Origin of the sequence: Rhodophyticola porphyridii, from assembly GCF_003688285.1 — a bacterium.
Taxonomy (GTDB): Bacteria; Pseudomonadota; Alphaproteobacteria; order Rhodobacterales; family Rhodobacteraceae; genus Rhodophyticola; species Rhodophyticola porphyridii.
Map to the genome: position 1 here is coordinate 112091 of NZ_RCNT01000006.1, position 56781 is coordinate 168871.

Genomic DNA, 56781 nt, shown 5'->3' on the forward strand with positions numbered 1-56781 from the left:
CTTTCGAGGAGCAGCTGCCCCACCGGCTGCGCGGGTCACGCAGGGTCAGACGACCGTAGGAGCGGCCCAGTGCCGCCGCGTGAAGATCGCAGGCCGCAGCCAGACGATCCCGCGCCATGGCCTGCAACAGCGCGCGGATACGCGGGCCCACGCGCGGCCCCTGCGGAACCTGCACCCCGCCGTCAAGCAATCGCGCGGCTCGGCCACCGCCGCAGCTTATGGGCCGGTCCTCCCCGCAGATCGGGATCTTGCCGCCGATTTCCGGGCGCCGTATCGCCGGCGCGCTTGCCAGCTGCCGCCGGAGCCAGCCTTCGCGGTCCCGCAGAAAGGCCAGCGCCTCGGCCTCGGGGGCCCAGTGCGGCAGGCTGAGACTGACCCGCCCGTCGGCCCGCGATACCCTGAGCGAAAACCGTTTGGCCCGGGCGGAGCGGCGCAGCGCGACGGTGACCGGAGGATCGCCGGGCAGAACGTGGATATCGGTGGACAGTCCGGACATTTTCCTCAACATGGCTGCGCGTCTCCGCGACGGGGTTGAAAGGCTTTGACACCCCTCCGACATTGTGGCAGGTGACCGCAATTCTCTCGATACCGATGATTGAAGGGGGTGTCATGCCGAAAGAGGAATGGGGCGTCAAACGCGTTTGCCCGACCACGGGAAAACGCTTTTACGACCTGAACAAGGATCCGATCGTCAGCCCCTATACCGGGGAGACTGTCACGCTGGACACCGGCAAGGGCTCTCGTACGCTGGTGGCCGACAAGGCCGATAAATCCGCGACCAAGAAAGACGTGGCCGATGACGCCGACGAGGTGGTTCTCGACGACGATGCCGACCTGGTTCTGGATGACGACGCGGATGTCGATCTGGACGATGATGATGATGTTCTGGAGGATGACGACGATACGGAAACCGTCGCTCTGGACGATCTGGCCGACGTGGCGGCCACAAATGACGACGACGACTGATCGCCGTTGAAGAGACCAGCGCGGGACGGGGATTTTTCGCTTGATCTGCCCCGCGCGACACCATAAACCGCTCGTCGTTGACGCGACAGGCGGCAACGGTTCGGGGCCTTAGCTCAGCTGGGAGAGCGCCTGCATGGCATGCAGGAGGTCAGCGGTTCGATCCCGCTAGGCTCCACCACGCACCTTTCGCTGGAAAGGTGACAACCCTCCGGACAGCAGCGTGGAGCGGCAGTCGTTTCGAAGAAACGATGAGAGCTGTCCCGGTTCGACTCCTCTGGGGTCAGGTCCACCAACCGCCCTTGGCGGCGGAAAACCTCCTGACATGCTGAAAGCCAAGGCCGTCTCCACGGTTCGAATCTGCTTTTTTGTGGCGGGCGGCAGGCGCTGCATGGACCGTTCTGCGCAGTTTTCCGCGCTCGGGACATGGCCGGTTGTCCGGATCTGCCGGGCTTGGGAGGAGCCCGTTGCGATCTTGAACGTATACGCCAGAGAACTGGCGGGGAGTTTTCCAAAACGTTTGCAAGGGTGCAGGCAGTCAGGCGGCCGTTACGTGGCAGGGACGACACTGCCGGTCGCGGCCCCAACAGGATGCCGCTCCCGACTTGCGGGTAGCTTCCGGCAATATGTGCGGACTCCAGGCGTCACAGGGCGGCATGCCTGTCGGACAGACGACCGGTCTCTTCCGCAGGGAGCGGCTTCAGGTTGCCCGCGACGGGCGCCTTGATACTCGCGGCGCGGATGCCCCCTGCGCCTGAAGCGGCAACCAAACCGGCAGTCAGGAGCGATGGTCCTTGCCCCTCCCGTGGCCTCACAGACCGCTTATGGGTCAATCGGCCACCCATCCCTGTCCAGCGGAAAGACCGGGCGTGTGACATGGACATAAGGCAGGCGGTCGTACTGCGTCGTGCAGAGCGCGCCGGTGTCGCACACGATGATCCGGCCGGCGATCGGGGTGAAGGCGGCGCGGAAATGCTGCATGGATTTCAGCGCCACAACCGCCTTTTCCGCGGGGTCGATCCCGAAGGTACGGAATTGCTGAAGGTCGAGCATCTGGTGCGGTATCGACACGATCAGCACGTCGATGCCCGCCACCCGCAGGACCGCGGTCTTGCCGAAGCTGCGCGCCTGCCCGCCCAGGATCGGGCCGTCGCCCACCACGCGCCCCTCGCCACGCCAGAGCACGGTGCCGGTCACTTCAAGCGGGCCGCCCCCGAACTCGGGCGCGGTCTTGCCGCCGATGGGCAGCTCCACCTTGGCGCCGACGGGCACGTCCTGAAGCGCGGTTGCCGCCTCGGCGTCGAGCAGCGGGCCGAAACAGGCCCCCTCCACACCGGCGTCCAGCAGCGCCTTCAGCAGTGCGGTGGCATCGCCATAGGCGCCCGAACCGGGATTGTCGGCATAGTCGGCGATGATCAGGCAACCGCCGCCCGGATGCCATCCGCGGGCGGCCTCGGCGGCCTCTTCCGGCGTAAGATAGTGGTTCAGCGTCTCATGACGGTGGTGCCAGATATCGTCTGCCAGTTCCTCGGCAATCGGCCTCAGATGGGCGCACTCCCCTTCGCCGGTGACCAGCACGGTCGGGCCGACCTCGGCGATATCGGCACATGGGAAGGCGCCGTTGATCGAGATTGCATAGACGCCCTTGCGCGCCTCGTAAGCGCGGGCCATGGCTTGGCGGTCGATCATCGGGCCGATATCCGTGCGTCCGCCATTGGCTTCCTCCAGCATCGGACAGTGGGCGCGGTAGGTGCGGGGATGGATGTCGCCGGCCATGGTGCGGTGCAGCAATTCGGCAGCGCGCCGGCCTGTCGCGCGGATATCCACATGCGGGTAGGTGGTGAACGAGACGAGGATTTGCGCCAGATCGCACATTGCCCCGGAGACATTGCCATGGGGGTCGAGCGTCACCGCAATGGGAAGCTCACCGCCGATGACAGACCGCAGGCGGCGCAGGATTTCGCCCTCGCCATCCTGATGGTCGGTGGTCACCATCGCGCCGTGCAGCATGAGGAAAATGCCGTCCCATCCGCCTTGAGCAGCGGCGTCAAGCAGCGGCTTGAGAAGCGTCTCGAACGCCTCGCGCGTCACCCGGCCTCCGGGACCCGCCGCAGCGCTGATCACATGGGTCAAGTCCCAACCCTGGTCACGGCTTACATCAAGCAGGCCTGCCAGTTCGGTATTCCTGTCATCCTTCGCGGCAATCGCCGCAGGTCCATCGAGCAGGTACCGATCGCGAAAGGCCTGAAGGTCGGTGGGCCTCACGCTGAACGTATTGGTCTCATGCGAGATTTCGGCAGACAGCACTTTGTAACCCATGATCGACGTCCCTTGCGTTCAGATCGGGTGGTGACAGGCGACCGCATGGCCGCTGTCCGTGGACAAGACCGGCGTGTCCGTGCGGCAGAGCGCGCTCGCCCGCGGGCAGCGGTCGGCGAAGGCGCAGCCGGGCGGCAGGTCGAAGGGGCTGGGCACCTCACCCTCCAGCGGCGCGATCAGCCGACGTTTTTTCGGGTCCGGCTCGAAGGTGCTTTCCATGAGCGTCTTCGTATAGGGATGCCGCGCGGGGGCGTTCGTGTCGGGCAATGCCTCCACGACACGACCAAGATACATCACCAGGATCTCGTCGCAGAAGTATTTCACCAGGCTGAGGTCATGGGAGATGAACAGGTAGGTCAGGCCCAGTTCGGAGCGAAGGTCTTCCAGGAGCCCGATGATCTGCGCCTGCACCGACACGTCGAGCGACGCCGTCGGCTCGTCCAGCACCAGCAGGGAGGGTCTGAGCGCCAGCGCCCGCGCGATGCCCACCCGCTGTTTCTGCCCGCCCGAGATCTGATGCGGATAGCTGCTGGCGAGACCGGGGTTGAGGCCCACCATCTCCAGAAGCTCGGCCACTTCCTCGGCCATCGGTCTGGCAGGTTTGACGCCCTGCACCTCGAAGGGTTCGGCCACGGCGCGGGTCAGGGTATAGCGCGGGTCGATGGCGGAATAGGGATCCTGAAACACCATCTGCATCCGGGCGCGCAGCTTGCGCATCTGCGACGGCGATTTCGCCAGCAAATCGTCGCCGTCGAAGGCGACCGTGCCGCTGGTCGGTTCGATCAGCCGCAGGATCAGCCGGGCGAGCGTGGATTTTCCGCAGCCGCTTTCCCCGACGACGCCGATCACCCGGCCCTCGGGCAGATCGAAGGACACGCCGTTGACCGCATGCATGGAACGCGCCTTGCGGAACGGCCCGCCGGCGGAGGTGAAGCGTTTCGTCAGGTCACGGATCTCAAGCAGGTTGGGCATGGGCCACCTCCGCGAAATGGCAGGCGGCGGCGCTGTCGCCCTCCACCGAGAAATCCGGCGGATCGGTCGCGCAGATCGCCTCGGCGCGGGCGCAGCGCGGATGGAAAGGGCAGCCCTTTGGATAGTTGATGACGGTCGGAACCGTGCCCTCGATCCCCGTCAGCCGGGCGGTCTCCTCCAGCCCCCGCGGAATGCAGGCGATCAGGGCCTGGGTGTATGGGTGGCGCGGACGGTCGAATATGGTCTCCACCGGCCCGTATTCCACCGCGCGGCCGGCATACATGACAACGACATTGTCGCAGGTCTGGGCCACGACGCTCATGTCATGGGTGATCAGCACCAGCGCCAGGTTGCGTTGCTTCACCAGATCGTCGAGCAGTCGGATGATCTGCGCCTGAACGGTCACATCCAATGCCGTTGTCGGCTCGTCGGCGATCAGAACGTCCGGGTCGGCGGCCAGCGCCATGGCGATGACGATCCGCTGTTTCATCCCGCCCGACATCTGATGCGGGTAGCGTTCGCAGATCAGGGCCGGTTCCGGGATCCGGAGTGTGCCGAGGATCTCCACGGTCCGGGCGCGCGCCTGCGTGGCATCCATGCCCAGATGCAGCCTCGCGACATCGTCGACTTGTGGCCCTATCTTTTTCAGCGGATCGAGCGAGGTCATCGGGTTCTGTGTGATCAGCCCGATCCGCCCGCCGCGCAGTTTGCGATAGGCCCGCTCGGGCAGGTCGGTCAGATCCTGCCCGTCGAACACGATCTTGCCGCCGGTGATGCGCCCGCCGATCAGCGGCAACAGGCCCATCACGCTCATCGCGGTCAGCGACTTGCCCGATCCGCTTTCGCCGACGATGCCGATCGTCTCGCCCTTTTCGACGGAAAAGCTGACGCCCGAGAGCGGCTCCACCGCGCCGAAGGCGACACCCAGATCGCGGACGCTGAGCATGCTCACGCCCCCCTCAGCCGGTCACGGATATCAAGCGCTCGGATCAATTCGTCGCCGAACAGGTTCACCGCGATGACGGTGACCGCGACAGCCACGCCGGGGAAGATGATCACCCACGGGCTGAGGAACAGCTGTGCCGTCCCCGAGGACATCATCGCGCCCCAGCTTGGCGTCGGGGGCTGCGCGCCAAGCCCGAAGAAACCGAGCGTCGCCTCCAGCACGATGCCATCGCCGATGGCCAGCATGCCGACCACGATCACCGGCGCGATGGCGTTGGGCATGAGGTGCCTGAGCAGGATGTGGGAGGGATTGGCGCCGAGGTTGACGGTGGCCTCGATGAAGGTTTCCCGTTTCAGTCGCACGATCTGTGCCCGGGTAAGGCGCGTGAACTGCGCCAGATAGGCGATGGCGATGGCGAAGGTGGTGGAAGTCAGGCCGGGGCCGATGATCGCCACGAAGATCAGCGCGATCAGGATGTCGGGGAAGGACCAGGTGAGGTCCACGACCGTCATCACCGCGCGTTCGAAGAATCCGCCGAAATAGCCGGCTGCGGCGCCAAGCGTCATGCCCGCCGCCATCGAAATGGCAATCGCCGTGGCACTTACCGAGAGCGAGGTGCGGGCCCCGAAGATCACCCGGCTGAGCACGTCGCGGCCGAACTCGTCCGTGCCAAGCAGATGCGGCCATCCCGGCGGCGCGTTGGCGTTCATCAGGTTCTGCGCGGCGTAGTCGAACGGCGCGATCCACGGCGCGAAGATCGCGACCAGCACCAGCAGGATCAAGAACCCGCCGGCCACCATCCCTATGCCCGAGGCGAAGGCACGCCCGATGCTCATTCGCGCGAACGTGTCTAGTGTGCGCGCGGTCATGGAGGAAGCTTTCATGATTTTTTCTCGCGAATACGGGGGTCCATGGAGGCCTGCGCGACATCGCCGATCAGCGTGCCGAGCATCACGGCCAGTGCCAGCATCAGCAGGCAGGCCTGCACCACCGGGTAATCGCGCTGGCCCAAGGCGCGGATAAGAAGGGAGCCGAGGCCGGGACGGCCGAAGACGAATTCCACCGTGACCGCACCGCCAAGGATCCAGCCGATGCGCAGGGCGAGGATCGTGACGACCGGCAGCAGGGCATGCGGCATCAGATGGCGGAACAGGATCGTGCCCGAGGACAGCCCCTTGGCATGGAGCAAGGTCACGAAATCCTCCCGCTGCGCATCCAGCAGGGCAACCCGCGTGACCCGTGCGACAAGCGCCACCCCGCCGAAGCCGATGGTCAAAACCGGCAGGACCAGCGATGTCCATCCGCCCGCGCCCGAGACCGGGAACCAGCCCAGATTGACCGAGAAGAACAGGATCAGCAGAAGCGCCAGCCAGAAGCCCGGCACGGTGGAGCCCAGAAGGATGAAGCCGCGCATGAACCGGTCCAGCACCGGGTGACGCACCACCGCCGAGATCGTGCCCAGTGTCATGCCGACGGTGGAGGAAAACAGAAAGGCCAGCCCGCCCAGTGTCAGGCTGTAGGGCAGGTTCTGCGCGACCAGATCGGCAACCGGGCGGCGCAGCACGATGGCCTGGCCGAACTCGCCCTGGAACATGTTGCCGATCCAGACGAAGTACTGGATCACCAGGTTACGGTCGAGCCCGTATTGCGCGACCAGCTCGGCCCGGTCCTCGGGGGAGGAACCGACACGCAGCAGATTGTCGATAGGGTCTCCGGGCAGCAGGTAGACGATCATGAAGATCACGACCGAGATAGAGAAAGACACCGGGATCAGCATCAGCAACCGCAGGAACGTGTATCTGAGGATCATCCCGGTGCCTCCGTTTTTCTCAAGGTTTCAGAGGCTTATTCGACGATCTGGATATCCATGAACGACTGGCCACGGAACCGTGAGCCGCGCACCGGATCGGGCACGGTGATCGCATCGCTGTTGAAGGCGATGTTCTGGGTCGGCTGATAGATCGGCACGAAGAGATGCTGCGACAGGACATATTCGTGATAGGCGGTGAAATTCGCAATCCGCTCGGCGGAGGTGCTGCTTTCCGTCATCGCAATGTCGTTCAGGCGCTGGCCTTCCTCATCCTGCCACATCGACACGTTCGGATAGCCCAGACGATTGCCGCTGAAGAACCAGTCCAGGATGTCCGAGTTGTTCCAGTCATAGCTCCGCACCGCAAGTTGGTGGGTGTTGTTGCGGTATTCGTCGCGGATGGTGGAACTGTCGAATACCGTGATGATCGCCTCCATCCCGATCTCGCCCAGTTGCGCCTGCACAACCTGCGTCAGGCGGGTGAGTTCCGTCGTGTTGGCGGTGTAAAGCCTGACCGTCAGGCGCTCGTCGCCCATCACGCGCACCCCGTCATTGCCCATGACCCATCCGGCCTCTTCCAGCAGTTCGCGCGCGCGGGCGGGGTTGTAGGTGACGTTGAGCGCCGGGTCGACATTCGCCTCTGGCAGGGACGAGATCAGGAAGTTATGCGCCGGCGCGCCGACGCCGTTATAGATCGCCGCGACGATCCCCTCCTGATCGATGGCCATGCCCGTCGCCTGACGCACCAGGATGTTGTCGAAGGGCGGCGCGGTCACATTGATCGGCATATAGCTGATGCCGACGCCGGGCATCTGGATGATCTGGATATTGGCCTCGGCTTCCAGGATCTGGAGGAAGTCCGTGGGCACACCCAACAGCAGGTCGATCCCGCCGGTTCGCAATTCCAGAAACGCGGTGGACTGGTCGGGGATCTCGCGGAAGGTAAAGGTCTCGATATGGCCCGGTCCGGTGTTCTCCGACAGATCCGAACCCCAGGTGTAATCCTCGTTGCGGACCAGAACGGTCTCAAGACCGATTTCGAAACTCTGAAGCTCGTAGGGCCCGGTACCTACCGCCGCCGTCACGCCGAAATTGTCGCCCAGTTCCGCAAAGGCCGTGGGACTCGGAATGCCCATGAAGGCGCTGGCGAGGTTGTACAGAAGGTTCGGTTCCGGCCGATCCATGTTGAAACGCACGGTCAGATCGTCGATCACGTCGACCGACCCGATGGCTTCCACCAGATATTCGTTCTCTGTGCCCGCGTAGCTTGCGATCCAGGATTGGACGGCGGCGGCGTTGAACGGCGTGTCGTCATGAAAAGTCACCCCCTCCAGCAACGAGAAGGTCCAGGCCATGCCGTCCGCGGTTTCCTCCCAGGAGGTCGCCAGATGCGGGTGATAGGATTGGTCGGCGTCCTGCTCCACCAGCCGGTCGTAGATCAGCGATGTGGCGGTGTTGAGTGTGCTGGCCGCGACGGGATTGTAGGCCGTGGCCCCCAACTCGCTTGCGGAAAAGGCGATGGAGACGTTCTGCGCCATCGCGGCGCCAGAAAACAGCAAACCGGCAGCTACGATAGCCGATCCTGATAGAATTTGGGTCTTGGTCGAATATCGCATGGCAGATTTTCCCTGTTATATAATTATGTGCAGACTTACGTTGTGCGGTGGCCCTCCGCGCGCGGGTTGGCCGGGTCGCCGACATGGCCCGTGAAACGCCCATAGAGCCGGGCGATCCTGTTCATCCGTTCCTCGACTTCGGGGCCGAGTTCGAGGAACACACCATTGACCAGCAGATTGGCGAGGCTGGCCATCTGGGCGGTGGATTCCCAGAACAGATTGACCGCCGTGGGCACCACGAACATCTCGGTGGAAACCTCATGACCCCAGTCGCAATAGGGATCGGTGATCAGCGTGACCGGAATGCCGGCGGCCTTGGCCTCCCTGGCCAGCAACTGCGCGTGGCGCGAGTATCGCCGCGCCTCGAAAATCACCAGTGCCGCGTCGCCGTCCGACATCGCCAGAACCTCGGCGAAATTGCCGGCGGCAAGATCCAGCAGATGCACGTCTTCTCGCAGGTATTGCAGTTGATTGACGAAGATCTGGGCCATGCCGCGCTCGGTCTGGAAACCTGCGGCAAAAACCCGGCGCGCGCCAGCCAGTCGCTTGACCGCGCGGTGCCAGTCCGGGCTGTGGGCGGCCTCGTAAACAGCGACCAGAGCCGCCATTTCAAGCTCCAGCCCTCGGGCCAGCTGGTCCTCGCCGGCCTGGGTGCGGGCCTGCAGGTCACGCAGACGGTCGCCGATTAGCCAGGGCTGATCGCCCATATCGTTCTTGAGGTTCTTCTTGAGATCCTTGAATCCGTCATAGCCGATGGAGCGGCAGAAACGGCCCACGGTCGGCTCGCTCACCCCCACCTTCGCGGCAAGGCTCGCGGCCGTCTCGAACGGAAGGGTGCTCATATCGGACAGCATGTAGCCGGCCAGCGCGCGATCCGCCTTGGAGGCGGTTGCCAGCGCCTCGTTCAGGCGGTCGCGCAAAGGTCTGGACATGAAGTCTCCCTGTCAGTTCCCTCAAATAAGAAATAAAACTTTCATAAAGTCAACGCTTTTAGTTTTTCTTGCAAATCCGACGCAATAGGCGTCTTGTGGCCCGGTCGGCCACTTCTGGGCACCGGCGTGCCACAAAGGCTCAATCAGCATGATCCACGATTACCTTGTGATCGGCGGCGGGATCTCCGGCGCCTCCGTCGCCTATGAACTGGCCGATGCCGGCACCGTTCTGGTGCTGGAGTCCGAAACCGCGCTCGGCTATCACAGCACGGGCCGGTCGGCCGCACTCTTCACCCGGAATTACGGCGGCCCGGTGGTGCGCCGGATCAACGCGGCCAGCGCCCCGTTCTTCGTGGCCCCGCCCGCGGCATTCTGCGACAGCCCGCTTTTGACCCCGCGCGGCGCCCTGACCGTGGCCAGCGCCGATGCGCTGGACCGCCTGCCGGCGCTTCTGGCCCTCTCCGAGCCCGGAGAGGAAGTGGTCGAGATCACGCCGGAGGAGGCGCTGGCGCGGGTACCCTATCTGCGCCCGGAACGGCTTGCGGGCGCGATTTACGAGGCGAATGTCGCCGATATCGACGTGGCGGGCCTGCATCAGGCGTATCTCAAGGGGGCCCGCCGGCGCGGCTGCCTGATCGAAACCGGCGCCGGGGTGACGGGGCTGGAGCATGCCGCGGGTGTCTGGCAGGTCCGGACCGCGGGCCAGACCCATCGCGCGCGCATCGTCGTGAACGCCGCCGGGGCCTGGGCCGATCAGATCGGCGCAATGGCCGGGGCGGCATCGGTCGGGCTGGTGCCCATGCGCCGCACGGCGATCATCGTCGATGCGCCGGACGGGCTCGATCTGGCCTCAAGCCCCGCCGTCGATTTCGTGGCCACTGGCGCCTACATCAAGCCGGAGGCGGGCAAGCTGATGGCATCGCCCGGCGATGCGACGCCCACCACGCCGCAGGATGTGCGGCCCGAAGAGCTTGACATCGCCCATCTGGCCCATTGGATCGAGACCGAGACCCTGATCCCCGTGCGCCGCATTTCCCATTCCTGGGCCGGCCTGCGATCCTTCACCGCCGACGGGGCGCCGGTCGTGGGGTTCGATCCGTGCATTCCCGGCTTCCTCTGGCTGGCGGGGCAGGGCGGCTACGGGATCATGATGGCGCCCGCCCTTGCGCGCTTCGCCGCGGGCCTTGCGCTGAACGGGGCGGCCACGCCGGACCCGTCTGAATTCGGTTTCGACGCAGAGAGCATTTCGCCGGCACGGATCGGCGCTGCGACGGACGGCTAAGCCGGGGCGAAGCTCGCCGTGCCCCTATCGCGCGTCGTATTGCGTCAGGCGCAGGTGGCCATAGGTGAAGGGTCCGTCCTCCAGATGCCAGATCGCGTCACCCTCGCTGGCAAGGCGCCATCCGTTGAAGTCCCGGTACGTGCCAAGCGGTGTGCTCCAGCGCAGAGGCCTCAGCGTGCCGTCCTTTTCCAGCCTACCCCGATCGTCGGACACGAAATCCACCAGTTCCCCGGCGGCGTTGAAGACCAGCTCCGCCGTCACCGTGTTCACCCCAAGCGCGAACCGCACCCGCGCGCGCCTGTCGTCGATGTCGCTCCATGACAGGCGCGGATCGACAAGCCGCGAGGGCGCGAAGAAGCACAGATCGTTCAGGATCGTGACCGTTTCGGTCCGGGTCAGGTCGGTGCCGCCGGTATCGACCACGTTGACCAGCCCCGCAAGGCGCACGCGCATCGTGGCACGGTCGCGGTCGAAATCATGCAGCACGGTCACGGGCAGGCCCTTCATCCGCGTGGTCATCAGGAACAGGCGCTCGGGCGTGTCGAAGCGCTCGTATTGCCGGACCTGGCCGGTCATGCCCGGCGCGCCCGGGGCATCGTACATCACGGCGTCGAAATGCATCATGATCTCGGTGACAACGGGCCGCCCCACCGATCCCGTCAGCGCGATATAGCGCCGGACCGGTGGCGGCAGATGGGCGATATCGGCCTCGCTGAGGGTTCTTTCGCTGCCACGGGGGACGGTCATCGCTTCGGCCCGTCGCGCCTCGAACACCCTCGTCAGGCTGGTCTTCCACATCGCGGCGGCCAGCAGCAGCGCCAGACCGGCAAGTATCGAAAGCGCCCAGATCATTGCCGTCATCCTCGTCTTTTCAGGCCGTGCCGCAGGGGTGGCGCGAACCCGGGGCCGCCGGCCACCGTCCCGGCGGCCTGGCCCGCACCCGCTGTTCCGGCTCCGCTACAACTCGGTCCGGTCGATCACCGGACTGCCATCGGCGATGTCGTCATTGGGGTGGGTAACCACCATCATGCCGGGCTCCAGACCGCCGGTCACTACGGCGAACCGGTCGCTGCGCCGGCCCAGCTCCACGATGATTTCGCGGGCGGTGCTGCCATCGGCCACGAAAACGGCCCAGTCTTCCCCGCGCCTGAACAGTGCGCTCAGCGGCACCTGCAATACATCCTCCGCCTGCCATTCGATGATCCGAAGGAAGGTCGAAAACCCGTCGCCCAGCCCCGCGCGTTCCTCGGGCGGGGAGGTCAGGCGGAAAATCGCATCCACTCGCTGTTCCTCGATCCCAAGCGCGGAGATATGGGTGCGCGCCGACGGCTCCACCCGGTCCAGTTCCGCCATCAGCGGGTCCGGCCCGCCCCAGCGTTCCACGATCGCCACCGCACCGGGCGAGAGCCTCACCGCGTCCGACGACAGCAGATCGGCCACGATCTCCAGTTCGCCCGGGTTGCCGATCGACATCAGCGGCGCGCCTGCGGCCACCGGGCGTTCGCTGATATTCGCGACTGACAGAACCACCCCGTCCGCGGGCGCGACGATCTCGACACAGCAATCGCCATTGCCGGCATTTGCCGTCTCGGGCCCCATCAGCGCGGCGCGGGACCGCTCCAGCGTGCTCCGCGCGATGTCGATCCGCGCGGCGGCGGCCTCCACCGCGGCATCGGCGATCGCCAGCCGCTGGGTGACGTCCTCCATCGCCGTGATCGACGACACGCCCCGCTCCACCAGCACCTGCATCCGCTCGAACTGCATCTGCGCATAGGTCTGTTCTTCCTGCGCGCGGCGGTGATCGGTCTCTGCCACGTTCAGCGCGGCCTGCGCCTCCGCGATCGTGGCTTCGGCCTGCATGCGCGTCCGGCTGTCCAGCAGGCTGGGCGCCACCGGTTCCACCTCGGCGACAACGGTCTGCCCCGCAACCACAGTATCGCCCACCTGAACCGGCGATCTCAGCGCGGTTCCCGTGATCGGCGCGGCCACCTCGTAGATATCGCGGATCCGCGTCCGCCCGTCGGCATCCACGCTCACCTGCAACGGCCCGCTCGCGATCTCGTGCAGATCGACCGGGATCGGCTCGGTCCGGAACGTGACATAGAGCAGCGCGGCCAGAATGGCGCCGCCGACGACCAGGATGCCCAAGGTTCTGGGTTTCAGCGACATAGCCGTTACTCCCTTGTTTTCATGACGGAAACGAGATTGAGATTATCCAGCCTGCGGCGCACGATCAACGCCGAGGCAAGGGCCGCGGCCAGAACCACAAGGCTGGCGCGCGAGAAGATATCCGGGTTCAGGATCAGTGGCATCGAATAGATATCCGATGAAAACGCCCCCACCATGGCCTGCGCGATACCCGCGCCAATCAACCAGCCGATGGGCTGGGCCACCAGCGCCAGCAGCATCGTCTCGCCCACAAGCACGTAAGACACCTCGCCCCGCGAAAAGCCCAGAATACGCAGGCTGGCCAGTTCGCGGGCGCGCTCGCTCAACTGGATGCGCGCACCGTTATAGGCCACGCCCACGGTGATCAGCACCGCGATGACGATATAAACCGTGTTCATCACCACCACGTTTTCCCGGATCGTGTCCTGAAAGCTCCGGCGCGTGTCGTTCATCATGATCAGGCCGGACAGGCGCGGAATGTCCTTCAGGCGCGCATGCAGCGCGTCCAGTTCGTTGTCATCCAGCGTGACATTGACCACCGACATCTGCGGGCTTTGCCGGAAGACCTGGTTGAGATAATCCAGATCCGCATAGGCGCCCAGCCCGAAATACTGCTCAACCAGCCCGGTCACCACCATCTCATGGGTTTCGCGCCGGCCCGAGAGAAACTCGACTTCGACCGTATCGCCGATGCCAAGGTGAAGCTGACTGGCCAGCCGCTCCGACAGAAGCATGCCGCCGGGCTCTGCGGTGCTGACCTCGCCATCGGCGCCGATCACCCGGCTCAGATCCGTACCGGGGCGCCGGGCCTCCACGGCGAGGCTTTTTTCCAGCGGGCCGTTTCGCAGGATCGCGGGCAGATATTGCTGCGGCTCGGCCTGCAGGACACCGGGCAGGCGGCGCACCTCGGCAATCGTGGTTTCCGGCACGTTCTCGGTGAACAGCAACATCGCGTCCTGCCGGTTCGACTGGTAGAACGCCACATCGACGATGTTTTCCAGCGCGTCGTTCACGAAGGAGGCGGCCACGACTGAGGCCACCGCGAAGCCCAGCCCCAGACAGGTCATCGCGCTGCGCCCGGGCCAGCGGAAAAAGCTGCGCAGGATCATCACAGTCGGCTGCGACAGGCGCAGTCTGGCCATGGCCACATCGATCACGCTGCGCTTGAAACGCGGCGGGGCGGGGGGCTGCATCGCGATGGCGGGGGCCAGCCGCGCCGCCGCCAGCGCCGCGCGTGCGGCGCCCAGCATCGTCGTCACAAGCGCCGCAAGACCCGAGATCGCATAGACCCAGCCCGGCACCCGGAACAGAAGATAGGGAAAGTCGAAGAACTCGGCGTATTGCACAGCCATTCCGCGCGCAAGCCATGTGCCCGCGCCCCAGCCGATGGCGATGCCGACAACGGCGATGAAGCCCGCCAGAAGCAGGTAATGCAGACAGATTTCCAGATCAGAATACCCGATCGCCTTCAGCAGACCTATCTCGGAGCGCTCCAGCGCCACGATCCGGCCCATCACCATGCTGACCAGAAACGCCGCGATGGCGAAGAAGATCGGCGGCACCACCATCGCCATGCCCCGCAACTGCGCGATCTCGGAGGTGACGAAACTGTCGCTGATCTGCTGCGCCCGGCCGTAGGCGCCCAGCCCGCCATAGGGCTCGGCAAGCCGGTCCAGCTCGTCGATCACCTCCTCCTCGCTTGCATCCTGGGTGATCCGGACCGACAGGTTGTTGAACGCCCCCTCCATATCGAAGGCGGCGGCCACGGCGCGTTCCGGCATCCAGATGATGCCGAACCCCTCGTTGTCGGGCATCATGCCGCCGGGGCTGATCGTGTAGATGTATTCGGGGCTGAGCGCGGTTCCCACGATGCGCAACTCGCGCCGCTGCCCGTTCAGGTTGGCATGAAAGACCGAGCCGATCTCGAACCCGTTGGCTTCGGCGAAAGGTTCGTTGACCATCACGTCACGGGTGGAGGTGGGCGCCGGGTATGCGCCCGAGCGCAGGAGCGGCACATTCAGCAGCGGGTCGTCATCCTCGGGCCAGGACAGGATCTGCCCCACCGCGCTTTCGCTGCGCCCCTCGATATCCAGGATCGCCGCGCCGACGACCCGCGGCTCGATCGCATAAACGCCTTCGATCGCGCGCAGTTCCGGCAGCAGCGTCTCAGGCGCGCGCCGGGTGTCGAGCCAGACATCCCCGAACCGGTTGCGCTCGTAATAGGCGGCGCGGGTGTCGTCCAGCGCCTGATACATCCCGAAGGAAGTCAGCAGCAATGCCACCCCGCAGGACAGGACCAGCGCAATCGCCACCGCCTGAACCCAAAGGCGCCTGAAGTCGCGGAACAGCTTCTTGTCGAGTGCCTGCATCCCGCTCACCACACGATCTCGTGGGGGGCGATCCGGGTCTCGTTCACATGGACCTCGTTGATCTTGCCGTCCTGGAACTGGATCACCCGATGCGCCATCTGCTGGATCGCCGCGTTATGGGTGATCACCGCCGTGGTGGTGCCGAACTGATCGTTGATCGTCTTCAGCACCTCCAGAACCTGCACCCCGGTCTTGCTGTCCAGCGCGCCGGTGGGCTCGTCGCAAAGCAACACCTCGGGCCGCTTCGCGATGGCCCGCGCAATGGCCACGCGCTGCTGCTCGCCGCCCGACATCTCCGACGGGAAATGATCCAGCCGGTGGCCCAGCCCGACCAGATCCAGAGCCTCGGCCGCGGGCATCGGGTCGGGGGCCACATCGGTGACAAGCTGCACATTCTCCTGTGCGGTCAGGGATGGCACCAGATTGTAGAACTGGAAGACGAACCCCACATGGTCGCGCCGGAACCGGGTCAGCCCGCGGTCGTTCAGATCCGTCAGCTCCAGATCGCGAAACCAGACCCGCCCGTCCGTGACATGGTCCAGCCCGCCCAGAATGTTCAGCAGGGTCGATTTGCCCGAACCCGACGGGCCCAGAAGCACGGCCAGTTCACCGGCATAGAGCTCAAGGCTGACGCCGGCCAGCGCATAGACCTTCACCTCGCCGGTGTCGTAAACCTTGGTAATGTCTTCGGTTCTGAAGATGACCTCGGCCATTGCCGGCTCCCGTTTCCACCCTGTCGCGCCTGCGTTGTAACAGATAGGTGCCCGGACGAATTGACTTGGCTCAATCCCGAAGACGGGAACGTAGCGTCATGCGCAGGATCACGCCGCTGGTTTCGTGGCCGTCCGGGGCGGGGGCTCAGCTCCGGTTGGCAACCGCCTGCACGATCGCCGCGGCCTGATCCGACGGCAGATTGCCCTTGCCGAACTCCACCTTGTCGGCGGCCAGGGCGTCAGCATATTTCAGCAGTGTTTCCGCGTTCAGCCCGCCTTTCTGATCCATCGCCATCACAAGCGTGTCGGCACGCGAATAGTGAAATCCGGCCAAACGCAGATTGTAGCGGTATAGCCCGCTGAGTGTCGCCAGAAGGAACAGAAGCAGGATGCCCGGGGGCAATTGCGCCGCCACCAGAGACCATGGCGAGGGCTGATCCGCACGGACTTGAGCTTCCCAGCCTTGCAGGCAGGCCAGCGTGATCGCGTCCGCATCCGCCTCTGCAATTCCGCGCGGCTCGGGTGGCGTTGCCCAGTTCGTCGCCCCGCGGCAGGTTGCCATGAACCCCGCGAAACTCTCCCGCTGGCGCTCCAGAAGCAGCAGACTGTGCGGGAAGTCGTTCAGGCGTTGCAACTCGGCGTCAGTACTGATCTGAAGGTCGGTCAGCACGTCGCGCTGCGCGGTGATCACACCCACGGCCTGCCGCAACTCCGAGATGTCTGCCGAGCCACGCACCTGGTTCGGCAGACGGTCGATGAAGCCCGCCAGTGCAATGTCGCCCGCGGCGCCGGGCGGCAGGTCCAGCGCCGCGAAGGCGTCGCGCCATCGCCAGTCGATGCGGATGAACCCGTCCTCGCCATAGATCAGAAAGTCCCCGTCGCCCAGGGAGAGGCCGCCGCCATAGGTGAACTGGGTCGTGCGCTCGGCATCAGCGACGAGGGGCAGGGCAATGGCCTGCACGGGCGCGCGCGGCGTGGACGCATAGGCCGCGCTGCCATTGCCCCCGAACAGAACGAAGGCGGTGCCATCCGTGGCGTTGCCGTAAAGGTAATCATCCAGGATGTCGTCGATCGTCTCGAAGGTCCGGCCACCGTCTGCCGATCGTGCGATGCTGCCCGCCGCGCCGTGCAGGATCACCGTGTCCTCAAATGCCAGATGCCCGTAGTAGATGCTTGGCGCACCGGGGGCGGGCCCGAAACCGCGAAGGGCATCGACCGACCGATAGGCAGGGTTGACCTGCCCCGAATAGACCACCACGGCCTGGGGCGTAGCCAGGATCGTGTTGGGCAGATTGCCGATCTCGGCGCTGGCCTCGAAGCTTGCGCCGCCGTCCCGCGAGGTAACGACCGCGTTGTTGACCAGAGCATAGACGCGCTCGCCCATTACCACGGCATCGGCCCCGCAGCATTCGCCCGCGGTCTCGGGCGGCAGGGAGCCGCTTTCGATAGTGCCGCCGCGGGCCGACAGAAGCACGTAGCCCTGACCTTGCCCCGATAGCAGAAGCCAGCCCGCCGGCGCATCGACCGCGACCGTGACCGGCCCGTCCAGGTCGATTTCGAGCGCGTCGATCCGTGGCCCTCCCGCCGCGTCCTCGTCGATGCGGAAAAGTCGTCCGGCCGGCCCCGCGAACACGGGCACGCCGGCGTCGAGATAGCCGCCGACGATGGTGTCCGTGGTCCCCGTCTCGAACCGTTCGAACCAGTCGCGGGGGGCCCGCGTCCACAGGATCGTGCCGTCGTTGCCGAACAGGTAGAGCGTACTCTCGGAAACAAGGCTTCCGGTCAGGTGAAGCGGGCTGTCTTCGTTCTGCGGGGGGCCGGGAAAAAAGACCGGCTCGGCCTGGGCCGGATCGTTACGAAAGACCAGCGCACCCCGCGCATTTCCGAACAGCACCGTCTGGCCCGCGAACTCAACATGGTTGCTGAACCCCTGAAGCGGGCCGCCGAACCGTTCCCCCACGCGGATTTCCCGCAAGCTGTCCGCGCCGTCCGGCAGAAAGGCCAGCCGGTCGCTGCGGCCGTAGAAGACAGTCCCCCCGCTTGTCCTGACATGCCCGGCGGGCGACATCAGTGGGCCGCGCAGGAGCGTCGCGACCGGTCGCGCGGCCAAGGCGTCGGCCAGTTGCCGGCTTTGCACGGCGCGCTCGGTGTCCAGCGCGGCATTGCCCGCATCGATCGACTGCTGGGTGTCCAGGAACGTCTCCCGCCGACCGTCCACGAATTGCGACCAGAAGGGCAGGCCGAGGTAATAGACCAATCCCACCAGAATGGTCAGAACCAGCGCCCGGAAGATCAGGTTGGCGCGCCGCTCATAGGATGCGCCGCGGTCTTTCAGGCGTTCGACGATCCGCAGAACAGGCGACGCGTCCACCGGCTGGGCGAGATTGTCCAGATCGGCCTCTGTCCCGGACATGCCGTTTCCTCTTGAAAGCAATCAACTCAATGGGCGAAACTATGCCGATCGGCCGGAAATCAGGTCAAGGGTAATCTGTTTCGCCGCATTCCAAGGCACGCGCCGGGCGCGTAGGTCCCGAACCGCGTCTTCGAGATCACACTGTTGTTCTTGCGGCCCGCCGGGTATGTAGGTCCAGAGGTCTCACAATGCGGCCCGTGGTTTCATTATTCGGAACAAGCTCATGTCTGATACCCGTGCACATCGTCGCTATCGCAGCCAGGAATGGTTCGACAATCCCAACAACCCGGGCATGACCGCGCTCTATCTCGAACGCTACCAGAACCAGACCTTCACGCGGGGCGAACTGCAATCGGGCCGGCCCATCATCGGCATCGCGAATACCGGCTCCGATCTGGCGCCCTGCAACAAGATCCACGTCTTCCTGATGGACCGGATCAAGGCCGGCATCCGCGATGCGGGCGGCATCCCGATGGAATTTCCCGTCCACCCGATCCAGGAAACCGGCAAGCGGCCCACCGCCGCGCTCGACCGGAACCTGGCCTATCTGAGCCTTGTCGAGGTGCTGCACGGCTATCCGATCGACGGGGTTGTGCTGACCACAGGCTGCGACAAGACCACACCGGCGATGCTGATGGGGGCGGCCACAGTGGACATCCCCGCCATCGCGCTCAACGGCGGCCCGATGCTCGACGGCTGGTGGCAGGGCCGGCGCGCAGGCTCTGGCACAATCATCTGGGAAAGCCGCCGGCTCCTTGCCGAAGGCAAGATCGACTACGAGGAGTTCATGGACCGCGCCTGCGCCTCGGCACCGTCGCTCGGCCATTGCAACACGATGGGCACCGCCTCCACGATGAACGCACTGGCCGAGGCGCTTGGCATGACGCTGCCGGGATCTTCGGCCATTCCCGCCCCATTCCGCGAACGCATGGAAATGGCCTTCGCCACCGGCGCCCGTGCGGTCGGGATGGTCAACGAGGATCTGAAGCCGTCCCGGATCCTGACCCGCGCCGCCTTCGAAAACGCCATTCGCGTCAACACCGCCATCGGCGGTTCCACCAATGCGCCGCCGCATCTGCAGGCCATCGCGCGCCATGCGGGCGTGTCGCTCGACGTGACGGATTGGGAAGTGATCGGCCATGCGCTGCCGCTGCTGGTGAACATGCAACCCGCGGGCAGCTATCTGGGCGAAAGCTTCTATCGCGCGGGCGGCGTTCCGGCGGTGATGGGGGAGCTTCTGGCCGCCGGACATCTCGACGGGCAGGCGATGACCGCAAGCGGCAAACCCGTGTCCGAGGCGCTGGGCAGCGCGCGCAGCCTCGATCGCGACGTGATCCGCCCGGTCGATGACCCGCTGCGGGACAATGCGGGCTTTCTGGTGCTGTCGGGCAATCTTTTCGACAGCGCGCTGATGAAAACCTCCGTCATTTCCGACGATTTCCGCGCCCGGTTCCTGAAAGACGGCGTGTTCGAGGCCCGCGCGGTGGTGTTCGAGGGTCCCGAGGATTATCACAACCGCATCAACGACGCCTCTCTCGGCATCGATGAGACCAGCATTCTGTTCATCCGCAACGTGGGCTGCGTGGGCTATCCGGGCTCCGCCGAAGTGGTGAACATGCAGCCCCCCGATGCGCTGATCCAGGCGGGCATCCGGCATCTGCCCACGGTGGGCGACGGCCGCCAGTCGGGCACGTCGGAAAGCCCCTCGATCCTCAACGCCTCGCCCGAGGCTGTGGTAGGCGGCGGGCTGGCGCTTCTGCAAACCGGGGATCCGGTACGGCTCGATCTGAATGCAGGCACGCTCGATTGCACCATCGCGGCGGATGAATGGCGCGCCCGGCGTGCCGCCTGGACACCACCGGACCTGGAGCATCAGACCCCGTGGCAGGAAATCTATCGCACCCATGTGGGCCAGTTGGCGCAAGGCGGCTGTCTGGAACTGGCCACCGCGTATCAGCGCATCGCCCGGGTGCTGCCGCGCGACAACCACTGAGCGGGGCGGTGTCGGCGCATCCGGCCCGGTTCGCCTTCCGGGCCCGGGTCCGACGCCCCCGCGATATGTCGGCCGCCGGGAGGCTTGCGGCGGCAGGCCCGCCGCGCCCGGGCACAAAAAAACTGACTTGCGTCAAGGCAGTGTCGCAATTTTCCGGTAGGATACCCAGATAACAGGCGAGCAGAGACCGGAGGCAGAATGCCCAAATTCACGACCACTCCCTATGATGCGATCGAACCCGGGATGCAGGCCAGCCTGGAGCGGCTCTGCCTGGCCGACGATCTCTATGTCTTTGCCAATTCCAGCGGCAATCTCAACCCGATGCATCTGCCGAAGGAAGACGGCGACGGCGATGGCCGGCCCGAGGCCGTCGCCCCCTCGGCCTGGCTGGCGGCGCTGATCTCGGGCGTTCTGGGCAACCAGTTGCCCGGGCCGGGTACGCTTTACCTGGATCAGTCCCTGCGCTTTCTGGGCCGGGCCCATGCGGGCGATACGCTGACCGCCGCCGTGCGCGTGATCGAAAAGCTGCCCGAGAATGTGGTGCGTTTCGAGATCTGGGTCGATGGCCCCGAGGGCCGGATCGCCGAGGGAGAGGCCCGTGTCATCGCTCCCGCGGTGGTGCAGCATTTCGATGTGCACGACCTGCCCGGCCTGACCGTGCAGCGCCATGTGCATTTCGACCGGTTGCTGGAAATGGCGGCACCGCTGCCCGCGATCCCCACCAGCGTCGTGGCGCCCGAAACACCTGATGCGCTGATGGGTGCGCTTCTGGCGCGCGATCATACGCTGATCGACCCGATCCTCGTTGGCTCCGCCCGCAAGATCGCCGCCGCCGCCGAAGAGGCCGGCGGCGACCTGAGCGGGCTCGACATCATCGACATTCCCGATCACCGGGCCGCCGCGCTCCGGGCCGTGGCGCTGGTGCATGAAGGCCGGGCGCGCGCGGTGATGAAAGGCCATCTGCACACCGACCAGATCCTGCATGCGGTGCTGAAGAAAGAGGGTGGGCTGCGCACCAATCGCCGCCTGTCCCATGTCTTCGTGATGGACGTGCCGGGGCTGAACCATCTGCTCTTTGTGACCGACGCGGCGATCAACATCACGCCCGATCTGAGTTGCAAGATGTCCATCGTCCAGAACGCCATCGATCTTGCGCTGGCCCTTGGGGTGGAGCAGCCGAAGGTCGGGATCCTGTCGGCGGTGGAGACCGTGACCGCGTCGATCCCGTCGACGCTGGACGCGGCGATCCTGTCGAAAATGGCCGACCGGGGCCAGATCACCGGCGGTCTGGTGGATGGGCCGCTGGCGATGGATAACGCCGTCGATCTGGATGCCGCGCGGACCAAGGGCCTCAAGGGTCTGGTGGCGGGGCGGGCGGATATCCTTGTGGCTCCCAATATGGAATCCGGCAATATGCTGGCCAAGCAGCTCACCTTCCTTGCCCATGCGGAGGCGGGCGGCATCGTCATGGGCGCGCAGGTGCCGATCATCCTGACCAGCCGGGCCGACGACGACAAGGCGCGGCTGGCCTCCTGCGCCATCGCGGCGCTTTACGCGGCGGGCAAATCGCCATGAGCCGGCTGATCCTCACCCTGAACGCAGGCTCCTCCTCGATCAAGTTCGGGCTCTATGCCGCCGCCGCCGAACCGGTAGAGGAGGCGCGCGGCCAGATCGACGCGCTCGGCCCCGCGGCACGGCTGATCCTTGAGCCGCGCGGCGCCCCGCGGCAGGACACCGATCTCGGCCCGACCGATCACGCGGGCGGTGTGCAGGCGATCCTCGCTGCGCTGGCGCCGCTCACCGCCGGGCGACCCATCGCCGGCGTCGGCCACCGCGTGGTGCATGGCGGCCCCGATCTCGACGGGCCGCGGCAGATTGATATACCATTGTTATACCTTCTGCGCGGCTATGAACCGCTCGCGCCCCTGCATCAACCCCATAATCTGGCGGCGGTGGAGGCGGCACAGGCGGCCTTTCCCGAGGCGGTGCAGATCGCCTGTTTCGACACGGCGTTTCACCGTGGTCACCCATGGGTGAACGACACGTTCGCGCTGCCGCGCCGATACTACGACAATGGTGTGCGGCGCTACGGGTTCCACGGGCTCAGCTATGACTACGTGATGGGCGCGATGCGCCGGGACTGGCCGCGTCTGGCCGATGGTCGGGTGATCGTGGCGCATCTGGGCAACGGCGCCTCGATATGCGCGATCCGGCAGGGCCGCTCCGTGGGCTCGTCCATGGGATTTTCGGCGCTGGACGGGTTGCCGATGGGCACCCGCTCGGGTCAGCTCGATCCGGGCGTGTTGCTCTATATGATGCAGCGCGAAGGCCTGACCGCGGATCAGATCAGCGATCTTCTGTACCGCGAAAGCGGACTGAAAGGGCTGTCGGGCATCAGTCACGACATGCGGACCCTGCTGGAGAGCGACCGCAAGGAAGCGGCGGAAGCTATTGATTACTATGTCTTTCGTCTCCGGCGGGAGATCGGGGCGATGGCGGCGGTTCTGGGCGGGGTCGATGCGGTGGTCTTTACCGGCGGTATCGGTGAAAACGCGGCCCCGATCCGGTCGCGGGCCATTGCGGGGCTGGGTTTTCTGGGCCTCAGCATCGCGCCCGCCGCCAATGAGGTCAGCGCCCCGCGCATCGATGCGGGCCCGGTTCCGGTGCTGGTGGTGCCCACGGATGAGGAGCGCGTGATCGCGCGGGCGGTGGCGGGCTCCCTCGATGGTGCGGCCCGGGCTGCGGGATGACCCCGCCCCGGCAATAGCTTTTACGGTGCCCCCCTTGACGTTACGCGGCACGGCCGCAGGATGGCGGGCAGAGGTTCGGAGGGTTTGAATGCGTTTCATCGTCATTGCCGCGGGCATCGTTGCGGTTCTTTTCGCCGGCACCGCGATTGTCATGCGGCTGGTTCCGATGCCGGCCGAGATCTGGCATCTCGACCCCGCCGACGTCGCGCCGCCCGACACCCCGAATTTCGTTCTTCTGAGGGGCGATGAGGCCGTGACCCGGCCCGGCACCGTGGCCGACATATCCGCCCGCATCGATGAGATCGCCCGTGGTGACGGGGCGCGGCTGATCGGCGGGACCGTGGCGGAGGGGCACATGACCTATGTGCATCGCACGGCGCTCATGGGGTTTCCCGATGCGATCTCGATCCGCGTCCGCCCGGCGGAGGAGACGGGGCAGACCGCGATCGAGGTCTTCTCCCGCTCCCGCTTCGGCCACTCGGACATGGGCGTGAATGACAGGCGCGTGACCCGGTGGCTGGAACAGCTGGCCCCTTGACCTTTCCCGACGCTCAAGCGACACCGCGCAGATGCTGCCCACCGACCGCCTGCACCAGATCACGGACCGGTTCGAGTTTCTCGAAGCGCGCCTGAATGCCGGGCCGCAGGCCTCCGAGATCGCCGTGATCAGCCGCGAATATGCCGAGCTGAAGCCGATCGTGGAGCAGATTTCCGCTTATCATCAACTGCTTGCGGATGTCTCCGAAGCCGAGGCAATGCTGGCCGATCCCGAGATGAAGGCGCTGGCGGAGGAGGAATTGCCGGTTCTTCGCGCCGCGCTGCCCAAGGCGGAACAGGCGTTGCGTATCGCGCTATTGCCGCGTGACGCGGCGGATGCTCGACCCGCGATGATCGAGATCCGTCCCGGAACCGGCGGTGACGAGGCCGCACTTTTCGCCGCCGATCTGCTGCGCATGTATGAACGTTATGCCGAGGCCCATGGCTGGAAGCTGGAGATCATCGAGCAGAGCCTGACCGAGCTTGGCGGTATCAAGGAGGTGATCGGCCATGTCTCGGGGGAGGGGGTCTTTGCCCGGCTGAAATACGAAAGCGGCGTTCACCGGGTCCAGCGGGTGCCAAGCACTGAATCCGGTGGGCGCATCCACACATCGGCCGCGACGGTCGCGGTCCTGCCCGAGGCAGAGGAGGTCGATATCGACATTCCCGCCGCCGACATCCGGATCGACACGATGCGTGCGTCCGGCGCGGGCGGACAGCATGTGAACACCACCGACAGCGCTGTGCGGATCACCCATATCCCGTCGGGTATCGTCGTCACCAGTTCGGAGAAATCGCAGCACCGCAACCGGGAAATCGCCATGTCGGTTCTGCGGGCGCGGCTCTACGATCTGGAACGGCAGAGGATGGACGACGCCCGCGCCGCGGACCGGAAATCGCAGGTCGGCTCGGGCGACCGTTCCGAGCGGATCCGCACCTATAACTTCCCCCAGGGCCGGATGACGGACCATCGGATCAACCTGACGCTCTACAAGCTCGATCAGGTGATGCAGGGCGATCTGGACGAGGTGATCGACGCGCTGATCGCCGATGATCAGGCCCGCATGCTGGCGGAGATGGAGGGGTGACACCCCGGACGATCCAGACGGCCCTGACCGCAGGCCGCGACCGGCTGCGCGCGGCGGGGCTGGATGGGGCCGACCGGGACGCGCGCTGGCTCATGGCCGGTGCCCTGGGTGTCCCGCCCGATCGGGTGATCCTTCGGTTGCAGGATCCGTTGAGCGACCCGGCGGCGTGTTCCTTCGAAACCGCCATCGCCCGTCGGCTGGACCGCGAGCCGGTCAGCCATATCCTTGGCGGGCGCTGGTTTTACGGGCGCTGGTTCCGGGTGACGCGGGATGTTCTGGACCCGCGCCCGGAAACCGAAACGTTGGTCGATCTGGCCCTGAATGCGCCGTTTTCGACGGTGCTTGATCTGGGCACCGGCACGGGCTGCATCCTGCTCAGCCTTCTGGCGGAGCGGCCGGGGGCCACCGGGCTGGGTACGGATATCTCGCCAGAGGCCCTGGCGGTCGCGGAGCGGAACGCGACCGGACTGGGCCTGTCCGACAGGCTCGACCTGCGCCTGTCGGACTGGACTGCGGACGTCACTGGCAGGTTTGATCTGATCGTGTCGAACCCGCCCTATATCTCTGCCGCGGAAATGGCCGATCTGGCGCCCGATGTCCGCGACCACGAACCCCATCTTGCCCTGACCGATGGCGGTGACGGCCTTGCGGCCTATCGCGCGATCACGGCCGGGGCGCCGCATCATCTGGCGCGGGGCGGCCGGCTGCTTGTCGAGATCGGATGGACGCAAGGGCCTGCGGTTTCCGCCCTCTTCCGCGCGGCGGGGCTTGAAGAGATTGCCGTGCATTCCGATATGGATGGAAGGCCCCGGGTCGTCAGCGGACAGGCTCGCGCATGAGGTAAAGTGCGAAAACCGGCCAATTTGGGTAAAAAACAGCGTGCTGCCGTCACTTTGGCCTTGTTTTGGCCCGCATTGCGTGGTTACTCCCTACCCAACGGACGCAGATTGGCTTGGCTAATCGCCCGTGGTTTTGCCACAGAAACGGGTCACTCGATACTCGACCCAAGGCGCATGTATACGGGATCGGCACGGGGCTGATCCGATGCGGCCCTACCAGAACACTGGAACAGAAAAACCAATGAGATCATCGAAGAACCGCTCGCGGTCCAAGGGGAACCGGAACCGTTCCGTCGGCAATATCGTCAACCGTGTGTTTGACAGCTCGGGGCCCGAGGGCAAGGTGCGCGGCACCCCGCAGCAGATTATCGACAAATACAACCAGCTTGCCCGCGATGCACAGCTTTCCAACGACCGTGTCGCGACCGAGAATTTCCAGCAGCATGCGGAGCATTACACCCGTATGCTGAGTGAAGCGCAGCGCGAGATGGATGCGCGGCGCGAGGCGCAGGAAGCGCAGCAGAGTCAACAGAACCAGCAGCGCGATCAACGCCCGCCGCGGAATGACGACGGCCAGCAGGGCGATCAGCGACAGCAGTGGAACGACGATGGCGATCAGGGGAACACCCGCAACGCGCCGCAGTCGGACTCCGGCCTGGGCGACGTGATCGACACCGCATCCGCCGCCGATAGCGGTCTTGTGGAAACGCCCGAAAGCACCGGCAAGCCGAAACGCACCCGCGCCCGGCGCCCGCGCAAGGCCGATGCGGACAACGCAGCCGACGCCCCGGTGCAGGAGGCATCCGAGCCGAAGTCGGACAATCCTCAGGAAGCGGCCGAGTAAAGCCGGCTCAGTCCGCCGCGATCTGGCGGGCCAGCGCGCAGAAGCCTTCGATCGGAACCTGTTCGGCCCGATCCGTGGGCCGCAGCCCGGCGGCCAAGATCCGCGCCTCGATATCCGGGACAAGCCCCCTGAGCGCGGCGCGCAGCATCTTGCGCCGCTGGTTGAAGGCCTTGGCCACGACCCGTTGCAGCACATCCGGATCCGCGGGATAGCGCGGCTGCGGCAACGCGGTCAGATGCACCACGGCGGAACTGACCTTGGGCGGGGGAGTGAAGGCTTCGGGCGGCAATCCCATCACAACCCGCGCGTCGCAGCGCCATTGCGCCAGCACGGCCAGCCGCCCATAGGCCTTGCCGCCGGGCCGGGCCACGATCCGGTCTGCAACCTCGCGCTGGAACATCAGGGTCAGGCTGCCCCACAGCGGGGGCCAGACCGGCGGCGTCAGCCAGCGCACCAGCAATTCGGTCCCCACATTATAGGGCAGGTTCGCGACGATCTTGACGGGGGTCCGCAGATGCGCCGCCCAGTCCAGATCCAGCGCATCGGCATTCAGCACCTCAAGCCGGCCGGGATAGGCCGCCGCGATCTCGGCCAGGGCCGGCAGGCAGCGGGCGTCCTTTTCGACTGCGACCACGCGGCGCGCACCTTCGGCCAGCAATCCCCGCGTCAGCCCGCCGGGTCCGGGGCCGATCTCAAGAATGTCGCAGCCGGTCAGGTCGCCCGCGGACCGGGCGATTTTCGCGGTCAGATTCAGATCCAGAAGAAAATTCTGCCCAAGCGATTTTCGTGCGCTCAACCCATGTGCGGCGATAACCTCGCGCAGCGGGGGCAGGGTGTCGATACCGCTCATTTCGCGAAAATCCGATCATTTCGGCTCATCCCCTCTCATCGCAGGGCAGAGCGGGCCTTGTCGAGCGGCACCGGCATGTTTTTTGTAGGCCGATTGTGGTATAATTACGCCATAATATACGGCAAGTCTTTGATTTTAAGTGTGATTTATTGAGGTATGTGGTTCGTTGACCCGAAGTGATTTCGTAAACGCGTGGCCCGCAAGCACCCCCGATCAGCGCTTTTCCGCCTTCGTCGCTTGGATTGGCGATGCGTTGGCCAGCTACGACAGTCTGATCGGCCCGATCGACCTGCAACGCGATCCGGCGGCCAACCCAGTCCTTCAAACCGGCAGGATGAGCTATCGCCTGTCACCTGATCTGTTCACCCAAGGCGCGCCCGACGCAGCCGCGGATCTGGGTGATCTCATCATCGACCGGTCTGTCTATCTGGCGATGCGCGCCTGGGAGGAGAGGCAGAAGGAGAAACAGGAATGGGAGAAGGAGGCCCGCAAGCAGCGCGACAAGGAATACGAGAAGATGCTGAAAGACGCCAAGCCCAAGGGCAGCAAGGCGGGTTACGGGGATTATCTGCTTTATCTGCGGATGAAGGAGCTTGAGGGCGGATCGGGCTAGGCGGCGAACAGGGAGTTTTCCAGATGGCATTTGCAGAACTGAACGATCACCAGATGGAGGCCCTGACCACCCATGCGGCCGCGCGCAAGGCCCATACCCGCGCCGAGCTGATGCGGATGCTGGCCGAACTCAGGCTGGAATTCATCGAAGGCGCCGAAGAGGCCCTGCGATGCAGTCAGTGGTTGAGCGCGCAGTCCGACCTGGTACAGGCCGCCTATCGTCTGGAAGTCGCCAGCGCCCGCGCAGAGGAGGAGGCGCGGCGCGCCGACGCGCTTGTCTGGTTGGCCGAAACGCCCGATCTCATTGCATCGACGCGGGCCCGCGCGCTGCCGCAGGAGGGTGCATCGGATGGCTGATCCGGTGTTCGGCGTCACCGATGCCGGGGCCGCTCTGGTGCCCGACGAGACATATGGCGATGTTGCGCGCGGCATGATCGGGCGGGCCCGGGGATGCTGTCTTGCCACCTTGTTCATCGTCGATCTGGACCCGGCGGGCGACACCGATCTGCGGGTGGACGGCCTGGTGCAGGAGATGGCGGCGGCGGCATGGCGCGGGGTGGACGCACGGTTGATCGTCGGCGGCTCCCGCGTGAATGGCGATATTCTGGATATGGCGCGTCTGGCGCGGGCGCGGGCCCGGTCTTTGGGCCTGCCGTGCCGGATGGTGGCGACGACCGAGCAGATCTCGAACCATTCCAAGGTGTTGGTGGCCGACGGGGTCACGCTTCTGGGATCCCATAACTGGTCCCACGGCGCATTGACGGGCCAGCGGCAGGACAGTGTCGCGATCACTTCGGCGGCGTTCGCGGCCTATCAGCTGTCTCGCTTTGCCGCGCAATGGGCCACAGCGGGCGCGGAGGGGTTCGATGTTCCGGATTGATTGGCACGACGTAACGACGGGGGATGTGCTGGACGGGCTGCGTCAGATCGCCGGGGCGCCTGACAACGGGGCGGCGCGGGACGAACTGCTGCGGCCGCTTGTGGCGAGCATTCTGGCGCATGCGGGCGGCCTGCCGGTCACCGGGCAGCCATGGTCCGGGGCAGACTGCACCGCTGCCGGGCGTCTGCTTCTGACCGAGGCCGTGGCCGGGTTTCTTCGCCGCGCTCATGGCTATGGACCGGATCTGCCCGGCTGCGATCTAGGACCCGCGGCGGGGGTGCTGGAACGCACGCTGACCGCGGGCGCCCGCGTGGAGGCCAATCACGCCGATGCCGAGACGCTTGCCGCGCTGCCGGTGATCGGCCCGGCAACCGCCGCCCGCATTCTGAACGAACGCCGCGCGCGCGGGCCCTTTTCTTCCGCCAGCGAGCTTGCCGAGCGGGTCAGCGGGATCGGGCCGGCCGGCGCGGAGCGGCTGAACCTCATGCTGTCCTTCGATGGCCCGCAAATGCCGGGTGGTCGGGTGTCGGGCGATCTGGACGCGGATCTTCCCCGTCTGCTGGCCCTCTCTCCCGAACCGGATCCCGCCCGCCGTCTGGTCCGCATGCTGGAGGCGGTGGCCGGGTTCGTGGCGGCGGGTCCGCATCCGGCGACCGTGGCGGGGCGTCCGCGCGGCGATCTTCCGGTGGGCGATACCACGGCGCTTCCACAGATGCAGGCCTGCGAGCAGATCGAGGTACTGGAGGACGGCGCCTATTATCTGCGGCTGCAAACCCTGCTTGAAAAGGCCCGAACCCGGATCGATGTGGCCATGTTCTTCATGGCTTTCCCCGGTCCGACCCACCCGACCCGCGCGCTTCTGGAGCGGCTGGCGTCGGCACATGATACCGGCGTTGCCGTCCGGGTGCTGCTGGATCGGGACCGGGAGGATGATCCCTACCGGTCCCGCGTGATCAATGCGGAGGCGGCGGGGTTCCTGAAGTCGCGCGGCGTGCCCGTACGGATCGACCCGGAGGAGGTTCTGATGCATTCCAAGACGGTCGCGATTGATGGCAGGCTGGCGATTGTCGGCTCCCATAACTGGACCGCCGGGTCCTACTTTCGCTATCGCGACATGTCGGTGGCGATCACTTCTCAGGGGGTGGCGAATGATCTGCATGATCGGTTCGACGGCCTGTGGGCCCTCGGGGCGGACGCCTGAACCCGACGCCCGCAGCCTGCGAAGCACCCTGAATGGCAGGCTCAGACGGCGCGGGCCCTTGCCATCTGTTCGGCCATCCGCAAGGCTGCGATCAGGCTGGTGGCGTCGGCCTGGCCCGTGCCCGCGATGTCGAATGCCGTGCCGTGATCGGGCGAGGTGCGGATGAAGGGCAGGCCGAGGGTGACGTTCACGCCGCCCGAGAAATCCAGCGTCTTGATCGGGATCAGGGCCTGATCGTGATACATCGCGATGGCCGCATCATAGCCCGCGCGGGCCGCTTCATGAAACATCGTGTCGGCGGAATGCGGGCCGGTGATGGCCATACCCTCGGCCTTCAGCGCGTCGATCACGGGCGCGATCAGGTCTGTCTCCTCCGCGCCGATCGTTCCGCCTTCGCCCGCATGGGGGTTCAGCCCGGCCACGGCGATGCGCGGAGCCTCCACACCGAAATCCCGACGCAGCGCCGCCTCGGTGATACGGATCGTGTCCATCAGGAGCGCGCGGTCCAATGCGTCCGGCACCCTGGACAGCGGGATATGGATGGTGGTCGGCACCACGCGCAGCGCGTCGCAGGCCAGCATCATCACCACACGGGGCACGCCCGCCAGATGCGCCAGATACTCCGTGTGGCCGGGATGGGAAAAGCCGGCCCCATCCTTCAGCGCCTTCTTGTTGATCGGCGCGGTGCAGAGCGCGGAGGCTTCCCCCCGCATCACCAGATCGACACCGCGGGCAATCACGTCAATCACAGACTGGGCATTGGCCGGGTCGGGTTTGCCGGGCAAGGCGGCGGCGGGGAAATCATGGGCCAGAACCGGCAGCGCATGGCCCGAGATATGGGTGGCATCGCCGGGAGCGTGGATCACCTCCACCGGTGCGCCATGGCCTGTCAGATGCTGCGGATCGCCAATCGCGAAAAACGGCAACCGGGCCCCGAGCCGGGCCCAGGCCTTGGCGGCGATTTCGGGTCCGACGCCCGCGGGCTCCCCACAGCTCAACGCGATGGGGGCAGTGCTCATTCGTCTTCCGTGATGATCGCGTCAGCCCGCAATTCGGCCAGGAACCCGTTGGCATAGCTTTCCAGGCGTTGCTGGAACAGGGCCTGGCGTACCTCCTCGCGGCCGCCTTCGGGCAGCTCGGTCGAACGCCCGCAGAGCATCAGCACCTGCAGGATCTGGCCGTTGTTGCGGGTGATGCCAAAGGACATCTCGTTATCGTCGAGCTTCGCCAGTTCCAGTGATACATCCGCCGGCACGTCCTCGATCGGCAGGGACTGCCGGGTAAACCCGCCGGGGCGCACGCCATAGAGGTCGTCGCATACGTCCACTTCGTTGCGCAGACGCTGCGCCTCGGCGAGAGCGTCCTCGGAGCGTCCGCCCTCGATCGGGATCGTTGCGTATTCGACGGCGGTGATCACCGGGGTCACGAAGTCGGTCTCTTCGAAATCGCGCAGCTGAAAGATCGCGATGGCCGGACCAAGGGGAACCGGCTCGGTCACATCACCCGGCCCAAGCGTCAGCACCAGAGACCGCAACCCGGGCGGCAGGCTGGACAGGGGCCGCCAGCCAAGCGACCCGCCAGCCCGTGCGGTGCCGGCGGCCGAAAAACGGCGCGCGGCGGCCGAAAATCCGCCGACATCGCCATCCAGCCTCTCCGAAAGCCGCTGGATCTGCGCGCGTGCTTCTTCCTGGTTTTGCGGGGTCAGCGGTATGACCAGTTCGGCCAGCAGAATGCGCGCGCCCTGAGAGGATCCGCTCAACGTCAGTGCGCGGTCGATCTCTTCCTCCGTGACCTGCGCGCGCGGGCCGAAACGGGTGCGCAGCACGTTGCGCCAGGTAACGCCGGCTGCCACGAAATCCCGGAATGTCTCGGCGGAAACACCTTCGGCCGCGATCGCCTGAATGAACTGTTCGGGTTCCAGATTGGCGCGGGCGGCGAACTCGGCCATCCCCTCCTCGACCTCCTCGGCGGAGGCGGTCAGGCCGAGCCTTTCGCCGGCCTGGGTTTGCAGACGTTCATTGACGAGATCCTCGCGGGCTGTCTCACCCAGATCGCCTGGAGCGTTCAGAAGTTCCAGAAACCGGCGGCGTTGTTCGATCTCGTAATAGGTCACCGCACGGTCGTTGACGGTGATCGCGGCCGTGAAGGGGCTTTGCTGCGCGTTTGTGGCGACAGGCGCCAGCGCAGCGGTCAGAGACAGGGCGCCGGCGACGGCCATGGCGATCCAATCGGGCCGGGAAAACTGTTTTGCTCGCATGCTCATCGTTTCTTGTCCGTTATCCTGTTGCGCAGTTCCGATCAGTGGCAGCTGCGATCGTAGCGGCGGCCATCCCGCGTTGCGCCAAAGCCATTCAGCGCGACAGTCAGGCCCAATTCGGTTGACGGCTCCAACGTAGCCGAGGAGGTGAAGCGGCGCGAGAGGGAAAACTCCACATCGACGCATTCCGTTGCATAGCTCAACGCCAGCCCGGCCCGCGTCGGTTCGTCGGAGACGAAATCATAGCGCCAATCAACCGCCGCGGCCCAAGCATTGTCGAAATCATAGCGGGCATCGAAAGACCATTCGGCCATATCCAGCGGGCGGCCCTCGGCCGGGTCTGCCCGCAGCCATGTGAAGCGGGAGGTGAGCCCGTGGGCCTCCCCGGTCCAGGAGACTGCAAGCTCGTTGGAGGTGAAATCGAACGCATCGTCGAACAGCATCCGGTTCATCACGCTCAGATCCTGCCCGAGGCCCAGATTGGCAGAAAGCAGCCAATCGGATTGGCGCCCGTCCAGACCCGAGCCCGGCGTGAAAGGCCCGAACCCCCCTTCGCGGAAGACCCGGCCGACAGTAACGCCAAGCGACCAGCCAAGCGGGTCGGTGCGCGTATAGGTCACGCCGATATTCAGCCGCCGCCCGGTTTCGCGGGCGTCGTTGCCCGGAAACCGGTTGAGCGAAAAAAGATTGGCCTCGTCGAATTCCACCACCGCACTGTCCTCATTGGGGATCAGCGCCGTGTCGTCGTCGCTCCAGGCCAGTTGCACGGTCGGCTCGACCAGATGGGTCACGCCGCGCTCGCTGGTCATGGCCCATGGCCAGCGCAGTTCGACGGCGGCAAAGGGTGCGATCCGCGTTTCCTGATCCGGAAAGCTGCTGTCTTCCCGGATGTTGTAATAGTCGGCGTAGACCTCGGTTTCGATGGCCAGAAGCAACCCGGCGGGCAGCACCCAGTCCCGGCGCCAGTCTGCGCTTGCCGTCACGCGCCCGACATCGCGGCCAATCGCATCGGTGTCATCGACGCGGTAATGCGCATGGGTGCTGAAGCTGAGGGAGGCGATGCCGCCAAGCACCGCGGGTGTGTAGCGTCGGGTATACTCCGCATTCAGCGCCCGGTTCGGCAGGATGCGGTTGTCGTCGCCGTCGCGCAGCGACGTGAAATAGGTCAGGCCGCCTTCTATATACTCGTCCCGGCGGGCCCGGCTGAAGGTGAGATGGCTTCGCAGCCGGTCTTCGTCGGAATAGCCATAGGCCAGAAGATAACTCCGGTCGGTGACGCCTTGCAGCCCGAAATCAAGCTGGAAATCGCGGGGCAGGTCGAATGTGCCTTCGGCAAAGACATACCCGCGCTGGTCGTCATTTGTCAGATCATCCCAGGTCAGGGCCCCGTCGACCTCGACAAACCCGTTGCGAAACGCCTGACGATAACGCGCCTCGATGCTCTGGCTTTGGCCAAGCGTCAGAAACGGGGTCAGCGTCAGGTCGGCATGGTCACCCAGTTCGATGAAATAGGGCAGGCGGATGCCAGTGCCGATCAGATCATTGCCGCGGATCGAGGGAACGAGAAAGCCGGTGGCGCGCTCCAGCGTCGGGTCGGGCAGGCGCAGGCGGGGGATATAGGCAAGCGGGATGCCAAGAGCCCGGAACTGCGCACCCTCGAAATATAATTGCCGTTCCAGTTGATCATGCACGATCCGCCGGGCGCGGATTTCCCAAAGTGGGACCGGGTTGCTCGCGCAGATCTCGCAGGAGGAGGCGACGGTCTGGTAAAGCTGCGTGTAGCGCCCCTCCGTCCGGTTGATCTCGGTTGCCGCGATCTGCAGTTGCCGGTCCAGCACCAGCCGCGCGGATTGCAGAATGCCGCTTTGCATGTCGGCGGACAACTCGGCGAACTCGGCGAAGAAAACGGTGCGCCCGTTGGCCTCGATCACGCTGAGCGGGCCTTGCACGACCATTGTGTCGTTGACGCCGTCGTAGCGCACCGACTGGGCCCGCATCCGGCTGCCCTGATAAAACACCTCGACATTGCCGGTGGCCTCGATGACCTGGCTCGCGCCGTCGAACTCGATGCCGTCCGCGATCAGGGTGGCGGGCATCTGCTCCGCGGTCTGGGCGTCGGCCCCGGTCGCGCCAAGTGTGGCTGCGAACAGGGAGAGGGCCAGAAGAAGGGCGCGCAGCGGGCTCATCCATCCTCCGTATGAAGCAAAAGGCCGAGGGCCAGAAGGATAGCAGCCAAAGGCGGCGTCCAGGCGACGACCGAAATCGGAAGCTGGCCGGTCTCGCCCAGAACCTGTGCGAAGCTGCGAATGAAAAACACCCCAAACCCAAGCAGGATCGCCGACAGGACCATGACGCCGGTCTTTCCGAACCGCGTATGCCGCATCGTGAACCCTGCGGCGATCAGCACCATCGCGGCCAGCATCAGCGGATTGCTCAACTCCATCTGAAGCCAGACCCGATGCTGAAGTGCGGCAAAACCCGCGCGGTTCAGTTGCCGGATGAAACCGGGCAACTCATAGATCGGAACGGTGGTGGGGCTGCCGAAACTGTCGCGGATCTGTTCGCGGGTCAGAGTGGAGGGCAGGGTATGCGCGGCCAGCGTTTCGGCCTCGGCCTCGGGATTGGCACTGCCTGCCAGCGGCCAGATCTTCACATTCTCAAGCGACCACGCCCCCAGTTCCAATTGTGCCGACCCGGCATCGATCCGGCGCTGCATGGTTCCCTGGTCGTCGAACACGAAGAAGCTGGCATTGCTGAGCACCGTGCCATCGGCATTGGACCTGTCCGCACGGATGACGGTCTGCCTTGCCTCGCTGCCCTGACGCAGCCACAAGCCCTCGGCGCTGACCGAAAGCGTACGCTCCTCGCCGGTCTGAAAGCGCGCGATGCTTTGCGAGTATTGCCGTTCCGTCGCCGCGACGATGGGGTTGAGCACGGTGACCCCCAGGACCCCGAGCAAGACCGCCACCACCACGGGCGACATCGTGCTGCGCAGGGCGGAACGTCCCGCCGCCCGCACGACCACCAGTTCCGAAGTGCGTGCTAACCCCAGGAACAGGAACAGGGTCGCGATCATGATGAACAGCGGCAACATCTCGTAAAGCGTGCCGGGCAGATTAAGCAGCGCCAGCTGAAATGCCGCGTTCAGGCCGGCTTCGGGGTTGCCGATCCGGCGCAACTGTTCGGCCAGGTCGATGGGCAGCAGGATCGAGATGAAGACCCCAAGCACGATCGCAAAGGATCTCAGGAAGCGCCGTGCGATATACAGATGCAGGATCATGCCGCCGCCCGCCGTCGCGCCCGGGGCCCGCGCATTCCCCGGAGGGTCAGCCCGGCGACAATCAGAAGCGCCAGAAGCGGTTGCAGATAGATCAGCAGGATCTGTCCGCCCTCCCTGAGGGCCAGCGCTTCGGCCGCATTCCACGTCATCTGAAGCGGGATGATCAGAACCACCGCCAGCAGGATTTGCGGCCAGACCCCGAAACGGGAAAAGGAGCCAAGCATCAGCGTGGCCGCCCCGATCACCGGCACCAGCAGAACGAAAAGCGCGCGCGCGATCCGGCTGTGCCCCTCGAACTGCATGGCGGCGCGGTCAAATCCCTGTTCGGTGGCGAAATCCGGATCGGCGCGCAGCAGAACCGGCGTGGGCAACTCGCCGAGATCGTAGCGCCGCGCGTCCGGTGCCTCGATCAGACCAGCGATATCATAGGTGAAATCGTCGAACTCCACGATCGAAAGCCGCTGATCGGCGGCCGTTCGGGTCTGCGCCATCCCGTCGAACATCACCAGCCGCGGCCCGGCCTCGCCGCGAACCAGCAGCGCCCTGCGCGCGTTGTAGGTGGTTTCGGCGCCGAGGCTGGAGCGATCCTGCAGAAAAACATCCCGGAATTCGCCCAGTTCTGTGATCTCCCGGATATAGACGGTCAGCCCGGCGGTGGGGTGGATGAACTCCCCTTCGCGCAAAAGCCGCCCGGTCATGTCCTGGGTGACCTCGGCGCTGCGCTCGTTGAACTGGCCGCGGGCGGCGGGCGCCAGCACGTTGGCTAGAATGCCGACCAGAACCGCCAGCAGCAGTCCGAACAGGGCCACGGGCCGCAACAGCCGGATCACACCCATGCCGGCGGTCTGCAGGACCACGAGTTCGGATTCGGCGATCATCCGGTTGAAGATGTAAAGCGTGGCCACGAACGCCGAAACCGGCAGCACTGTCAGCATGATCTGCGGCAGGCTGAGCGCGGTGAACTCAAGAAAGACGGCGAGGTTCTGACCATCGGCGATCAGCGAGTCGAACAGGTCGACCGCTCGGTTGATCCAGTATACGGATATCAGGACAAGGCTGAAAAAGCCGAACAACACCAGCAGTTGTGACAGGATATACCGGTCGTACCGCCCCACAGGTCATGCCCCTCATCTTGTGTCGTTCGTTGGTCTTTTACCCGGTTTTACTGCAATCCCGTCTCCGTTAACAGGCCCATCTGGTCATCCTCCGCGGCCCCGCCTAAGCTGCGGCAAATCTCGAACACCATGAGGCCCCGTATGACCACCCCCATCGACATCTCCTTCGCCGAAACCGACCTGAACGCCTTGCGCGAATTTGAGGGAAAGATTGCGGTTTTCGCAACTGAAGACGGTAAAATGGATGCCGGCGCCCGGCGCGCCAACCGGTTGACCAAGGGCGCGGTCGCGCGGATGCTGGATGCAAAGGGCTGGGGCAAGGTCAAGGAGGGCGAAGGCTTCGTGATGGGCTTCCCCGCCGGGGTTCTCGCCAGCGCGGTCATGGTTCTGAAACTGCCGCGCCGTCCGTCGACGGACCTGGCACGCAAGGCCGGCGCGAGCCTTGCCAAGTTCAAGGGCGATGATCCGCTTCTGGTGGTGGCGGGCAATCTGAACCGGATCGAGGAGGTGTCGCTCGGGCTGGCGCTTCGCGCCTACAGCTTTACCGATCACAAGACCGAAGAAGTCGCCAAACCCGGCCCCGCCACGATCTTCTGCAGCAAACCCGAGGCGGTGGCTGCCGCGGCCAAACCGGCCATGGCACTGGCGGAAGGCGTGTTTTTCACCCGCGATCTGGTCAGCGAGCCGGCCAATGTGTTGACCACCGATGATTTCGCCGCCCGGCTGGCCGCAATGCAGGAAATCGGCCTTGAGGTCGAAATCCTGGAAGAGGCGGACATGAAAAAGCTCGGCATGGGCGCGCTGCTGGGAGTGGGGCAGGGCAGCGATGCGCCTTCCAAGATCGTTGTGATGCAGTGGAAAGGTGGCGCCAAGGAAACGCCACTGGCGCTGGTCGGCAAGGGGGTGGTGTTCGACACCGGCGGCATCAGTCTCAAACCCGCGGCGGGCATGGAAGACATGACGATGGACATGGGCGGCGCGGGCGTTGTCGCGGGCGTGATGCGCGCACTGGCTTTGCGCAAGGCGAAGGCAAATGTGGTCGGGCTGGTGGGCCTTGTCGAAAACATGCCCGGACCGAATGCGCAACGCCCCGGCGATGTGGTCAGATCCATGAAGGGCGACACGATCGAAGTGATCAACACCGATGCCGAGGGTCGGTTGGTTCTGGCCGATGTCATGTGGTATGCACAGGATCGGTTTGCGCCTTCCGCGATAGTCGATCTGGCGACGTTGACAGGTGCGATCATCATCGGCCTGGGTCATGAAAACGCCGGCGTTTTTTCCAATGACGACGGGTTCTGCAGCGCCTTTCTGAAAGCGGCAGAGGCCGAGGGCGAGGGCGCGTGGCGCATGCCATTGGGCGCGGCCTATGACGAAATGCTGAAATCCGAGGTGGCGGACATGAAAAATGTCGGGGGCCGACCTGCCGGCTCGATCACGGCGGCGCAGTTTCTGAAGCGGTTCGTGAAGGACGAGACCCCTTGGATCCATCTGGATATCGCGGGCGTGGCCAGCGTGAAATCGGACACGACACTTGCGCCCAAAGGGGCGACAGGCTGGGGCGTTCTGGCGCTCGACCGGCTGATCCGCGACCGGTACGAGGGCTGACGTTTGGGCGCTGCCTATTTCTACCATCTGACCCGGCGCCCGCTTGAAGAAACGCTGGCCAGTCTTGCGGGCAAGGCGCGCGGGGCCGGCTGGCGGGTGGCGGTGCGCGCCCGGACCGATGCGATGGTGGAGCGGCTGGACGATCTGCTTTGGCTGCGCCCGGAGGACGGGTTTCTGCCCCATGGCCGCGTCGGGGGCGATCATGACGCGGAGCAACCGATCCTGTTGACGACCCTGACCGAGATGCCCAACGGCGCCACCTGCCTGATGAGCGTCGAGGGCGCCCCGGTCGGGGCCGAGGAGGTCACGGCGCTGGACCGGGTTTGCATTCTGTTCGATGGGCACGATCCGGGCGCGGTGCAGCAGGCGCGGGAGCAATGGAAGATGCTCACAAATGCGGGCTGCGCCGCCCGATACTGGTCCGAAGAAGACGGCGCCTGGGAGATGAAAGCCGAAAGCGGTACCTGATCGCCCGGGCCCGGCGTTGCGAGGCTATCCGTTCGGCGATGTCAGCGGGTCAGAACCAGTTCGCCGCCGGTGATCTCGATCCGGTCGAAGCGGTTCAGATAACTCATCCCAAGCAGGCTTTCGGCCATGGGCCCCGCATTCACCACCGCAGGCACATCCGTTTCCACCACCCCGCCAAGGGCCACCTGATCCAGACGCACGGGGGCGGTTTCCACCAGGCCGTTCGCCGTCATCGCGCGGCCCGAGAAGACGAGACGGTCCATATCCACCCCGACGCGCATCGCGTCCTGCCGGGTCAGCACCATATCCGACGCGCCCGTGTCGACGACGAAGCGCACCGGCGTTTCGTTGATGTCCAGCATCAGGTAATAATGCCCGTCAGGCGCGCGCGGAACCTCGATCACGGCACCATCCAGTGCGGTCGATTGCCGGGGCAGCACCGTGCCGCGGATATCGCCCCAGACGCCGACCGCCACGATCGCGCCCAGAAAAATGAACACCCACATCGCGGCCTGCTGTGCCATCTTGCCCATCTGGTGCCGGTTCGCGACCAGAAGGTATCCGGCGATAACCGTACCGAAGAGCCCCAGATAGATAAAAGAGGCGATTTGATCTCCGCTCATGCGCGACCCTCCATTCGCCTCTGATATAGGCGCTTCGGCGCTCAAATCACCTGCAGGTCGCGGAAACCGTCGATCACGAACTGCACTGAAAGCGCGGCCAGCAACATGCCAAGAATACGGGTCACCACATTGATGCCGACCGGCCCCAGCAGGCGTTCCAGCGGGCTGGCCAGCAGAAACAGCACGAAGACGCAAAGCAGCACCAGCACCATGACCCCGTGGATCATCGCGATATGAAGCGTATCGGTGCCGGGCTCACCCGCCAGCAGGATCATCGTGGTGATCGACCCGGGCCCCGCGATCAGCGGTATGGCCAGCGGAAACACCGACGGATCTTCGGGATGAGCAGCATCCGCCTGCCCCTGACGGCGCGGGGCGCGACGTTCGAACAGCATGTCGAGCGCCGTCAGAAACAGCAAGATGCCGCCCGCCATCCGAAAGGCGGGCATCGAGATGCCGAGGAAATTCAGCACGGCCTCCCCGGCCAGTCCGAAAAGCGTCAGCAAGGCCACCGCAACGAGACAGGCCCGGATCGCGATACCGCGGCGCGCCCGGGCGGTCATGCCCTGGGTCAGCGCCACGAAAAGAGGGGCCATGCCGATCGGATCGATGATGACGAAAAGCGCCACGAAAGCGGGGATGGCGGTGGAAAAATCCATCGTCCTAGCCCTGCAGCCTTTTTGCGGGTGCCGCTGTCATTCGGCGGCCTCCTGGGCTTTTTCAATCCGTTCCTGCGCAGCCATCCACAAGGCTTCCGCCCGGTCGAGCCCGTCCATCACCTCGGCATATTTCTTCTGCCATGTGTCCAGCTCTCCCTTGCGGCCATCTTCGTAGAGCGCAGGGTCGGCCAGTTTGGTGGCCAGCTTGTCGCGCATCTGGTTGAGCTTCTCCACCCGCGCCTCGGCCTTTCTAAGTTCGGCCCGAAGATCCTGCATCTGCGCATGGCTGGGGCGTTTTGGTCTCGGTTTGTCGGGCTTCGGCGGTTTCTCGTCGCCTTGCAGGAGCATCCTGCGATATGCCTCGAGATCCTCGGCATAGGGCGTGACGCTGCCATCTTTCACAAGCCACAACCGGTCGGCGACCATGCTCAGCAGGTGCATGTCGTGCGAAACGAGGATGACGGCACCGGAATAGGCGGTCAGCGCCTCGACCAGCGCCTCGCGACTTTCGATATCAAGGTGGTTCGTGGGCTCGTCCAGGATCAGCATGTGCGGCGCATCGATGGTTGCCAGCAGCAGCGACAGCCGCGCCTTCTGCCCGCCGGACAGGCGGGCCACCTCGGTATCGGCCTGATCGGGGCCAAGCCCGAACCCGGCTAGCCGAGCCCGAAGCTTCGACTGCATTTCCGTGGGCCGCTCCCGCTGGATATGCTGAAGCGGCGTTTCATCGACATGCAACTCGTCCACCTGATGCTGTGCGAAATAGCCCACGCGCAGTTTGGAGGACTGGGTTTTCCGGCCTTCGGAGGCCTGAAGCTTCCCTGCGAGCAACTTGGAGAGCGTGGATTTTCCTTCGCCGTTCCGGCCCAGAAGCGCGATGCGGTCGTCCTGATCGATGCGCAGGTTCAGCCGCTTCAGGACAGGGGAACCGTCATAGCCGACGGCGACACCGTCCAGTTGCACGATGGGCGGCGACAGATCCTCGGGCCTGGGAAAGGTGAACACGGTGCGCGCGGCGTCTTCAGGCATCCGGATGGTATCCATCCGCTCCAGCATCTTCACGCGGGACTGGGCCTGTTTCGCTTTGCTGGCCTTGGCCTTGAACCGGTCCACGAAGCTTTGCAGATGGGCGCGCCGGGCCTCCTGTTTCTTGGCTTCGGCCGCCTGCACCGCGCGTTTTTCGGCCCGCGTGCGCGCAAAAACATCGTAGCCGCCGGTGTAAAGGGTTAGCTTCCGGTCGGCGAGGTGCAGGATGTGGCCCACGGCGCGGTTCAGAAGCTCCCGGTCGTGAGAGATGATCAGGACGGTATGCGGGTACTTCGCCAGATAGCTTTCCAGCCAGAGCGCGCCTTCAAGGTCCAGATAGTTTGTCGGTTCATCCAGCAGCAGCAGATCGGGGGCCGAGAACAGAACTCCCGCCAGCGCCACGCGCATCCGCCACCCGCCCGAAAAGGCGGAGCAGGGCATATGCTGTTCGGCATCGGTGAAACCCAGACCCTTCAGGATCGTGGCCGCCCGCGCTTCCGCCGACCATGCGTCGATATCGGCAAGCCGGGTCTGTATCTCGGCAATCCGGCCCGCATCCTGCGCGGTGTCCGCCTCTGCCATCAGTTGCGCGCGTTCGGTGTCGGCTTCCAGCACGGTGTCCAGAAGCGAGGTTTCGGAGGACGGGACTTCCTGCGCGACGCCGCCGATGCGGGCGCGTTCGGGCAGGGTGATCGCTCCGCCGTCCAGCACCAGTTCCCCTCGGATCAGACGGAAAAGCGTGGTCTTGCCGGTCCCGTTCCGGCCCACAATACCCACCTTGTGACCCGCCGGTATCGAGGCCGAGGCCCCCTCAAGAAGGGGCCGGCCAGCGATGGAATAGGATATCTCGGCAATTCGTAGCATGGGCGCGGTGTGGCGGAGCGTTGCGCCGGTGTCAATCGGCGGCTTTCCAAGCCCGGGTCCCCATGCTAGAGGCGCGCCAAACCTTAACGTTGGAGCGAGACCCATGGCCCTGGAACGGACCTTTTCGATCATCAAACCCGATGCCACCAAGCGCAATCTGACCGGCGCGATCACCGCCAAGTTCGAGGAGGCGGGTCTGCGCGTCGTCGCTTCCAAGCGTATCCACCTGACCAAGGCGCAGGCGGGTGTTTTCTATGCGGTGCACAAGGAACGCCCGTTCTACGATGAGCTGTGCGAGTTCATGTCGTCCGAGCCGATCGTGGTGCAGGTTCTGGAAGGCGAGAATGCGATTGCGAAGAATCGCGAAGTGATGGGCGCCACCAACCCCGCAGAGGCGGCAGATGGCACGATCCGAAAGGAATTCGCGCTGTCAATCGGAGAAAATTCGGTTCACGGCTCGGACGCCCCTGAAACGGCGAAAGAAGAGATCGCCTATTTCTTTTCGGGGCTTGAGCTGGTCGGCTAAGCTTCCATCCGGTGCGGCTTGTGAGCGGCGGTCTGAACGGACCGCCGTTTTTCTTTTTCCAGATGCTCTTTCAGCAGCGCCACGTTGCGCTTGTTGGCCTTGAAGCCGACATCGAAGATGTCACCTACAAGCGGAATCGCCCCAATGAGGAGGTCGATGCCGGTATTCGTGGCCATGCGACCGATCAGATACCACGGCGCGCCCATGTTGCGGGCCTGGGTGATGATGTAGATGGCAGGGGCTACTGCCAGCCCGTCGCCGATCCCGGGGATCAGCCCGATCAGACTATCCAGACCGATGTGGATGCCGGTGCCTGGAATGCGGAAGGCCGCGTCCATCTGCGCGGCCAACCGGTCGAGTTTATCAATATCTGCGGGCATCCGCGTTTACACTGTCCGCGGATTGTCGCGGGCGATGATGTAGACGGCATGCACGATGCCGGGGATGTAGCCCAGAAGCGTCAGGATGATGTTGAACCAGAAATGCTTGCCCAGACCTTCCTGAAGGAAAACGCCGAGCGGCGGCAGGATGATGGCGAAGAGAATTCGAATGAGGTCCATTGGTATCTCCTTTGATTGTCGGAATACCAACGGGCGGCGCGGCGTTTTGTTCCCCGGGCTGGGGCGAAAAATAACAGCCGCACCCGAAAGCGCGGCTGTTCTTCATGTATGAACCGCAGGGTGCGGTCTCATCCCGCCGATATCAGAAATCCGTTTCCGGCAGGGGTGTGGCGTCGGTCCTCACCGGCAGGATCGGGTGAACGACCTCCGGTTGCTCGCCGGTGAGCGTGCGCAGGAAGGCGACGATATCCGAGACGTCCCTTTCGTCCAGATCGGCCCCCAGTTGCGCCGTGCCCATGACGGCGACCGCTTCCTCCAGTGACCAGACCGTGCCGGAATGGAAATACGGCGCGGTCAGCTCGATGTTCCGCAAGGGCGAGGCGCGGAACACGTAGTCATCGGTGACCGTCTGGGTGATCGCAAACCGTCCCCGGTCCCCAACGGGGAGGATATCCGCGCCCGGCCGCTCCACCAGACCGAAGGGATAATACTCCTGCCCGCCCAGATTGACGCCCGCATGGCAGGCGACGCAGCCTTCGTCCATGAACGCGGCGAGGCCACGCAGCTCTTCCTCGGTCAGGCTGTCGGCACCTTGAAGGAACTGGTCGAACCGGGCATTCGGCGTGATCAGCGTCGCCTCGAAACTTTCGATCGCAAGCGCGAAATTGTCGAAGGTGATCGGCATGTCCTCCCCCGGGAAGGCCGCCGCAAAGGCGTCCACATATCCGGGCATGGATTCGAGCGTCGCAATCACGCGGTCCGGCGTGTTGTTCATCTCGACCCCGGCCTGCACCGGTCCCTGCGCTTGTTCGGCAAGGTCTGCCGCGCGGCCGTCCCAGAACTGCGCGATGTTGAACACCGCGTTGAACACGGTGGGCGCATTGCGCGGGCCCCGCTGCCAGCCATGGCCGACCGAGGTTTCCAGGCCGTCATCCCCGCCCAGCCCGACATTGTGGCAGGACTGACAGGAAAACAGCCCCGACCGGGACATGCGCGGGTCAAAGAACAGCATCGCTCCCAGATCGACCCGGGTACGGCTCACGATGTTGCCATCGAGGCTTGGCGGGCTCAGGGGGATGGGTTCGAAAAAGTCCTGCGCAGCTGCACGCAGGTCCGTATCGGCAAATGCCGGCATGACACCTGCGGCCAGTATGGCGCAGGCGGTAGAGAACAGACGTCTCATAGACTCGAGTCCTTATAAGTTTAGAGTAAGAATGATTCTAAACTACGCAGGCCCCGCGCATTTGATCTGGATCAACAAGAGACAGTTTGACCCAGTGCTAAGCCTCGGATTTCCGGGTATTTTTGTCGGCTATTCGCATCGGAGCGGGCCGCGTCGGATCCCGGTCGGTATCTGTCAGATACGGCCTTGATCACAACCGGCATTAGGGCCCGAGACCCGCATCCGCGATGCGGTCATCGCCATTTTCGGGGGTTTTGGGGCCCGGCTCGTCTCAGATACTGGCCCAGTCAGAAAATCGGACCGGTGTCGGGCGCTCTTTCTGGGGCTGCGCGTCGCGCGGGCTCGGTTTGCGTGTCTGCATGATACTGCTCCAATGGATATAGGTCTTGATGCCTATGATCTTTCAGGATCCGCTGCGATTCGGGCCTGATATGGACGGAAATGAGGCATGAATGTGGCAAGGCCGTTTGTGCGGCGGAAAAGGTCTGGCGACCCGACAGGGTGGAAGAGAGACAATTGAGCCGGGCCGCCAGCCAGTATTCGCGTCAGGTCACCGAAGCGCCGGAGGAAGGGAGGAGAGGCACGTAAGCGATCCTGACAAGTCGAGTGTGCCCGCAGGGGCAGGGTGGCCCAAGCGGAAGCCGCCGATTCATCCGGAGATTCGTTGTCTGACGTTTTTTTGGGCGCGATCTCACGGGGGGAGGGTGGATTTCTGGGCGGTTCCGATGCGCTTCGATGCGCTGACATACTATCGCGATGCCATGGCAAATTTCGGTTCGGAAGGGCGGAGCTAAGGAAATTACCTCCAGAAGCTCAACCAGTTGTCATTCAGGCTTTACACTTTTCGGAAGTGGCCTAGAATAACATCTTCTCCATCAGAATAGGGGCCTTCACAGCCCTGTTTTGCCTGCCTCATCTGAATGTAACCAAAAACTTACACTTGATACTGTCTACTTTACATGACACTATCGAGGCTGATGGGGCCGTCTGTTCCTAGACCGGAGGCGCCGACACTTCCATCGTTCAAGGCCGGAGGCGTGGGTGACCGCGCTTCGCGGGCTAGACCTGAACTGTAGAGGAGTGGGAGGCAAACTATGTCTGATCCCGATAAAATATGGCCCACCGGCCTGACTGAGAGAGAAGCCGAAGAGGTGCATAGCTACCTCATCGACGGAACGCGCGTCTTCGGGGTGATCGCCCTGATCGCCCATCTTCTGGTGGCGGTCTCGACGCCGTGGCTCGGATAAGGAGGCCCGGTCATGAATAACGCAAAAATGTGGCTTGTCGTTAAGCCAACCGTGGGGGTTCCGCTGTTTCTCAGCGCGGTCGCCATCGGATCCTTTGCCGTGCATGTCGCGGTGTTGAGCAACACGACCTGGGTTGCGGATTTCCTGTCCGGCCAGGAGTTGGGCAGCGGCATGGCCGCGATGGACACGAACAACACCGCTGTTCTGCCGGCCAGCGTCGATGCGACAACCGCTGCACCAGTCTATATCGACGCGGCGGCGACGACCGAAGATGGCATGCTGGTGATTCTCCCAGACGGGAGAACGGCCAGACTTGTGATCGATCAGGGCGTCGCGCTTGCATCGTCGCAATAGCGCGCAGGCGCCACGTAAGTAAGGGAGTGGGCCGGGGGTATGTTTCCCTCTCCGGCCCGTCCTCCCGCTCCTTCGGTTTGCCCGGCCGGCCTGTGCCGGTCGGGTGACCGAACCGGGTGGCAAGGACCAAGATGATCCAGTTCCGCAAATTCGCCCTGAGCAAGATAAGCCGGATCGCACCACGCTATCTGCCCTTCGCTGATGTCGCGACCGAGGATCTGCCCCTGTCGCGCCTGCTCAGGCTGGCGCTGTTTCAGGTCACCGTGGGAATGGCGCTGGTCCTGCTGGTCGGCACACTGAACCGGGTTATGATCGTAGAACTGAACGTGCCCGCCTCGCTGGTGGGCATCATGATCTCCCTGCCATTGGTTTTCGCGCCGTTCCGGGCGCTGATCGGGTTCAGATCCGATATTCACAAATCTGCCCTCGGCTGGCGGCGCGTGCCCTACATCTGGAAGGGGACGATGCTGCAATTCGGCGGCTTCGCGATCATGCCTTTCGCGCTGCTGGTGCTTTCAGGATATGGCGAGGCGGTGGACGCCCCTGCATGGATCGGGCTGTCAAGCGCGGCATTGGCGTTTCTGCTGGTCGGCGCGGGGGTCCACATGGTGCAGACCGTGGGCCTTGCGTTGGCGACCGATCTGGTTCCGGTGGAGGATCAGCCGAAAGTGGTGGGCCTGATGTATGTCATGCTGCTTCTCGGCATGATCGTCAGTGCGATCGTCTTCGGCGCGCTGTTGACGGATTACACGCCGGGGCGGTTGATACAGGTGGTTCAGGCTGCCGCCGTCATCACCGTTGCATTGAACATCCTCGCCCTGTGGAAACAGGAGCCGCGCGACCGGACGCGCGCCAATTCCATCGCCCCCGTCCCCGAATTCCGGGAGGCTTGGGGCGTATTCGTCACCGGGCGGAATGCAATCCGCCTGCTTATTGTGATCGGCCTTGGCACGATGGGGTTCGGCATGGCCGATGTGCTGTTGGAGCCCTATGGCGGCCATGTGCTCGACATGTCGGTGGCACAGACCACACGGCTTACGGCGGTTCTGGCCGTGGGCGGGCTGGCGGGGTTCGCGCTCGCCTCCCGTGTGTTGCTGCGTGGCGCGGACCCGATCCATGTGGCGTTCTGGGGCGCCGTCGTCGGGGTGCCGGCCTTTGGGGCGATCGTGCTGGCCGCACCGTTCCATTCCGTGGCCGGCTTCGTTCTGGGCACGCTGTTCGCGGGCTTCGGCGCGGGGCTTTTCGGCCATGGCACGCTGACCGCGACCATGCGCAACGCGCCGCGCGAGCAGATCGGGCTTGCGCTCGGGGCCTGGGGCGCGGTTCAGGCCACGGCGGCCGGGATCGCCGTCGCGCTTGGCGGCGTAATCCGCGACCTGATCGTCGCGATGCCCGGAAGCGAAGCTTTCGCGGCGGAGGCCCCCTATGTCCCGGTCTTCGCACTGGAAATCGTGTTTCTGGCGCTTGCACTTCTGGTTGCCTACCCTCTGCTGAGGCGGATGGCTGGACCAGAGCAGAGGGCGCATTACGTTTCGACCAAGACAACAGACCTAGCGGCGAAATCGGTGCCCTGAGAACAGGCGCCATAATGCTGACCGGGCCGGCGGTGAGCGGAAATGGAGGAAAGATGACTACCGTAATCAGCAGGCTCTATGCCGATGCGTCTACCGCGGATGCTGTCGTGGCGGCGCTTCACGCAGCCGGGCATCCGGCCGCGAATATCAGTGTGATCGCGCCAGGTCCCGGGGCGGAGGCCGAGATCAGGGAGGCCCGCGTCCCCACCCGCGCGGCGACGAAATACGCCGGCTCCATGTCGGGCGACAACCGGCTGGTGGTCAACCGCGCGCCCTTCACGCCCTTTGGCGCGGCGCGGAATGCGATGGAGATCATGAACTCCCGCGACAGCATGGATGCAGGCGTGCAAGACGAAAACGTTTATGTCGAAGAGCCGCGCAATGTGCGTCTGTCCAACAGCATACTCAGCGACCACCCCAGATTCCTGTCCAGCGACATGGATCCGGGTCGGGGCCGCAAGCGCGGTCTGGTCTCGAATGCCTTCCGGATGCCGCTTCTGATCAAGAACCGGAACGCCAACTCGGCCATTTCGGGCGGCAGGCAGATCTTCCCCGGCAAGCCGCTGCTGAGCAAGAAGCGCAAACTGTCGGTCATTTCCGGCGGGCGCCTGTTCACGGCCGCCCTCGGGATGCCGATGTTGAGCCATCGCGGTCCGCGCTAGGCTTTCATGGGAGCGACGGACACCCTGCCTGATCTTCGGGATCGGGCAGGGTTTCATTTGTCTGGCTGCCGGCGCCCGCATCGGGCACAACATGGCCGACATGGCCCCGCGGGCCCGGCGAAAGGCGCGATCCGATGACTGATGCGAACCAGCCCCTTGCCGGGCTTCGGGTGCTGGATTTCGGCCATACGGTCATGGGGCCCACCGCCGGTCTCGTGCTGGCCGATCTGGGCGCGGATGTGATCCGGGTGGAGCCCGCCACGGGAGACCCGACACGGGATCTCAAAGGGTTCGGCACCGGGTATTTCCCCTTCTACAATCGCAACAAACGCTCCATCGCGCTTGATCTGAAGGATCCGCGCGGGCTGGAGATTGCCCGCAAGCTGATCGAAACCGCCGACGTGCTGATCGAGAATTTCGGCCCGGGCACGATGGTGCGGCTGGGTCTGGGATATGAACAGATCGCGGATACATTCCCGCGTCTTGTCTATCTGTCGCTGAAGGGGTTCCTGCCCGGCCCCTACGAGGATCGGGTGGCATTGGATGAGGTGGTACAGATGATGTCCGGGCTGGCCTATATGACCGGCCCGCCGGGCCACCCCCTGCGCGCAGGCGCCAGCGTGATCGACGTGATGGGCGGCGTGATGGGGGTGGTTGCCGTGCAGGCCGCGCTGGCGGAACGGGCGCGGACCGGCAAGGGTCAGTTCGTAACCTCGGCCCTGTTCGAAACCGCCGTGTTCCTGATGGGGCAGCATCTGGCCTATGCGGCCCTTTCGGATGGGCCGGTGCCACCGATGCCCGCCCGGGTTTCGGCATGGGCCGTCTATGATCAGTTCGACAGTGCAGAGGGCGAGCGCGTGTTTCTGGGCATTACCTCCGACCGGCACTGGCTGAGATTCTGCGAAGTTTTCGAGCAGCCCGCGCTGGCCGCCGATCCGGATCTGACAACGAACAATCAGAGGATCGAGGCCCGGGCCCGGCTGTTGCCTGAGATTGCTGATGTCATTGCGCGCCTTTCCCTGCCCGAGTTGTCCGAAAAGGCGCGTGTCGCGAAGCTTCCCTTCGCACATATCGCGCGGCCCGAGCACCTCTTCGATGATCCTCATCTGGCGGCGGGCGGGCGGCTCTTGCCGACCAGATTGCCGGGCGGTGTCGATACGCGGCTGCCTGCCCTGCCGATCGAGATGGCGGGGCGCAAGACCGCATTGGCCGCCGACCCGCCCCTTGCGGGGGCGGATACGCGCGCGCTGCTTGACGAACTGGGCTATGAGGAAAACGAGATAGACGGGCTGGCCCGCGCGAAGGTGATCGCGATGCCGGTGGAGGAGCAGGAATGAGCGATGTCGCCGATTGGTGGTCGACCGCGATTATCGACATGGAACCGGGCCGGATCGCGATGCGCGGCCATGCGATACAGGATCTGATCGGCCGGGTCAGCTTTCCGCAGATGATCTGGCTGATGACGCGCGGGACCCTGCCCACCGAGGCGGAGGCCCGGCTGCTCGAAGCCGCCCTTGTGGCGGCGGTGGATCATGGGCCGCAGGCGCCCTCCATCGCGGCGGCGCGGATGGCGGTGACCTGCGGGCTGCCACTGAACAATGCGATGGCGAGCGCGGTGAACATGCTGGGAGATGTCCATGGGGGCGCGGGCGAGCAGGCGGTGGAGCTTTACGGCTGGATCGACCGCGCGGGCGGCGATCTGGCGGTCGCAACCGCAGCCGCGATCGACCGGTGGCAAAGGGAGCGCGATCGCTTCGTTCCGGGGTTCGGCCACAGGTTTCACAAACCCGTCGACCCACGCGCGCCGCGTCTTCTGGCGCTGGTTGACGAGGCCGCCGCCGCCGGCACAGTTTCGGGCCGGTTCGCCACCATCGGCCGGGCAGTCCAGGCAGAGCTGAATGCCCGCAAGGGAACCGCGCTGCCGATGAATATCGATGGGGCCACCGCCGTGATCTATGCCGAACTCGGCTTTGCGGGGCCTTTGGCGCGGGGTCTTTTCTGCCTTTCGCGATCTGTCGGCATTCTTGCGCACGCGTGGGAGCAGATGGAGCAGGGCGGGCGCAACAAGGGTCCGACGCCGCCCGCCTATCGCTGGCGATACACCGGACCCGAGGGGGGACGGGAAGACGGCTGACCCATTCCGCCCGTCGCGGAGGGTTTTTTAGAGGTCTGGAGACCGATTCGCGCCGCCGGTCACCCGCGCGCCCGCGCGTCATACGGAGACACCGGGCCCTATTCCGCCGGCGTGAGACCGGGCGCGAGACGGCGCCGCGGGAACGGGACCAGTCGCCCGGTGTCTTCATCCCACAGCTTCAGGGTGAAGCTGCGCAACGCCTCGGGCCAGCGGATCGTCTGCACATCGTATTTCTGACGGAGCGCGCGGTGGCACTGCCGGAGCCGGTAGCTGGGGATATTGGCGTTGAAATGGTGGATGTCATGATAGGTGATATTGGCGACGGCCAGATCCCACCACCAGCCCAGATCAAGCGCGGATGACCCCTGAAGCGCTGCGCGGGCGGGGTTCAGATCCGGCTTGCGGTCCCAGTATGTGTCTTCGAAATTGTGCTGAAGATAGACCAGAAACACCCCGATGCAGCCCGCCACGAAGACCGTACCGGCATAGATGATCAGACCGGGAAGACCGGCGAAGAGCCAGATCATCCCGACCCAGACGGCAAGGCCCAGATTATGGGCCAGAACCAGCGCCGCGCCGGTTCTGGTGGAGTTTTTCGGCCAGCGATAGGCCAGAACATAGGTGAACAGACCGCCGATCGGGATCATGATGAACGGGTTGCGGTAAAGCCGGTAATACAGCCGTTTCCAGAAACCCGACTGCTGCCATTCCGACAGGGTCATGGTGAAGATCTCGGTCGTGTCTCGCTCGTCGAGATTGCCCAGATGGGAATGATGTTCGTTGTGATTGAACTGCATCACCCGGTAGGGCGTGAGCGTGAAGACCGAAAGCCCGTGACCCGCAAGGTCGTTATGCTGCTTCTTCGAGAAGAGAGAGGCATGCCCGCAATCATGTTGCAGCACATAAAGGCGAACCCCCGAAAAGGCGTTCAGCACGATCAGCGGAACCACCAGAAACGGGTTCGGCCAGGCCAGAACCGCAAGTGCCAGAGTTGCGAAATAGGCGACAAATGTGCCGAAATAGCTGATCAGCGCGATACGGTCGTCACGGGCGGTCCAATCGCGGGTAAAGGCCCGGATTTCGCGCTCCGCCTCGCGCCTATAGGCCGGGGTGATATGGGGCGTCGTCACACTCATGATCGCGTCTTTCATCCGTCAATGCCAAACGGGGGGCATGTGCCCAGTCGCCCCTTAAATTGCCATTGGCGCGGCATGCGGGCAACCCCGGGAAGTCATAGGAAAAACATACGCTTGCACTGCCTCGGCGAGGCTTCGCCGAGGGTAATCAACCAAAAGATGTGCGCCGCTTAAAGCTCCGGGTAAATCGGGAAGCGTCCGCACATCTCCAGAACCTCGTCGCGGACGCGCGCTTCGGTTCCGGCATTGCCGTCTTCGCCGTTGGCGGCCAATCCGTCAACCACCTGAACGATCCAGTCGGCGATCTGCCGGAACTCGGGTTCCCCGAAGCCGCGGGTGGTTCCGGCCGGAGAGCCAAGGCGAATGCCCGACGTGATCGTGGGTTTTTCGGTGTCGAAGGGAATGCCGTTCTTGTTGGTGGTGATATGGGCGCGGCCAAGGGCCTTTTCCGTCGCGTTGCCCTTCACGCCCTTGGGGCGCAGATCGACCAGCAGCACATGGGTGTCCGTGCCGCCCGTGACGATATCGAGACCGCCCTTCATGAGCTGGTCGCCCATCGCCTGGGCATTCTTGATCACCTGGGCCTGATAGTCCTTGAACTCAGGGCGCAGCGCCTCGCCGAAGGCCACGGCCTTGCCCGCGATCACATGCATCAGCGGGCCGCCCTGGATGCCGGGGAAGATGGCGGAGTTGAACTTCTTGGCCAGCGCCTCGTCATTGGTGAGGATCATGCCGCCGCGCGGCCCGCGCAGGGTTTTATGCGTCGTGGTCGTGGCCACGTGGGCATGGGGAAAGGGTGAGGGATAGTGACCCGCCGCCACCAGACCGGCGAAATGCGCCATGTCGACCAACAGCCATGCGCCAACGCTGTCCGCGATCTCGCGTATGCGGGCGAAATCGATGATCCGTGGAATGGCCGAACCGCCGGCAATGATCATCTTGGGCTGATGCTCGGCGGTCAGTTCCGCGATCTGGTCGTAATCGATCTGAAGATCCTGCTGGCGGACGCCGTATTGCACGGCGTTGAACCATTTGCCCGACTGGTTGGGTTTTGCCCCGTGGGTCAGATGCCCGCCCGCATCGAGGCTCATGCCAAGGATCGTGTCGCCGGGCTGCAGAAGTGCCTGAAACACGCCCTGATTGGCCTGGCTGCCGGAGTTCGGCTGCACATTCGCGAAATCGCATGCAAAAAGCTGCTTGGCGCGCTCGATCGCCAGATTTTCGGCGATATCCACATATTGGCAACCGCCATAGTAGCGCCGGCCCGGATACCCTTCGGCATATTTGTTGGTCATGACGGAGCCTTGCGCTTCCATCACGGCGGCCGAGACGATGTTTTCGGACGCGATCAGTTCGATCTCGTCCCGCTGGCGGCCAAGCTCGGAGCGGATGGCGCCGAAAAGCTCCGCATCGCGGGTTTCCAATGGTTCGGTGAAAAATCCGTCATCGCGGTGGGGGGCATTCATGGCAGCGGCTCCTGGACACGGTGCAATTTCGCGTCTGTTTATGGCAACGGGCGGGGTCGGGGAAGGGGAGATTCCGCCGCAATGGGCGCCTTCGGCGGCATTTCGGTGGATTGGTCCACCGGCGATGGGCAAATGACGCGATCGAAAGGCCGCGACCAGGAAGGCCGATGGAAAGGCCCGATCAGGCGTCGCTAGCAAAAGGATTGTGTTTCGCGATGGGGCGCGCAAAGACTTGGGTCCGGTTCCGAGGACAGGGAGGGGTCATGCCCGCCGCCCGCAATATAGCCTTTCTGGCCAGTGAGATGCCCATCGCGGAGGAGGCACGGGATCGGCTGGCCGCGAGATACGGTCAGCACAAGCCGTCGGAGGCGGATGTGATCGTGGCCCTTGGCGGGGATGGCTTCATGCTGAGCACGCTGCATGCAACCCAGGCGCTGGAGGCGCCAGTCTACGGGATGAACCGGGGCACCGTTGGCTTCCTGATGAACGAATATGCCGAAGACGGCCTGATCGACCGGCTGGAGCGCGCCGAGGAGGCGGTGATCAACCCGCTGCACATGCGCGCCCTGTCCGAAGGCGGGCGGGTGACCGAGGCGCTGGCCATCAACGAAGTCAGCCTGCTGCGCGCGGGTCCGCAAGCGGCCAAGCTGCGGATCTGGGTGGATGGCAAGTTGCGGATGGAGGAACTGGTCTGCGACGGGGCGCTGGTCAGCACGCCCGCGGGGTCGACGGCCTACAACTATTCGGCCCACGGGCCGATCCTGCCCATAGACGCGGACGTTCTGGCCCTGACGGCGATGGCGGCCTTTCGCCCGCGGCGCTGGCGGGGGGCCTTGCTGCCGAAGGGCGCGGTGGTGAGGTTCGAGGTGATGGATCACCTGAAACGCCCGGTCATGGCCGATGCCGACAGCCGCTCGGTCGCCAATGTGATCTCGGTCGAGATCCGCTCGGAACCGTCTGTGGCGCACCGGATCCTGTTCGATCCCGGCCACGGGTTGGAGGAACGGCTGATCAAGGAGCAATTCAGCTGACAGGATGGTCGGGGACGGCGTGGGCCCCCTGTATTGCACTGGCAGCGGGCGGCAAGGTAGTTTAACGCTAAACTATCACTCAAGGGAGGGTGCCATGAACGAAGACAAGCCTGACAGTTTGCGCGCCGCGGCGCTGTTTTATCATGAGCATCCGAAGCCCGGAAAGCTGGAGATCCGGGCCACCAAGCCGCTTGCAAACGGTCGCGATCTGAGCCGCGCCTATTCCCCCGGCGTGGCGGAGGCCTGCCTTGAGATCAAGGAAACCCCGGCGGATGCCGCGCGGTACACCGCCCGCGGCAATCTGGTTGCGGTCGTCACCAATGGCTCGGCGGTACTGGGTCTGGGCAATATCGGCGCGCTGGCATCGAAACCGGTGATGGAAGGCAAGGCGGTCCTGTTCAAGAAGTTCGCCAATATCGACTGTTTCGATATCGAGCTGGATGAAAGCGACCCCGAAAAGCTGGCCGATATCGTCTGCGCGCTGGAGCCAACCTTCGGCGCGATCAATCTGGAAGACATCAAGGCGCCGGATTGCTTTATCGTTGAACGATTGTGCCGAGAGCGGATGAACATCCCCGTGTTCCATGACGACCAGCATGGCACGGCGATCGTCGTGGGCGCCGCCGCGACCAATGCGTTGAAGGTGGTGGGCAAGGCATTCGGCGACATCAAGGTCGTTTCCACCGGTGGCGGGGCTGCGGGCATCGCCTGCCTGAACATGTTGCTGAAGCTGGGCGTGAAACGCGAGAATGTCTATCTTTGCGATCTCGAAGGCCTGGTTTATGAGGGCCGTGAGGCGCAGATGACGCCACAGAAGGCGGAGTTCGCCCAAGGCAGCGCCCCGGCGGCTCTGGGCGACGTGATCGACGGCGCGGATCTGTTTCTGGGGCTCAGCGGCCCCGGCGTTCTGACCCAGGCGATGGTCAGGAAAATGGCCGCCAAGCCGATCATTTTCGCGCTGGCCAACCCGACGCCCGAAATCCTGCCCGATCTGGTGCGCGAGGTTGCGCCCGACGCGGTGATCGCTACGGGGCGCAGCGATTTTCCCAATCAGGTCAACAATGTATTGTGCTTTCCTTTCATTTTTCGGGGCGCGCTGGATGTTGGCGCGACGGAGATCAATGACGAGATGCAACTGGCCTGTATTGACGGGATCGCCGCAATGGCGCGGGCCACGACCAGTGCCGAGGCGGCGGCGATCTACCGGGGCGAGCAGTTGACCTTCGGGCGCGACTACCTGATCCCGAAGCCCTTCGATCCACGGCTGATGGGGGTGGTCGCCAGCGCCGTGGCGAAGGCGGCGATGGACAGTGGCGTGGCGACCCGGCCGATGCGCGATCTTACGGCCTACAAGGCGAAGCTCAACCAGTCGGTCTTCCGCTCCGCGCTGATCATGCGACCGGTTTTCGAAGCGGCGGCCACCACCAGCCGCAGGATCGTCTTTGCCGAGGGCGAGGATGAGCGGGTGTTGCGCGCCGCGCAGGCGATGCTGGAGGAGACCACCGACAAGCCGATCCTGATCGGCCGCCCCGAGGTGATCGAGGCGCGGGTGGAGCGCGCCGGCCTCGATATTCGCCCGACCCGCGATTTCGAGCTGGTGAACCCGGAAAACGACCCGCGCTATCGCGATTACTGGGGCACCTACCACGAGGTGATGCAGCGCCGGGGGGTCACGCCGGATCTGGCCCGCGCGATCATGCGCACGAATACGACCGCAATCGGGGCCGTGATGGTGCACCGCTCCGAGGCCGACAGCCTGATCTGCGGCACCTTTGGCCAATATCTGTGGCACCTGAACTATGTGCAGCAATTGCTGGGGACAGGCACATTGCACCCGGTCGGCGCGCTGAGCCTTATGATTCTGGAGGATGGGCCGCTTTTCATCGCCGATACCCATGTGCACGCCCATCCGACCCCGTTGCAGATCGCCGAGACCGTGATCGCCACCGCGCGCCATGTGCGCCGGTTCGGGGTGGAGCCGAAAATCGCGCTCTGTTCCGGGTCTCAGTTCGGCAATCTGGACAGTGACAGCGGCCAGCGGATGCGCGATGCGCTGATCCTGCTGGACGACCGGGGCTTGGATTTCGAATATGAGGGCGAAATGCATATCGACAGCGCTCTCGACCCGGATCTCCGCGACCGGATTTTCCCGAACTCCCGGCTGGAGGGCGCCGCAAACGCGCTGGTTTTCTCCAACACCGATGCGGCGGGTGCGGCGCGGAACATTCTGAAGATGAAGGCCGGAGGGCTGGAGGTGGGCCCGGTTCTGATGGGCATGGGCAACCGCGCCCATATCGTGACGCCCGCGATCACGGCGCGGGGATTGCTGAACATGTCCGCGCTGGCGGGCACACCGGTCGGGCTTTATGGTTGAACGGCCTGCAGGGGCGGGAGCGGGCCGATAGCCGGATGCGTGCATGTGGCGCAAGCCCGTCCGGCTGCGGGCCGGGCGCGCCCCCCCTGTTACCGCTGCCAGTGACGCCCTGTCGCTTTGCGGGAAAGGCGCCTTCGGCTATGTCTGCGCAACGTTGAAAGGGAGAAAACGCCATGGGCTATCGCGAAATCTATGCGCAGGCTGCGACCGATCCGGACGCATTCTGGATGGCCGCCGCGGATGCGATCGACTGGGACCGGGCACCGACCAAGGCGCTTTTCGACCAGAACGCGCCGCTCTACCAGTGGTTCTCCGACGGGATGGTCAACACTTGCTGGAACGCGGTCGATCGCCATGTGGAGGCCGGTCATGGTGACCGGATCGCGATCATCCATGACAGCCCTGTCACCCATACCAAGCACGAAATCACCTATGCCGAGTTGCAGACCCGTGTCGCCAGCCTTGCCGGTGCGCTGGCTGCCAAGGGCGTAACCAAGGGCGACCGGGTCATTATCTACATGCCGATGGTGCCCGAA

The 56781-nt window shown here is 64.7% G+C and carries 52 protein-coding genes and 1 tRNA gene (2 of these 53 only partly in view); 26 read left to right on the plus strand and 27 right to left on the minus strand.

What is annotated here, in order from left to right; genetic code table 11:
- On the minus strand, positions 1-496 hold the 5' portion of the coding sequence (locus tag D9R08_RS12640; RefSeq protein WP_121898423.1) for a M48 family metallopeptidase. Its footprint begins 230 nt before the window's first position; the window shows 496 of its 726 coding nt (coding positions 1-496); its start codon is at positions 494-496; its stop codon lies beyond the left edge, outside the window.
- 113 nt (positions 497-609) lie between these two features.
- Between D9R08_RS12640 and D9R08_RS12645 the strand changes: the two genes are divergently transcribed.
- Together D9R08_RS12645 and D9R08_RS12650 are read left to right on the plus strand one after the other, a co-directional pair.
- A complete protein-coding gene (locus tag D9R08_RS12645; RefSeq protein WP_121898595.1) occupies positions 610-966 on the plus strand; it encodes a TIGR02300 family protein in 357 nt (118 codons plus the stop codon).
- A gap of 102 nt (positions 967-1068) precedes the next feature.
- Positions 1069-1144, plus strand: a tRNA-Ala gene (locus tag D9R08_RS12650).
- Between the two features lie 641 nt (positions 1145-1785).
- Here the strand turns inward: D9R08_RS12650 and D9R08_RS12655 are convergent.
- From D9R08_RS12655 to D9R08_RS12685, 7 genes are read right to left on the minus strand one after another with little or no spacing between them, the layout of a single operon-like run.
- Positions 1786-3282 (minus strand): M81 family metallopeptidase, encoded by a 1497-nt coding sequence (locus D9R08_RS12655; RefSeq protein WP_121898424.1) that lies wholly within the window; start codon positions 3280-3282, stop codon positions 1786-1788.
- 18 nt (positions 3283-3300) lie between these two features.
- The gene (locus D9R08_RS12660) at positions 3301-4254 is read right to left on the minus strand and encodes an ABC transporter ATP-binding protein (protein ID WP_121898425.1); all 954 of its coding nucleotides are present in this window, start codon (positions 4252-4254) and stop codon (positions 3301-3303) included.
- Positions 4238-5200, minus strand: a complete 963-nt coding sequence (locus D9R08_RS12665) for an ABC transporter ATP-binding protein (protein ID WP_121898426.1) — start codon at positions 5198-5200, stop codon at positions 4238-4240. The genes D9R08_RS12660 and D9R08_RS12665 overlap by 17 nt, the downstream gene beginning before the upstream one ends.
- A 2-nt stretch (positions 5201-5202) precedes the next feature.
- A complete protein-coding gene (locus D9R08_RS12670) occupies positions 5203-6069 on the minus strand; it encodes an ABC transporter permease (RefSeq protein ID WP_233557451.1) in 867 nt (288 codons plus the stop codon).
- 11 nt (positions 6070-6080) lie between these two features.
- Complete coding sequence (locus D9R08_RS12675; protein WP_121898428.1) at positions 6081-7010, minus strand: ABC transporter permease; 930 nt, start codon at positions 7008-7010, stop codon at positions 6081-6083.
- Between the two features lie 35 nt (positions 7011-7045).
- Positions 7046-8626 carry an ABC transporter substrate-binding protein gene (locus D9R08_RS12680; protein WP_121898429.1) on the minus strand — a complete coding sequence of 527 codons (1581 nt, stop codon included), beginning with the start codon at positions 8624-8626 and terminating at the stop codon, positions 7046-7048.
- 35 nt (positions 8627-8661) lie between these two features.
- Positions 8662-9558, minus strand: a complete 897-nt coding sequence (locus D9R08_RS12685; RefSeq protein ID WP_121898430.1) for a MurR/RpiR family transcriptional regulator — start codon at positions 9556-9558, stop codon at positions 8662-8664.
- 148 nt (positions 9559-9706) lie between these two features.
- Between D9R08_RS12685 and D9R08_RS12690 the strand changes: the two genes are divergently transcribed.
- Positions 9707-10840 (plus strand): NAD(P)/FAD-dependent oxidoreductase, encoded by a 1134-nt coding sequence (locus tag D9R08_RS12690; protein WP_121898431.1) that lies wholly within the window; start codon positions 9707-9709, stop codon positions 10838-10840.
- A 24-nt stretch (positions 10841-10864) separates the two neighbouring features.
- Here the strand turns inward: D9R08_RS12690 and D9R08_RS12695 are convergent, their stop codons facing one another.
- The 5 genes from D9R08_RS12695 to D9R08_RS12715 all read right to left on the minus strand — a co-directional run bounded on the left by D9R08_RS12695 (position 10865) and on the right by D9R08_RS12715 (position 18504).
- A complete protein-coding gene (locus tag D9R08_RS12695) occupies positions 10865-11692 on the minus strand; it encodes a DUF6544 family protein (protein ID WP_121898432.1) in 828 nt (275 codons plus the stop codon).
- A 105-nt stretch (positions 11693-11797) separates the two neighbouring features.
- Positions 11798-13009, minus strand: a complete 1212-nt coding sequence (locus D9R08_RS12700; RefSeq protein ID WP_121898433.1) for an efflux RND transporter periplasmic adaptor subunit — start codon at positions 13007-13009, stop codon at positions 11798-11800.
- Positions 13010-13014: 5 nt separating this feature from the next.
- Complete coding sequence (locus D9R08_RS12705; protein WP_121898596.1) at positions 13015-15378, minus strand: ABC transporter permease; 2364 nt, start codon at positions 15376-15378, stop codon at positions 13015-13017.
- A gap of 5 nt (positions 15379-15383) precedes the next feature.
- Positions 15384-16091 (minus strand): ABC transporter ATP-binding protein, encoded by a 708-nt coding sequence (locus D9R08_RS12710; protein ID WP_121898434.1) that lies wholly within the window; start codon positions 16089-16091, stop codon positions 15384-15386.
- A 145-nt stretch (positions 16092-16236) separates the two neighbouring features.
- Positions 16237-18504 carry a beta propeller repeat protein gene (locus D9R08_RS12715; protein ID WP_121898435.1) on the minus strand — a complete coding sequence of 756 codons (2268 nt, stop codon included), beginning with the start codon at positions 18502-18504 and terminating at the stop codon, positions 16237-16239.
- Between the two features lie 223 nt (positions 18505-18727).
- Here D9R08_RS12715 and D9R08_RS12720 point away from each other — a divergent pair, with 223 nt between their 5' ends.
- From D9R08_RS12720 to D9R08_RS12750, 7 genes are all read left to right on the plus strand, one after another.
- On the plus strand, positions 18728-20497 hold the full coding sequence (locus D9R08_RS12720; protein WP_121898436.1) for an IlvD/Edd family dehydratase: 1770 nt from the start codon (positions 18728-18730) through the stop codon (positions 20495-20497).
- Positions 20498-20695: 198 nt separating this feature from the next.
- On the plus strand, positions 20696-22072 hold the full coding sequence (locus tag D9R08_RS12725; protein WP_121898437.1) for a bifunctional enoyl-CoA hydratase/phosphate acetyltransferase: 1377 nt from the start codon (positions 20696-20698) through the stop codon (positions 22070-22072).
- A complete protein-coding gene (locus tag D9R08_RS12730; protein WP_121898438.1) occupies positions 22069-23247 on the plus strand; it encodes an acetate/propionate family kinase in 1179 nt (392 codons plus the stop codon). The genes D9R08_RS12725 and D9R08_RS12730 overlap by 4 nt, the downstream gene beginning before the upstream one ends.
- Before the next feature lie 88 nt (positions 23248-23335).
- Positions 23336-23785 (plus strand): DUF1499 domain-containing protein, encoded by a 450-nt coding sequence (locus tag D9R08_RS12735; RefSeq protein WP_121898439.1) that lies wholly within the window; start codon positions 23336-23338, stop codon positions 23783-23785.
- Between the two features lie 31 nt (positions 23786-23816).
- A complete protein-coding gene (gene prfA, locus D9R08_RS12740) occupies positions 23817-24872 on the plus strand; it encodes a peptide chain release factor 1 (RefSeq protein WP_121898440.1) in 1056 nt (351 codons plus the stop codon).
- Positions 24869-25711 (plus strand): peptide chain release factor N(5)-glutamine methyltransferase, encoded by an 843-nt coding sequence (gene prmC / locus D9R08_RS12745; RefSeq protein WP_233557453.1) that lies wholly within the window; start codon positions 24869-24871, stop codon positions 25709-25711. Before prfA ends, prmC begins: the two co-directional genes overlap by 4 nt.
- Before the next feature lie 241 nt (positions 25712-25952).
- Complete coding sequence (locus D9R08_RS12750; RefSeq protein ID WP_121898441.1) at positions 25953-26555, plus strand: DUF4167 domain-containing protein; 603 nt, start codon at positions 25953-25955, stop codon at positions 26553-26555.
- Positions 26556-26562: 7 nt separating this feature from the next.
- On the opposite strand, the gene rsmA is transcribed toward D9R08_RS12750, so the two are convergent.
- Positions 26563-27405, minus strand: a complete 843-nt coding sequence (gene rsmA, locus D9R08_RS12755) for a 16S rRNA (adenine(1518)-N(6)/adenine(1519)-N(6))-dimethyltransferase RsmA (protein ID WP_121898442.1) — start codon at positions 27403-27405, stop codon at positions 26563-26565.
- Positions 27406-27571: 166 nt separating this feature from the next.
- Between rsmA and D9R08_RS12760 the strand changes: the two genes are divergently transcribed.
- From D9R08_RS12760 to D9R08_RS12775, 4 genes are read left to right on the plus strand one after another with little or no spacing between them, the layout of a single operon-like run.
- On the plus strand, positions 27572-28018 hold the full coding sequence (locus D9R08_RS12760) for a hypothetical protein (protein ID WP_121898443.1): 447 nt from the start codon (positions 27572-27574) through the stop codon (positions 28016-28018).
- Between the two features lie 23 nt (positions 28019-28041).
- Positions 28042-28374 (plus strand): hypothetical protein, encoded by a 333-nt coding sequence (locus D9R08_RS12765; RefSeq protein ID WP_121898444.1) that lies wholly within the window; start codon positions 28042-28044, stop codon positions 28372-28374.
- A complete protein-coding gene (locus D9R08_RS12770; RefSeq protein ID WP_121898445.1) occupies positions 28367-28897 on the plus strand; it encodes a phospholipase D-like domain-containing protein in 531 nt (176 codons plus the stop codon). The genes D9R08_RS12765 and D9R08_RS12770 overlap by 8 nt, the downstream gene beginning before the upstream one ends.
- The gene (locus D9R08_RS12775; protein ID WP_121898446.1) at positions 28884-30098 is read left to right on the plus strand and encodes a phospholipase D-like domain-containing protein; all 1215 of its coding nucleotides are present in this window, start codon (positions 28884-28886) and stop codon (positions 30096-30098) included. The genes D9R08_RS12770 and D9R08_RS12775 overlap by 14 nt, the downstream gene beginning before the upstream one ends.
- A gap of 41 nt (positions 30099-30139) precedes the next feature.
- Here the strand turns inward: D9R08_RS12775 and pdxA are convergent, their stop codons facing one another.
- The 5 genes from pdxA to lptF are packed head-to-tail and all read right to left on the minus strand — an operon-like array spanning position 30140 to position 36750.
- Complete coding sequence (pdxA, locus tag D9R08_RS12780; RefSeq protein WP_121898447.1) at positions 30140-31117, minus strand: 4-hydroxythreonine-4-phosphate dehydrogenase PdxA; 978 nt, start codon at positions 31115-31117, stop codon at positions 30140-30142.
- Entirely contained in the window at positions 31114-32361 is a 1248-nt protein-coding gene (locus D9R08_RS12785; protein ID WP_158598994.1) for a peptidylprolyl isomerase, read from the minus strand. Before D9R08_RS12785 ends, pdxA begins: the two co-directional genes overlap by 4 nt.
- Positions 32362-32396: 35 nt before the next feature.
- Entirely contained in the window at positions 32397-34541 is a 2145-nt protein-coding gene (locus D9R08_RS12790) for an LPS-assembly protein LptD (RefSeq protein ID WP_121898449.1), read from the minus strand.
- Positions 34538-35635 (minus strand): LPS export ABC transporter permease LptG, encoded by a 1098-nt coding sequence (gene lptG / locus D9R08_RS12795; RefSeq protein ID WP_121898450.1) that lies wholly within the window; start codon positions 35633-35635, stop codon positions 34538-34540. Before lptG ends, D9R08_RS12790 begins: the two co-directional genes overlap by 4 nt.
- A complete protein-coding gene (gene lptF, locus D9R08_RS12800; protein WP_121898451.1) occupies positions 35632-36750 on the minus strand; it encodes an LPS export ABC transporter permease LptF in 1119 nt (372 codons plus the stop codon). The genes lptG and lptF overlap by 4 nt, the downstream gene beginning before the upstream one ends.
- Positions 36751-36891: 141 nt before the next feature.
- Here lptF and D9R08_RS12805 point away from each other — a divergent pair, with 141 nt between their 5' ends.
- Together D9R08_RS12805 and D9R08_RS12810 are read left to right on the plus strand one after the other, a co-directional pair.
- Complete coding sequence (locus D9R08_RS12805) at positions 36892-38358, plus strand: leucyl aminopeptidase (RefSeq protein ID WP_121898452.1); 1467 nt, start codon at positions 36892-36894, stop codon at positions 38356-38358.
- 3 nt (positions 38359-38361) lie between these two features.
- Complete coding sequence (locus tag D9R08_RS12810) at positions 38362-38826, plus strand: DNA polymerase III subunit chi (RefSeq protein WP_121898453.1); 465 nt, start codon at positions 38362-38364, stop codon at positions 38824-38826.
- 41 nt (positions 38827-38867) lie between these two features.
- Here the strand turns inward: D9R08_RS12810 and D9R08_RS12815 are convergent, their stop codons facing one another.
- Genes D9R08_RS12815 through abc-f form a run of 3 tightly spaced genes read right to left on the minus strand, consistent with a single transcriptional unit; the run spans position 38868 to position 41998 of the window.
- A complete protein-coding gene (locus D9R08_RS12815; RefSeq protein ID WP_121898454.1) occupies positions 38868-39449 on the minus strand; it encodes a retropepsin-like aspartic protease family protein in 582 nt (193 codons plus the stop codon).
- Positions 39450-39490: 41 nt separating this feature from the next.
- The gene (locus D9R08_RS12820; RefSeq protein WP_121898455.1) at positions 39491-40108 is read right to left on the minus strand and encodes a MarC family protein; all 618 of its coding nucleotides are present in this window, start codon (positions 40106-40108) and stop codon (positions 39491-39493) included.
- A gap of 36 nt (positions 40109-40144) precedes the next feature.
- Positions 40145-41998 (minus strand): ribosomal protection-like ABC-F family protein, encoded by a 1854-nt coding sequence (abc-f, locus tag D9R08_RS12825; protein WP_121898456.1) that lies wholly within the window; start codon positions 41996-41998, stop codon positions 40145-40147.
- A 103-nt stretch (positions 41999-42101) separates the two neighbouring features.
- Here abc-f and ndk point away from each other — a divergent pair, with 103 nt between their 5' ends.
- Positions 42102-42524 carry a nucleoside-diphosphate kinase gene (ndk, locus tag D9R08_RS12830; protein WP_121898457.1) on the plus strand — a complete coding sequence of 141 codons (423 nt, stop codon included), beginning with the start codon at positions 42102-42104 and terminating at the stop codon, positions 42522-42524.
- On the opposite strand, the gene D9R08_RS12835 is transcribed toward ndk, so the two are convergent.
- The 3 genes from D9R08_RS12835 to D9R08_RS12845 all read right to left on the minus strand — a co-directional run bounded on the left by D9R08_RS12835 (position 42521) and on the right by D9R08_RS12845 (position 44267).
- Positions 42521-42904: a DUF4112 domain-containing protein gene (locus D9R08_RS12835; protein ID WP_121898458.1), complete on the minus strand. Its 384-nt coding sequence runs from the start codon at positions 42902-42904 to the stop codon at positions 42521-42523. The genes ndk and D9R08_RS12835 overlap by 4 nt on opposite strands.
- A gap of 6 nt (positions 42905-42910) precedes the next feature.
- The gene (locus D9R08_RS12840) at positions 42911-43084 is read right to left on the minus strand and encodes a YqaE/Pmp3 family membrane protein (protein WP_121898459.1); all 174 of its coding nucleotides are present in this window, start codon (positions 43082-43084) and stop codon (positions 42911-42913) included.
- 142 nt (positions 43085-43226) lie between these two features.
- Positions 43227-44267 carry a cytochrome-c peroxidase gene (locus D9R08_RS12845; protein ID WP_121898460.1) on the minus strand — a complete coding sequence of 347 codons (1041 nt, stop codon included), beginning with the start codon at positions 44265-44267 and terminating at the stop codon, positions 43227-43229.
- A 1094-nt stretch (positions 44268-45361) separates the two neighbouring features.
- Between D9R08_RS12845 and pufB the strand changes: the two genes are divergently transcribed.
- From pufB to D9R08_RS12875, 6 genes are all read left to right on the plus strand, one after another.
- Positions 45362-45514: a light-harvesting antenna LH1, beta subunit gene (gene pufB, locus D9R08_RS12850; protein WP_121898461.1), complete on the plus strand. Its 153-nt coding sequence runs from the start codon at positions 45362-45364 to the stop codon at positions 45512-45514.
- A 12-nt stretch (positions 45515-45526) separates the two neighbouring features.
- Complete coding sequence (locus D9R08_RS12855) at positions 45527-45868, plus strand: light-harvesting protein (RefSeq protein ID WP_121898462.1); 342 nt, start codon at positions 45527-45529, stop codon at positions 45866-45868.
- 131 nt (positions 45869-45999) lie between these two features.
- Positions 46000-47442 (plus strand): PucC family protein, encoded by a 1443-nt coding sequence (locus tag D9R08_RS12860; RefSeq protein WP_121898598.1) that lies wholly within the window; start codon positions 46000-46002, stop codon positions 47440-47442.
- Positions 47443-47495: 53 nt separating this feature from the next.
- Positions 47496-48104, plus strand: coding sequence for a hypothetical protein (locus D9R08_RS12865; protein WP_147450677.1), 609 nt, complete (start codon positions 47496-47498; stop codon positions 48102-48104).
- A 134-nt stretch (positions 48105-48238) separates the two neighbouring features.
- A complete protein-coding gene (locus D9R08_RS12870) occupies positions 48239-49441 on the plus strand; it encodes a CaiB/BaiF CoA transferase family protein (RefSeq protein WP_121898464.1) in 1203 nt (400 codons plus the stop codon).
- Positions 49438-50238 carry a citryl-CoA lyase gene (locus D9R08_RS12875; RefSeq protein WP_121898465.1) on the plus strand — a complete coding sequence of 267 codons (801 nt, stop codon included), beginning with the start codon at positions 49438-49440 and terminating at the stop codon, positions 50236-50238. The genes D9R08_RS12870 and D9R08_RS12875 overlap by 4 nt, the downstream gene beginning before the upstream one ends.
- Positions 50239-50336: 98 nt before the next feature.
- On the opposite strand, the gene D9R08_RS12880 is transcribed toward D9R08_RS12875, so the two are convergent.
- A complete protein-coding gene (locus tag D9R08_RS12880; protein WP_121898599.1) occupies positions 50337-51374 on the minus strand; it encodes a fatty acid desaturase in 1038 nt (345 codons plus the stop codon).
- A 170-nt stretch (positions 51375-51544) separates the two neighbouring features.
- The gene (glyA, locus tag D9R08_RS12885; protein WP_121898466.1) at positions 51545-52840 is read right to left on the minus strand and encodes a serine hydroxymethyltransferase; all 1296 of its coding nucleotides are present in this window, start codon (positions 52838-52840) and stop codon (positions 51545-51547) included.
- 263 nt (positions 52841-53103) lie between these two features.
- Between glyA and D9R08_RS12890 the strand changes: the two genes are divergently transcribed.
- The 3 genes from D9R08_RS12890 to D9R08_RS12900 form a co-directional block, all read left to right on the plus strand.
- Positions 53104-53871 carry an NAD kinase gene (locus tag D9R08_RS12890; protein ID WP_121898467.1) on the plus strand — a complete coding sequence of 256 codons (768 nt, stop codon included), beginning with the start codon at positions 53104-53106 and terminating at the stop codon, positions 53869-53871.
- 94 nt (positions 53872-53965) lie between these two features.
- Positions 53966-56245, plus strand: coding sequence for an NADP-dependent malic enzyme (locus D9R08_RS12895; protein ID WP_121898468.1), 2280 nt, complete (start codon positions 53966-53968; stop codon positions 56243-56245).
- 173 nt (positions 56246-56418) lie between these two features.
- On the plus strand, positions 56419-56781 hold the 5' portion of the coding sequence (locus tag D9R08_RS12900; protein ID WP_121898469.1) for a propionyl-CoA synthetase. 1539 nt of this gene lie beyond the right edge of the window; the window shows 363 of its 1902 coding nt (coding positions 1-363); the start codon lies at positions 56419-56421; its stop codon lies beyond the right edge, outside the window.

What these genes read in the sequence shown, in the direction of transcription:
- D9R08_RS12645 (WP_121898595.1), top strand. Translation starts at nt 610, where the DNA reads ATGCCGAAAGAGGAATGGGGCGTCAAACGCGTTTGCCCGACCACGGGA.
- D9R08_RS12655 (WP_121898424.1), bottom strand. Translation starts at nt 3,282, where the DNA reads ATGGGTTACAAAGTGCTGTCTGCCGAAATCTCGCATGAGACCAATACG.
- D9R08_RS12660 (WP_121898425.1), bottom strand. Translation starts at nt 4,254, where the DNA reads ATGCCCAACCTGCTTGAGATCCGTGACCTGACGAAACGCTTCACCTCC.
- D9R08_RS12665 (WP_121898426.1), bottom strand. Translation starts at nt 5,200, where the DNA reads ATGCTCAGCGTCCGCGATCTGGGTGTCGCCTTCGGCGCGGTGGAGCCG.
- D9R08_RS12670 (WP_233557451.1), bottom strand. Translation starts at nt 6,069, where the DNA reads ATGACCGCGCGCACACTAGACACGTTCGCGCGAATGAGCATCGGGCGT.
- D9R08_RS12675 (WP_121898428.1), bottom strand. Translation starts at nt 7,010, where the DNA reads ATGATCCTCAGATACACGTTCCTGCGGTTGCTGATGCTGATCCCGGTG.
- D9R08_RS12680 (WP_121898429.1), bottom strand. Translation starts at nt 8,626, where the DNA reads ATGCGATATTCGACCAAGACCCAAATTCTATCAGGATCGGCTATCGTA.
- D9R08_RS12685 (WP_121898430.1), bottom strand. Translation starts at nt 9,558, where the DNA reads ATGTCCAGACCTTTGCGCGACCGCCTGAACGAGGCGCTGGCAACCGCC.
- D9R08_RS12690 (WP_121898431.1), top strand. Translation starts at nt 9,707, where the DNA reads ATGATCCACGATTACCTTGTGATCGGCGGCGGGATCTCCGGCGCCTCC.
- D9R08_RS12695 (WP_121898432.1), bottom strand. Translation starts at nt 11,692, where the DNA reads ATGATCTGGGCGCTTTCGATACTTGCCGGTCTGGCGCTGCTGCTGGCC.
- D9R08_RS12700 (WP_121898433.1), bottom strand. Translation starts at nt 13,009, where the DNA reads ATGTCGCTGAAACCCAGAACCTTGGGCATCCTGGTCGTCGGCGGCGCC.
- D9R08_RS12705 (WP_121898596.1), bottom strand. Translation starts at nt 15,378, where the DNA reads ATGCAGGCACTCGACAAGAAGCTGTTCCGCGACTTCAGGCGCCTTTGG.
- D9R08_RS12710 (WP_121898434.1), bottom strand. Translation starts at nt 16,091, where the DNA reads ATGGCCGAGGTCATCTTCAGAACCGAAGACATTACCAAGGTTTACGAC.
- D9R08_RS12715 (WP_121898435.1), bottom strand. Translation starts at nt 18,504, where the DNA reads ATGTCCGGGACAGAGGCCGATCTGGACAATCTCGCCCAGCCGGTGGAC.
- D9R08_RS12720 (WP_121898436.1), top strand. Translation starts at nt 18,728, where the DNA reads ATGTCTGATACCCGTGCACATCGTCGCTATCGCAGCCAGGAATGGTTC.
- D9R08_RS12725 (WP_121898437.1), top strand. Translation starts at nt 20,696, where the DNA reads ATGCCCAAATTCACGACCACTCCCTATGATGCGATCGAACCCGGGATG.
- D9R08_RS12730 (WP_121898438.1), top strand. Translation starts at nt 22,069, where the DNA reads ATGAGCCGGCTGATCCTCACCCTGAACGCAGGCTCCTCCTCGATCAAG.
- D9R08_RS12735 (WP_121898439.1), top strand. Translation starts at nt 23,336, where the DNA reads ATGCGTTTCATCGTCATTGCCGCGGGCATCGTTGCGGTTCTTTTCGCC.
- prfA (WP_121898440.1), top strand. Translation starts at nt 23,817, where the DNA reads ATGCTGCCCACCGACCGCCTGCACCAGATCACGGACCGGTTCGAGTTT.
- D9R08_RS12750 (WP_121898441.1), top strand. Translation starts at nt 25,953, where the DNA reads ATGAGATCATCGAAGAACCGCTCGCGGTCCAAGGGGAACCGGAACCGT.
- rsmA (WP_121898442.1), bottom strand. Translation starts at nt 27,405, where the DNA reads ATGAGCGGTATCGACACCCTGCCCCCGCTGCGCGAGGTTATCGCCGCA.
- D9R08_RS12765 (WP_121898444.1), top strand. Translation starts at nt 28,042, where the DNA reads ATGGCATTTGCAGAACTGAACGATCACCAGATGGAGGCCCTGACCACC.
- D9R08_RS12770 (WP_121898445.1), top strand. Translation starts at nt 28,367, where the DNA reads ATGGCTGATCCGGTGTTCGGCGTCACCGATGCCGGGGCCGCTCTGGTG.
- D9R08_RS12775 (WP_121898446.1), top strand. Translation starts at nt 28,884, where the DNA reads ATGTTCCGGATTGATTGGCACGACGTAACGACGGGGGATGTGCTGGAC.
- pdxA (WP_121898447.1), bottom strand. Translation starts at nt 31,117, where the DNA reads ATGAGCACTGCCCCCATCGCGTTGAGCTGTGGGGAGCCCGCGGGCGTC.
- D9R08_RS12785 (WP_158598994.1), bottom strand. Translation starts at nt 32,361, where the DNA reads ATGAGCATGCGAGCAAAACAGTTTTCCCGGCCCGATTGGATCGCCATG.
- D9R08_RS12790 (WP_121898449.1), bottom strand. Translation starts at nt 34,541, where the DNA reads ATGAGCCCGCTGCGCGCCCTTCTTCTGGCCCTCTCCCTGTTCGCAGCC.
- lptG (WP_121898450.1), bottom strand. Translation starts at nt 35,635, where the DNA reads ATGATCCTGCATCTGTATATCGCACGGCGCTTCCTGAGATCCTTTGCG.
- D9R08_RS12805 (WP_121898452.1), top strand. Translation starts at nt 36,892, where the DNA reads ATGACCACCCCCATCGACATCTCCTTCGCCGAAACCGACCTGAACGCC.
- D9R08_RS12815 (WP_121898454.1), bottom strand. Translation starts at nt 39,449, where the DNA reads ATGAGCGGAGATCAAATCGCCTCTTTTATCTATCTGGGGCTCTTCGGT.
- D9R08_RS12820 (WP_121898455.1), bottom strand. Translation starts at nt 40,108, where the DNA reads ATGGATTTTTCCACCGCCATCCCCGCTTTCGTGGCGCTTTTCGTCATC.
- abc-f (WP_121898456.1), bottom strand. Translation starts at nt 41,998, where the DNA reads ATGCTACGAATTGCCGAGATATCCTATTCCATCGCTGGCCGGCCCCTT.
- ndk (WP_121898457.1), top strand. Translation starts at nt 42,102, where the DNA reads ATGGCCCTGGAACGGACCTTTTCGATCATCAAACCCGATGCCACCAAG.
- D9R08_RS12835 (WP_121898458.1), bottom strand. Translation starts at nt 42,904, where the DNA reads ATGCCCGCAGATATTGATAAACTCGACCGGTTGGCCGCGCAGATGGAC.
- D9R08_RS12840 (WP_121898459.1), bottom strand. Translation starts at nt 43,084, where the DNA reads ATGGACCTCATTCGAATTCTCTTCGCCATCATCCTGCCGCCGCTCGGC.
- D9R08_RS12845 (WP_121898460.1), bottom strand. Translation starts at nt 44,267, where the DNA reads ATGAGACGTCTGTTCTCTACCGCCTGCGCCATACTGGCCGCAGGTGTC.
- pufB (WP_121898461.1), top strand. Translation starts at nt 45,362, where the DNA reads ATGTCTGATCCCGATAAAATATGGCCCACCGGCCTGACTGAGAGAGAA.
- D9R08_RS12855 (WP_121898462.1), top strand. Translation starts at nt 45,527, where the DNA reads ATGAATAACGCAAAAATGTGGCTTGTCGTTAAGCCAACCGTGGGGGTT.
- D9R08_RS12860 (WP_121898598.1), top strand. Translation starts at nt 46,000, where the DNA reads ATGATCCAGTTCCGCAAATTCGCCCTGAGCAAGATAAGCCGGATCGCA.
- D9R08_RS12865 (WP_147450677.1), top strand. Translation starts at nt 47,496, where the DNA reads ATGACTACCGTAATCAGCAGGCTCTATGCCGATGCGTCTACCGCGGAT.
- D9R08_RS12870 (WP_121898464.1), top strand. Translation starts at nt 48,239, where the DNA reads ATGACTGATGCGAACCAGCCCCTTGCCGGGCTTCGGGTGCTGGATTTC.
- D9R08_RS12875 (WP_121898465.1), top strand. Translation starts at nt 49,438, where the DNA reads ATGAGCGATGTCGCCGATTGGTGGTCGACCGCGATTATCGACATGGAA.
- D9R08_RS12880 (WP_121898599.1), bottom strand. Translation starts at nt 51,374, where the DNA reads ATGAGTGTGACGACGCCCCATATCACCCCGGCCTATAGGCGCGAGGCG.
- glyA (WP_121898466.1), bottom strand. Translation starts at nt 52,840, where the DNA reads ATGAATGCCCCCCACCGCGATGACGGATTTTTCACCGAACCATTGGAA.
- D9R08_RS12890 (WP_121898467.1), top strand. Translation starts at nt 53,104, where the DNA reads ATGCCCGCCGCCCGCAATATAGCCTTTCTGGCCAGTGAGATGCCCATC.
- D9R08_RS12895 (WP_121898468.1), top strand. Translation starts at nt 53,966, where the DNA reads ATGAACGAAGACAAGCCTGACAGTTTGCGCGCCGCGGCGCTGTTTTAT.